Origin of the sequence: Streptomyces sp. ISL-96, assembly GCF_018614035.1 — a bacterium.
Lineage (GTDB): Bacteria > Actinomycetota > Actinomycetes > Streptomycetales > Streptomycetaceae > Streptomyces.
In genome coordinates this window covers 57,672-113,691 of sequence record NZ_JAGGPA010000035.1, presented here as the reverse complement: position 1 = coordinate 113,691, position 56,020 = coordinate 57,672, and the positions used below count along the sequence as shown (strand labels likewise).

The window sequence follows — 56,020 nt, the reverse complement described above, 5'->3', positions numbered from 1 at the left end:
GTCGATGCCCATCATCACGATGACCATGCCGATGAAGCACAGGGCGAACCAGCTCGTGTACGGCGCTCCCGGCGCCCGGAAGCTGGACTTCGGCAGCTCGCCGCGGTCGGACTTGGCGCGGTAGCGGATCTGGCTGACCAGGATCATGATCCAGGCCCACATGCCGGAGATGGTCGCGAAGGAGACGACGTAGTTGAACGCCTCGCCCGGCCACTGGTAGTTGATCCACACGCCGACCAGCATCAGGGCGGCGGAGAAGGACGTGCCCGCCAGCGGCAGGCCGTTCTTGGTCAGCTTGGTGAAGAACTTCGGGCCCTGGCCGTTGAGCGCGAGGTCGCGCAGCATGCGGCCGGTGGAGTACATGCCCGAGTTGCAGGACGACAGGGCGGCGGTGAGGACCACGAAGTTGACGATGGCCGCGCCGACGCCGAGGCCCATCTTCTCGAAGGCCGCCACGAACGGCGAGACGCCCGGCTGGAAGTGGGTCCACGGGACGACCGACAGGATCATGATCAGCGCGCCGACGTAGAAGACGGCGATGCGCCACGGGACGGTGTTGATGGCCTTGGGCAGGACCGTCTCCGGGTTCTTGGCCTCGCCCGCGGTGACGCCGACCAGCTCGACGGCGAGGAAGGCGAACATGACCAGCTGGAGGGTCATCAGGGTCTGGCCGATGCCGTTGGGGAAGAAGCCGCCCTGGTCCCAGAGCATGGTCATCGAGGCGGTGTCGCCGGCGTCGGAGAAGCCGAGGGTGAGGATGCCGGCGCAGATCAGGATCATGCCGACGATCGCGGTGACCTTGATCATCGAGAACCAGAACTCCAGTTCACCGAAGAGCTTGACCGAGATCAGGTTCACGCAGAAGAGGAGGACCGTGAAGATCAGGGCGAAGACCCACTGCGGCTGGTCGGTCCAGCCGTCCGTGTTCTTGGTCCAGTACTGCATGTACTCGGAGGCCGCGGTGACCTCGGTGATGCCGGTGACGACCCAGAAGAGCCAGTACGTCCAGCCGGTCACGAAGCCCGCGAAGGGGCCGACGAACTCGCGGGCGTACTCGGAGAAGGAGCCGGACACCGGGCGGTACATGAGGAGCTCGCCGAGCGCCCGCATGATGAAGAAGATGACCAGGCCGGCCAGGGCGTAGGCCAGGATCAGGCTGGGGCCCGCGATGGAGATGCCCTTGCCGGCGCCGAGGAAGAGGCCGGTGCCGATGGCGCCGCCGATCGCGATCATCTGGATCTGACGGGCGCCGAGTCCGCGCTGGTAACCCTCGCCGGACGTCGCGCCTTCGGCCTCACTGCCGTCGTGCTGTTTGTCGACCTGCACTGAGGTCATGGTGTATCGCGCCTTTCTCCATGCCGATCCGGCCTCGAACGGCTCGGATCGACTGTGACGATCCTTTGAGGGGCGGCCCCCCCGGATGTGGGATGGAGTGCGTGCCGGCGGTCAGCCGGCGTCAGCGCCCCCGGGGACAGGGGTGGCGTCCCCGGGCGGTCGTGAAGATCTATCACGCTCGCGGCAGTGATCCACTGCGCCCAATGTGGCGCATGCCACGGCGAAATTGGGACAAAAAACGCCTGGGGCTGCAAAGGAGCCCCAGGCGTTAATGCGATCGTTATCCGGATTTGAGTGTCCGTTGAGCGAACAGCGTGATCGATATGTCCGGACAGGTCAGGTCATAGTCACGGCATAAGGGTTTCGACGAGGCTCTCCTGGAGCGCGCCGAGCCACAGATACGCCATCACCATCGGCTTGCGCGGATCGGAGTCCGGCAGCCGGTAGAGCTCGCCGGTCTCGTCCTCATCAGTGACCTCCAGGCGGGTGCCGATGGTCAGCCGCAGATCGTTGAGCGTGCCGAGCCAGCGCTTGCACTCGTCGTCCGTGAGTTTGAGTACGGCGCCGCCCTCACCGGCGGTGGAGAGGGAGTCGAGGCTGCGTACGACCGCGAGGGCGTCCTCGCGCTTGCGCTCGCGCAGGTCGTTCTCGGTGAAGCGCCGGAACTCGGCCGAGTTGGCGCGCACCTCCCGCTCGTGCTCGTCGTGGGGATCGGCCTGCGGATCGCCGTACCCGTCGGGGAAGAGCCGCGCCAGCGCCGGATCGGAAGGTGCCTCGCTCGGCCCCTGCGCGAACAGCGCGGCCAGCGGGTCCCCGCCCGCCGTCGGCTGCTCGCCGGGTCCCACCAGCTCAAGCAGCTGTACGGCCAGGCTGCGCAGGATCGAGATCTCGACCTCGTCGAGTACGACGGCCGCGCCGCCGCCCGGGACCTCCTCGAAGAGCCCGGACATCAGCCGCGGTCCTGCGTGAGCGTCGCCCAGAGTCCGAAGCCGTGCATCGCCTGCACGTCGCGCTCCATCTCCTCGCGGCTGCCGCTGGACACGACCGCGCGGCCCTTGTGATGGACGTCGAGCATCAGCTTGTGCGCCTTGTCCTTGGAGTAGCCGAAGTAGCTCTGGAAGACGTACTCGACATAGCTCATGAGATTGACGGGGTCGTTGTGGACCAGCGTCACCCAGGGGACGTCCGGTTCGGGGACGGCGGAGGTTTCCTCGGCCGACTCTGGGCGTTCGATCTCTACGGGAGCCGTACTCACTTGTCCCATGGTGCCACCGGTCAGGGGCCATCGCACAAACGACGGCCTAGAAATCGTCACTCTGACGAGATTAGGAGGTAGCATCCCCTGCATGAACACTGCGGACCTTGGGCTGCCGGTGGATGTGCCGTCGACAGCGCTCTTCACCGACCAGTACGAGTTCACGATGCTGCAGGCCGCACTCAAGGCCGGCACCGCCGACCGGCGTTCGGTCTTCGAGGTCTTCACCCGCAGACTGCCCGAAGGGCGCCGCTACGGCGTCGTCGCGGGCACCGGGCGGGTCCTGGACGCCGTGGAGAACTTCCGCTTCGACGCGGGCGTGCTGGGCTTTCTGCGCGAGTACGCGATCGTCGACGAGCCGACGCTGGAATGGCTCTCGTCGTACCGCTTCTCGGGCGACATCTGGGGCTACCCGGAGGGCGAGGTCTACTTCCCGGGCTCTCCGATCCTGCGCGTCGAGGGCAGCTTCGCCGAGTGCGTGCTGCTGGAGACCGTGATCCTTTCGATCCTCAACCACGACTCGGCCATCGCGGCCGCGGCCTCCCGGATGGCCGCCGCGGCGGGGAACCGGCCGCTGATCGAGATGGGTGCCCGGCGTACGCACGAGCTGTCCGCCGTCGCCTCGTCGCGCGCGGCGTACGTGGGCGGCTTCTCTTCAACTTCGGACCTCGCGGCCGGTTTCCGGTACAACATCCCGACCGTCGGCACCAGCGCGCACGCCTTCACCCTGCTGCACGACAGCGAGCGTGACGCCTTCCAGGCGCAGGTCGCCTCGCTCGGCAGCGGTACGACGCTGCTGGTCGACACGTACGACGTGGCACAGGCCGTCCGTACTGCCGTGGAAGTGGCCGGGACGGGCCTGGGCGCGGTCCGCATCGACTCCGGTGACCTGCTGCTGGTCGCGCACCGGGTGCGGCAGCAGCTGGACGAGCTGGGGGCCACCAGGACCCGGATCGTGGTGACCAGCGACCTCGACGAGTACGCCATCGCCTCGCTGGCGGCGGCTCCGGTCGACGCGTACGGCGTGGGCACGCAGCTGGTCACGGGCAGCGGGCACCCCACCTGCTCGATGGTCTACAAGCTGGTCGCCAGGGCCCACTCGGCGGACCCGCAGGCTCCGCTCCAGCCGGTGGCGAAGAAGTCGACGGGCGGGAAGACGTCGATCGGCGGCCGCAAGTGGGCGGCGCGGCGGCTGGACGCGCACGGGGTGGCGGAGGCGGAGGTCGTCGGCACCGGCCTTGTGCCGCCCGAGCTGGCGGACCGGCAGCTGCTGGTCGAGCTGGTCAAGGGCGGCGAGGTCGTGGCGCGCGAGCCGCTGGACGACGTACGCCAGCGGCACATCGCGGCGCGTGGCGCCCTGCCGATGTCTGCGGTGCAGCTGTCCAGGGGCGAGCCGGTGATCCCCACGGAGTACGCATGAACTCGGGGTGAGCGGGCAGCGGGAAGCGAGAGGGCGGGCGACGGGGGCCGGCCGGCCCTCGCCGACCCCCGACCCTGGTCGGCCTCAACCCTGGTCGGCCCTGACCCACGCCGGCTCTCGACCCACGTCGGCTCTCGCAGGCCGTCCAGCAGCCAAAGGCCCCCTGCCGCGAGGCCGTTGGAATCCCTACTCTCGAACCATCACCCCACAGCGGACACCCGCCCGCCGAATCCCCACCGAAGGGCCCCGCCATGCACCGCGCCTTGATCGTCGTAGACGTTCAGAACGACTTCTGCGAGGGCGGGAGTCTCGCGGTGGCGGGCGGCGCCGACGTCGCCGCCGCCGTCACCGACCTGATCGGCGAGGCCCCGGCCGGTTACCGCCACGTCGTCGCCACCCGCGATCACCATGTCGATCCCGGCGACCACTTCTCGGCCAACCCGGACTACGTCCACTCCTGGCCGGTGCACTGTGTCGCCGGTACGGAGGGCGTGGGCTTCCACCCGAACTTCGCGCCGGCCGTCGCGTCGGGCGCCATCGCCGCCGTGTTCGACAAGGGCGCGCACGCGGCGGCGTACAGCGGCTTCGAGGGCGTCGACGAGAACGGTGTCGGCCTGGCGGACTGGCTGCGGGCCCGTGGCGTGACCGAGGTCGACGTGGTCGGCATCGCCACGGACCACTGCGTGCGGGCGACGGCCCTGGACGCGGTCCGGGAGGGCTTCAGCACGCACGTACTGCTCGACCTGACGGCGGGCGTGTCCGAGGCGACGACGGAGCGGGCGCTGGAGGAGATGCGCGAGGCGGGTGTCGAGCTGTCGGGCAAGCCGGTGGTCTAGGCCCGGACTTCGCGGGTCGCTGAAAAGGTTCGCCGCAGCGGCTCTTCGGCGTCCGAACCCGACCGGATCGGACCGGCATTGCGATCGCCGTTGCGGACCGGACTGAGCGGCGATCGGTCGTGACCAGTTGATCTTCACGATCGGGTGACCTGCGAAGTACGGGTCTAGGCCGGGCGTACGGGTCTGAGGAGGGCCCGTATGGGGTGCCAGAGCTCCACCGTCTCCTGCGGCGCCGTGCGCCACAGGAGGCCGTCCGGGTGGTGCAGGACCGCCGTGATCTCGTCCAGCGTCGGCGGGTGGGCGTTGCCCCGCAGGTAGACCGCCCGCAGACCGTGGTTGCGCAGCCGCGTCAGGGCGCGGGCCCGGTTCAGGGAGTGGACCAGGACGCGGACCTTGTGGCCTTCGGCCGTCGGGCTGGGCAGCGTGAGAGCTACCACCACACTGCCGCCGGGCAGCCGTACGAAACCTCCACCGGACATGCCGATCAATCCCCCATAAGACGTGGTGTCAACAAGAGCTGGTCAAGAGGCATCTAAACGTGAACGGCCGCCGCCCGCTAGAGGGCGACGGCCGATCATGTTCTGACCTGCGGTGTTACGAATTACTTGGTCGAGGGACCGACCTTTACGGTGATCGTCGAGCCGCTCTTCGGCTCGCTCACGATCGAGATCTTGGTGTTGGTGTCAGTGACCTGCACCCCACCGGTCGGGTTCTCCTTGTACCAGTACGTCCCCTTACGGTCGTCGAAGACCGAGACGCCCTTCTGCGACGCCAGCTTCAGCGGCACGTCCGCGTTGTGCAGCGTGAAGCCGTCCGTGCGGTAGCGGCTGAAGGTGGAGTCGAAGGACTGGATCTTGTTCCGGAGGAGCTTGCCGTCCGCCCACTTCAGCGGCTTGGCGTGCGCGTCGACCGGCAGGATCAGGCCCTTGCCGTGGTGCTGGCTGGTGTTGTTGTCCTTCTGGGAGGTGTCCCAGAGCCAGATCATCAGACCGTTCTGGTACGGGTAGTGCTCGACCCAGCTCGGCCGGGTCGCGGCGAATCCGAAGTTGTACGGGCCGACGGCGAGCGTCTTGTCGTACGACACGTACTGACGGTTCTCGGCCAGGTAGTACTGCTCGTACTCCTTGGTGAAGGACTCACCGATGCGCGAGAAGCCCTTGGCGGTCCAGCCGTTGTCGTCGGCGCCCTCGGCGTTGTCCGTGAAGAGCGGGGCGCCGTCGGCCGTCACCGTGATCGCGTCGGCCGCGAAGCCCTTGCCGCCCGCGCCGCCGTCCGTCTGGTAGCGGAAGCGGAGGTCGACCTTCTTGCCGTCGTACGCGTCGAGCGGGAAGGCCAGCTTCTGGTACGCGCCGCCCACACCGGTCAGACCCGGGTTGCCGGCGGCGTCGCGCGCGAGCGGCTTGCCGTCGGCCGTGCCGTCGACGACGGTCCACGTCTTGCCCGCGTCGGCCGAGACCTCGGCGTACAGCCAGTCGTACTCGGCCTCGATGTCCCACCAGCCCTGGAGCGACAGCTCGGCCTTGGCCTTGCCGGTGAGGTCCACCGGCCGGGTGAGGGTGTTCTTGAGGTCGTCACCCATGTCGCTCCACCACTGCCTGGAGCCCTCGGCGGGCTTCACGACAGTCGTGGTCTCGGCCTTCTTGGGCAGCTCGACGACGAGCGCCTGCGGGTCCTTGGTGTTGTACGCCGAGACGCCCAGCTTGTGCTTCGACTTCGTCGCGGCCTTGGCCTTGTCGTAGTCGAGCCAGCCCAGCTGGAGCTTGTCCCAGGCGGTCATGTCGCCGGGCAGGTCACCGATTTCGGTCTTGCCCTTGCCGAGCCAGGAACCGGCCGACATCAGGGACCAGAAGCCGACGCCGTTCTCGCCGCCGCCGGAGGTGTCGTACAGGTCGGGCAGGCCGAGGTCGTGGCCGTACTCGTGCGCGAAGACGCCGAGGCCGCCGTTCTCCGGCTGCATGGTGTAGTCGCCGACCCAGATGCCGGTCGTGCCGATCTGGGCGCCGCCGGCCGGGTTGCCCGCCGGGCCGGTCTTGCCGGCGTCCGTGCCGTACGCGTACCAGCGGTGCGCCCACAGGGCGTTCTCGCCCTGGGCGCCGCCGCCCGCCGACTCGTCCTCGCCCGCGTGGACGATCTGGAAGTGGTCGATGTAGCCGTCGGACTCGTTGAAGTTGCCGTCGGAGTCGAAGTCGTAGCGGTCCCACTGGTCGTAACCGGCGAGGTGCGCCTTGATCTCGGCGTCCGTCTTGCCCTTGGCCTTCTGGTCGGCGGCCCAGGCGGTCACGCCGTCGCGGACGGTGTCCCACACGTTGGAGCAGTTGCTGCTGCCGCAGTAGTTGGAGCCGTAACGGGCCTCGTTGTAGTCGACCTTGACCCAGTCGGAGACTTCGCCGTCGACCGAGTAGCGGCCGGACGAGGTCTTCTCGTAGTACGTCTTGAGGGAGTCCTTGCCCTTGCCCTCGCCGAAGTACAGCTCCTGGAAGTGCTTCTGGTCGTAGTCCTTCTGCCAGGCCGTGGAGTTGTCCTGCGTACGGTCCGGCTCGGCTATCCGGTTGTGCGCGGGGCCGGGCTCGCCGCCGTACTTCTTCACGGGCGGCTTCGGGCCGTCGCCGTCCGGGTCGAACATGGTCGTGTTGTCGACCTTGTCGCCGAACTCCACCAGGATCGTGAAGATCTTGTCGGTCTTCTCCCGGCCCAGTTCGACGTACTTCTTGTCGTCGAGCTTCACGACCTTGGAAGCGCCGCGCTTTTGCACCGTGGCGTCGCCGGCTATGACCTGTTCGAGCGCCGCCTTGCGCTCCAGCTCCTGCTGCTTGCTGAACGGTCCTTCGAGATCGTGCTCGACATGGCCCTTGGCGGGCGCCGGGTCGCGGCGCTCGATGCCGGCCTTGCCCCCTGTGCCCGTCGACTTCTCGTCAGCCTGGGCGGTGGCGAATCCGGATGCCGTCGCGGCGGTCGCGGCCATGGCCACGACTACGGCGGCGGCTCTGATCCGCCCTCTGTTGGTGGTCACTTGATGATGTCCTCCCCCGCGGGCCGCGTCAGCACGGAAGAGGGTGAGGGGTATCCGGGCGCGGCGCGCGTCTCAAGTGACGACATTTGACCGGAGTTACCGAAGAAAAGACAGATCTTGACTTGAACAACTCAAGTGCACTATGTAGTTGCCCGGTTCCGGATACCGGACGCTCTCGGCGGGCAGGCAGGCGCGTCGATCTCACGTGATGAGATACGGAATGACTCCGTGCGCCCCCGATGCACCGGCACCGTGGGTTAGGTCACGCTTACTACCCGTTCCGTGCGGGCACTCACCGTCGTAGAGTCGCTTGCAGTGCGACCCGGTTGAGAGAGACCCCCCTATCGCTGCTCCGAGGACGGAAATCGCCATGCCGCGTCCGACTGCCGCACAGTTCGCATACGGTTCAGCCACCGTCGTCTTCTCGACCCTCGCCATGCTGCTGCTGTCCCGGACGGCATCGGGCATCGGCGTCGCGATCATCGCCCTCGCCGCGCTCGCGCTGGGACTGCTGGTCGCGCTGACGGTGCCCATGCCGAAGACGGCGCGCACGGTTCGGCGTACGAACGATGCGGCCGTCTCCGAGACCGTCTCCGCGCGGCCCTCGCGGGCCCACTCCGCGGTCGGCGGGCACTCGCTACGTGGTTGAGACCACCACCGTCTTGGCCGCCTTGTCGTGCAGCCCCTGTCTGTAGGGCTTGTCGACCAGGATCATCACCAGGTTGATGAGCCACCAGAGGCAGAAGCAGCAGATCAGAGCCGGCACCCACAGGATCACGGCGCGCAGCAGTGACGCGTTCATCTCCGGGACCATGCCGTTGTTGAGCATCGCGACGCGCAGGTTCATCAGCCGCTTGCCGATGGTCTGCCCGTCCTTGGCCGTCAGGTAGGTGTCGTAGCCGATGTACACGACCATGGTGACGAGCTGCCAGATCAGCGACTTGCCGTCGGACATGGTCGAGACTTCGTCCCAGTCGTCGCTGTTGTAACTGTCGAACATGCCGATCAGCCAGCCGATGAGACCCAGCGGGATGCCGACGATCAGTCCGTCGATGATGCGGGCCGCGACGCGCTTGCCGGTGGGGGCCAGCGGTGGCATGCCCGCGAGCGGGTCGGCGGCGCCGCCGCTGTAGGGCGGGGGCGGGGTGCCGTACGGGCCGCCGCCGTAGGGCGAGTCGCCGTACGGGGAGCCACCGTAGGGGGAGCCGGGGCCGGGTGGGGTCGGACCGCCGGGCTGGCCGGGTTCGGCGGGGCCGCCCGGACCGCCGGTGCCGCCTTCCCCGTACGGTCCGCCGCCCGACGGGGGTGGCGGCGTCGACGGCGGCTCCTCCGGCGGCTTCTTGCGGAACGGGTCGTCATCGGGCGGCGGACCGGTCGGCGGCTGATCGTTGCTCATAACCGCAGTCGACCGCGCCCCCCCGCCGCCCGCATCCGGTCGGGTGCCGTTCGGGGGACCTGGGTGCCCGTCAGTCCCCGGCCACGAACGTACGGGCCGCCTTGTCGTGCCAGCACTGCCGCCACGGGCGGTCGAACAGGCACCACGCGGCGTTGACGACGCCGACGGCGAGGACGCCGAGCACTCCGTAGACCAGCCAGCGGCGCAGCGCGGCGCCGAACGTCGGGGGTTCGTGCGCCTCGATGTCCCGCACGTGCATCCGGCACAGCTTCTTGCCGAGCGTACGGCCCCACTTGGCGGTCGGCAGGACCTCGTACACCACTCCGAGGAGGAGGTACGCGCCGAGCACGATGCCGAAGTACCCGGCGGTGGTCCCGTCGAGCAGCCATACGGTCACGGTCTCGCCGGAGAGCTTCGCCGCCTCGATCTTGTCGTCGATGTGCGCGAGTGCGGCGGATACGAGCGGTAGGCCGACCGCGCTGACGCCTGCGCCGAGGACGACGGTGTCGATCAGCCGGGCGGCCAGCCGCTTGGCGAGGCCGGCGGGCCTGGCCGCGGCCTGGGCCTGGGCGGCCTGCAGGAACGGATCGCTGACCGGCGGCTTCCAGGGCACGACGGGCGGCGCGCCGGCCTCGGCCCGGTCGGGCTGGGCGAGCTGATGCACCTGCTGCGCCCAGGAGGCGGCTCCGCCGCCCGCCCCGGAAGAAACCGGAGCGGCAGCGATCCCACCGCCGGCCTGTGGGCCCGGCGCAACCGGCGGCTGCCCCTGGCCGGGGGCCGGGGCCCGACCGGGAGCATGCGGCTGCGGGGGCACCTGACCCTGGGGCTGCGCTTGCGCGGGGGCTTGTGCCTGGGGGGTGCCAGGTGTCTGTCCCTGGCCGGGGCGGGCCTGGCCCGGGACTTGGGGGCGGCCCGCGCCCGGGGTCATGGTCCTGATGGCCATCGTTCCGTCGGCCTGGGCCGTGCGCGGGGACTCCGCGTCGCCGCGGCGCTGGGCGCGGATGGTGACCGTGCCGTCGTGGGGAGGGGGCGTACGGACGCCGGGAAGCGCACCGCCGCTGGGGTCCGCGCCGCCGGTGCCGCGCGGGCCGGCCTCGGCCGGGGCTGGGGGCGTACCGCCACGGGGTGCCGCGCCCGGGGAGGCTTCCGGCGCGGAGCCGCCCGTACGCCGGAGGTCGACCCCGCCGCTGCCGCGGCGCTGATCGCCCGAGGCATCACGCGGCGTCGGCGCAGCAGCGCGGCGGGGGTCCTCCGGCGTACCGCCGGCGGCAGGAGGTGTGGTGCCCGTGGCGGGGTCCGGCTGGGGGGAGCCCCACGAGACGCGGCGGTCGCGTTCGCCGCCGAAGCCGGTCTGGCGGGATGTGTCCGCCTGCCAGGCCGACGCCGGTTCAGGGGGGCTGCCGTGCAGGTGCGCGCCCTCGGGTTCCTCGTCGAAGAAGTGGGGACCGGTCTCCTCGACGGCGGGGGTGGGGGCAGGGGCGGGGGCAGAGGGCGCCGTGCCCGCGGGCACGGCCGGCATTCCCTCGCCGTCCGACGGGGCGGGGCGACTGGTTCCGGGCACCCATGAGGCCCCGTTCCAGAACCGGACGTAACCGGGGATGGACGGGTCGGGATAGTAGCCAGGAGTGGGGCTGCTGTCGCCGCTGGCCGGGGTGGGGGCGCTCATCACCGTGTCCCGTATCTAGTCGATGGCCTCGTTATCGAGGTCCACATCTATCAGACCGCCGCGACGCGCCGGGCCGGTCCCAATGGAAGCACTTCTTTCCGGGCATCCCCACACCCTCCCCGTGGCCTGCCCACGGCCTACTCACGGCCGCCCGAAAGACTTTGAAGTCATTGCCGGAAGTCGCGTAATGAACCGGCGTCAAGCCCCTCTCTCCTTCTGAGGCCCGCTCGAAGGCGCAGGCCCCGTACCAGGAGAGGAAGGCACCTCATGCACACCGTGGTGGAACGCGAACTCGAACTCAACATGGTGCTGTCGCCCGAGCGCAGCATCCCCGTCCCGGCCCGGCTGACCTACCGCACCCAGGACCCGTACGCCGTGCACATCAGTTTCCACATCGGCTCGGACGCCCCGGTGAACTGGACGTTCGCGCGCGAGCTGCTCGTCGAGGGCGTGTTCCGGCCGTGCGGCCACGGCGACGTCCGGGTCTGGCCGACCAAGATCGACTCGCGCAGCGTGCTCTGCGTGGCCCTGACGTCGCCCGACGGTGACGCCCTCCTGGAGGCGCCGTCCGCGGCCGTGTCCGCCTGGCTGGAGCGCACGCTGCGCGCGGTCCCGCCCGGGACGGAGTCCGGACGGCTGGGCATGGAGGAGGCGCTGGCCGAGCTGCTGACGCCGGCCCCGGCCGACGACCTGTGGCTGCGCGATCCGTGGCCGTCGGACGAGTCCCAGGACGGCGAGGCATGAGCGAAGACCAGAAAGCTTCAGTCGCTCACGTACGTATGGGTGATGAACTCGACGGAGTGGCCGTCGGGATCGTCGATGTAGAACCCGCGCCCATGGAAAAGGTGGTTGATCTGCTGCGACGTCTCGTGATGCGGGTCGGCCCAGTAGGGGAGTTCCCGCTCCTTCACCCGCGCGAGGATCTCGTCGAACTCACTGTCCGGCACCAGGAACGCCAGATGCTGCGAGACGATCCGCGCGCTGTCGGAGTCCATGTAGTCGAGCGTGACACCGTTCTCCAGCGGCACGCTCGCGAAGGGGCCGAAGGGCTTCGGCTCCGGGGCGCCGATCAGCTCCGTGAGGAAGCGGGCGGCGGCGAAGCGGTCGCGACTGCGGACGATGGTGTGGTCGAGGCGCGCGGGCACGGTTCCTCCTCGTTGAGGCTGTTTGACCTGCCTCCCCACGCTATGCGCAGCACCGCGCCCGGGCCATCGGACTTTGGCCGTACGTCTCGCGCCTCAGAGGACCTTGCCCGGGTTGAGCAGCCCGAGCGGGTCGAAGGCCGCTTTGACCGCCTGCTGCAACTCGACTCCCACCGGCCCGAGTTCGCGCGCCAGCCATTCCTTCTTCAGTACGCCGACACCGTGCTCGCCGGTGATCGTGCCGCCGAGTTCCAGGCCGAGCGCCATGATCTCGTCGAAGGATTCACGGGCGCGCCGCGACTCGTCCTCGTCCAGATGGTCGAAGCACACAACGGGATGCGTATTGCCGTCACCCGCGTGCGCGCACACCCCGATGACGAGGTCGTACTTCTCCGCGATGACGGCCGTTCCCTCCAGCATCGCGCCGAGCTTCGAGCGCGGCACGCACACATCGTCGATCATCGTCGCGGACTTCACCGCTTCAAGCGCCGTAAGGGACATCCGCCGCGCCTTCAACAGCAGTTCGGACTCGGCGGCGTCGTCGGCGGGGACGACCCCGGAAGCGCCGGCCGCGGTGCACAGCTCACCGACCACCGCCAGGTCGGCGGCCGGGTCCGGGGTGTCGAAGGCGGCGAGCAGCAGCGCCTCGGTGGACTCGGGAAGCCCCATGTTCGCCATCTTGTTGACTGCGCGCAGGGTCGTACGGTCCATGAGCTCGAGCAGCGAAGGGGCATGCCCGCGCGCCATGATCTCGCAGACGGCGTCGCACGCGGCGGCCACGGTCGGGAACTCGGCGGCGAGGACGAGCTGCCGCGGTGGTGCGGGCTTCAGCGCGAGTACCGCCTTGACAACGATGCCGAGAGTGCCTTCCGAGCCGACGAAGAGCCGGGTGAGGTCGTAGCCCGCGACGCCCTTGGCCGTGCGCCGCCCCGTCGTGAGAAGCCTCCCGTCGGCAAGCACGACATCCAGCCCCAGCACGTACTCGGCGGTCACGCCGTACTTCACACAGCACAGCCCACCGGCAGCCGTGCCGATGTTGCCGCCGACGGTGCACATCTCCCAACTCGACGGGTCCGGCGGGTAGTAGAGCCCTTCCTCACCCACAGCGCGCGACAGCACCGCATTGATCACCCCCGGCTCCACCACGGCGATCCGGTCAACCGCACTGATCTCCAGAATCCGGTCCATCTTCACCAGCGACAGCACGATGCAGCCGTCGGTCGCGTTGGCGGCGCCGGACAGCCCCGTCCGCGCGCCCTGCGGCACGACGGGGACGCGCAGCGCGGTCGCGGTGCGCATGATGTGCTGGACCTGCTCGACGGTGCGCGGCAGGGCCACCACGGCCGGGGCTCCGGCTTCGCAGAATCCGGCCATGTCATGGGCGTACGAGGCCATGACGTCCGGGTCGGTGATCAATGCCTCGGCCGGCAGGCCCGCACGCAGCTGTACGAGAAGATCGTCCATGGTCCCAGCGTGGCACTCGCGGCCATCGGTGTGAACCGTTCCTTGAGCTGATTAGCCATGGTTGGCTATGTCAGGCATTCCAGGCAGCGTTAATTGCTGGTCTGGGTTGCTGGGCCCCCGAACGGTGGTGGGGCCGTGGGGCGGGTGCTTTCCGGGCCGACGCGATCTCGTCTGACGCACCACGGGTGTGGTGCTGCGAGTCGTCCCGGCCGGAGCTGTCCGCTCCGCGCGGGCCTGGGTTCGGTGACTCGGCGATACGGGAACGGCTGGCCCGGTGCGATCCTCCGGTCGCACGGCCCCCGCGCGCACACGCGACAGCATGTGGCGGTTGGAGGTTTGGCGGGTTCCGTCTCTCCTGCGCCGGGCCTTGACACCCAGGCCGCGCCTGCCGACGACCACCGACGCGGCATGGTGCCCCGTCACGATGGTCGAGCCGGTTCTGGTCTCCTTCAGAGCGCCTAGCCAGTGCTGGGCGCCCCACTTGCTCGAATACGCCGGATCGACGGCGATCACCGACAGACCGGTGTGGTGGGCCATGCCAGTGACCCGGTCACGGAACTTCCCGGTCGGGATACCAGAAACGGTACGGCGGAAGGCCTTACCGCGCGTGCCCCGGCCCATAGTCTCCCGCCCGGTGGCACGGGCGTCGACAAAGTCCAGGTCCTCGATCACCAGCGCGGCACAACCATGGACCTGGGCGAGGTGGATCAGTCGGGAGATGGCTTCCCGCAGCCGCGCATCGCGCACCGATGCGGGGAGACCGGCCAGGTCCAAGGGGATGGTGTGGGGCCCGTCGACGGGGTTGCCGCAGGGGTCGAGGATCCAGGCGGCCAAGTGGTCAGCGTTCACATCTACCGCGAGCGCCGGTCGCTGCCGCAGCACCTCCAGGGCAGGGACGAAGACCTTCTGACCCTTGGTCACCGTGGACCAGGAGGCATCCAGGTACCAGCGCCCCCGTGCAGGGTCGTAGCTGATGTCGTAGCGCACCGACGCACCTGCGCGGACCCGGTCCAGCCACTGCTCGCCCCGGTGCGTGAACACCGCGGCCGTATCGAGCGCATAGCGGCCGCGTGGGGCATTCGCATACCGCTGGCGCAGCGGCTCGGGCAGCACCAGGTTGACTGTGCCGTCGGCGAGGGCGACGCTGATCGTGTATTTTCCGAACGGGGCCCCCCGCCTCTCCGTCCGCAGTCAGGAACAACCGCCGCGCACCCCACTCCTCGCCCCAGTCGTCAACCCGGTCCTGCCAGGCGATCTTGGTCAGCGGCTTGGTGTCGGGCGCGGTCTCGTACAGGTGGTGGCGGGAGTTGAAGAATCGCCGCCCGCCCCGCGTCACCCGCACTGGCCCGTGATCGCGTTCCCGCAGCGCCTCACGCAGGTCGGCTCGCAGAACCTGTAGCCGCTGCTGCTTCGCCAGTCGCTCCGCGCCGTCCGCGTAGCCACGCACTGTTCGCCGCCCCCTGCGGATACTGATACCGGCTGACGCCTTGAGGCGGGCCTCTATGGCCTTCACGGCCTGGCGCAGCGATCCGATCCGGGCATTGAGTGCCCGCCGGGCAAGCTGGTATTGATCCTCGGAGGTACGGGTGATCGCACCTGCCCACCGTGACGACGACCGGGCGGTGAGCGCCTTCTTCCGCTCCGCTCGCCGATTCTGCGAGGTCGGCACCCTGCCGATCCGTACCCGCTTTGCGAGATCCTCTCCGGCCAAGGAGCCAAGGTGCTCACCGACAGCCCGCAGCACCCTCGCATCCGCCACCGACACACGCAGACGAGTCCGGATTCGGCACCCGCCTGGCGGCGCGACCACGAACGGTGCGGCCAGAACACGGTAGGGCCGCAGCTCACGCCGCTTCACAGCTCGCGTCCGCCTCGCCACCACCCCACCCCCAGCTCCGCCAGCCTGTTCAACTGCCGATCACATCAACGAACCACCCTGGTCGAAGTCACGCCCAGTGCCCGAACTCATAGCCGCCCCCGACCGGTGCAGCCCGGCTCTTACGACAGGGGAACCAAAGCGGGTACACGATCAAGACGACCACCTTCTGCGATGCCCGGGGCCGGACCCTGTTCTCCGGAGTGGCCCGACCGGTCGAAATACACGATCGGACCGCCGTGCCCACCAAGGCACCACCAAGCAGTTCCGCCTCGGTGAAAGCCGGGTTCACCCAGGGCTACCGGTGACCGGCCAACGAGGCTGCCCAACAGATCGCCCACCCTGCTAATCAGCGACCAGCCAACCCAGCAGCCCGACAGGCCCGGCCTCAATCACTCCCCGTGCCCCCAGTACTGGCGCAAAGTGATCGCCATGGAGACGGAACAGCAGGTGAAGCGGCAGCGGCCCCGGGTCGCCGTGCTCACGGGCACGGCGGTGCTGGCGGCCGGCGTCGCGGTGGTGCTCGCGTCGGGGTGGCTGAGCGAAGAAGCGCCGGCGCCGGGCCCCGTGGGACGGGCGATGGCCGCCGTCGAGGCCGTGGGCGCCGGGGTGCCGGCCTCCGCCGCCGACCTGACCGCACTCATCGGCGACCGCGAGTCGTGGCTGCGCGCGCACCCCGAGGACGACCACTCCTGGGCGGTGCTCGGCTCGGCGTACCTGGAGCGGGGCCGCTGGACGGCCGACCCCACGGACTTCCCCCGCGCGGAGATGGCGCTGCGGCACTCGCTGTCCGTACGGCCCGGGAAGAGCGGCAATCCTGACGCGCTGGTCGGTCTCGCGGCGCTCGCCCACGCCCGGGGGGACCACCGCGCGGCGAAGAAGTGGGGCGAGGCGGTACGGAAGCGGTCGCCGAAGCGCTGGACGGCGTACCCGGTGCTGATCGGCGCGTACACGCGCCTCGGCGACCAGATCGCGGCCGCCGAGGCGCTGAAGAAGCTGGAGGCGCTGCACCCGGGCCCCTCGGTGCGGCGGCTCGCGGCGGAGGTGTACCGCGACCGGGGCTGGCGGGAGGACGCGGCGGCGACGCTGGCCGACGCGACGGCGCGTGCGGGGTCCGCGGCGGAGAAGGTGACCGGGCTTCACCTCATGGGTGAGCTGGCGTGGGAACGGGGCGAGCCGGAGGAGGCCCTGAGCCACTACGGGGCCGCCCTGGGGACGGACCCCGGCTACACAAGAGCCCAGGCGGGCCGCGCCCGCGTCCTGGCGTCCCTGGGCCTCACGGCCGACGCGGAACGTGATTACCAGACCGCGCTGGCACTCACCCCCCTCCCCGAACTCCACCTGGAGTACGGCGAGCTGTTGCAGTCCCTGGGCCGCGAGGCGCAGGCGCAGGAGCAGTACACCCTCGTACGGGAAGGGGTGGCCCTGCGGCAGCGTCGCGGGGGCGGCGGCAACGAACTCCTCCTAGGTCAGCTCGACGCGGACCACGGTGATCCGGCCACGGCGGTGCGGCGGCTGCGGGCGGAGTGGCGGCGGCATCCGAACCCGCATGTCGCGGACGCCCTCGCTTGGGCCCTGTTCCGCTCCGGTGAAAAGCGCACCGAGGCCCTCAAGTACGCCCGGAAAGCCACGGACTACGGCTTGCGCAACGCGCAGTTCTTCTACCACCTGGGCGCGATCGAACAGGACGTGCGCGAGTACGGCGCGGCCAGGCGTCATCTGGAGGAGGCGTTGCGCATCAACCCGGCGTTCTCCCCACTGCTGGCGCCGAAGGCGCGGGAGGCGCTGAACGCCTTGGGTGAGCCTTTGGGAGGCGGGCCCCGCCGCTGAGCGCTTCGCGTGTCACGGTGCCGGGAGGGGACGTGTCGGGGCGCTCCCCGCAGGGTGTCGAACGCAACGAGCCCGAATAAAACACCCCTATCCGAACGTTCGGCACCCGAGGAGACGCCCCGGCGCGGCACCGACCCACCGGGCGGGGGTGGGGCAGCGGTGGCGCCCCCGGGCCAGGGGCGGAGACCGGAGCTAGAGCTCCGCCGTGCCGATCAGGGCGCTGCGGGTGATGAGGGCTGCCAGAGACTGTTCGGCCAGGTGCTCCGTGTCCGCCGGGCGGCGTGGCAGGACCATGTACCGGGTCTCCGACGTGGAGTCCCACACCGTCACGGCGACATCATCCGGCAGCACCAGGCCGAATTCGGCCAGCACCGCCCGCGGCTCCCGCACCACCCGCGAACGGTACGCCTCGCTCTTGTACCAGCTCGGCGACGGCCCCAGCAGCCGGATCGGGTAGCAGGAGCAGAGTGTGCAGACCACGACGTTGTGCGTGTCCACCGTGTTCTCGACGACGCGCAGCCGCTGCGGCTGCACTCCCCCGGCCGACAGCCCCAGCTCCGCGACGGCCGTGGTCCCGTCGGCCAGCAGCCGCGCCCGGAACCCCGGATCGGTCCACGCCCGGGCCACGACGCGCGCGCCCCCGGCCGCCGAGGCGCCCGTAAGAAACGCGTCGATGGCTTCGTCGACCGCGGCGCCGGTGACGATGCCACGGTCCTCCAGCAGCGTCTCCAGGCGCCGCACCTGGCGGGAGATCACGGCATCCGAGTGGTGGGAGGTGGTTCCGGTCACGGCTGGTCGTCCTCCAGGTAGCTTTCGAACAGGTCCAGAACCACGTAATGATCACCCTCACCCCACAGGTCCCGCGCCGCGAACCGCACCGCGTACACCTGCTCCACGGGGCAGTCGGTGCGCCCCTGGGAGCGGATGTCCGCCAGCGGCGCCCGGCCCTCCGGCTCGATGACCGTGCCGCGCTTGCCGCGGGCGTACCGCGGCAGGCGGGTGTGGTGCGGCGGGTCGTGGTGGACGGTGCGGACGTGCGCGCCCGGCGCGTAGCGGTCGGCGTCAGTCATCGAGCTCGCCCGCCGCGACAACGCCCTTGCGCTCCAGGAGAGTCCGGATAGCGAAGAACCACCGCTCGTAGTACGAAGCCGCGAGGTACTCCGCGGGCGGCATCGTCTCGACGGCGTCGCGGAACTCGTCGAGGTTGTAGACCTTCTGGGCGATGAGCGCGCCGTTCAGGGCGAAGACCCGCGCCTCCCAGTCCGCGTGGAAGGGCTCTGTGTCGTCGGTGGTGTCGACGGGCCCGAAGCCCTGCATGCCGCCCACGTCGTTGATCCTGGCCATGCCAGGAGCTTATGCGTGCTGCTTGTAGTAGATCGAGTACCTGCGCGCGCCCGGCTCCCCCGAGGCGAAGCCCATGCACAGCTGCGGCTTGCTGGTGCGCCGTACGGCGAGGCCTTCCGGTTCGCGGTGGTCGAGGGAGTAGCCGGCCTCGGTGCGGGTGCGCTGGACGAGGCTGCCGGTGCGGATGTCGATGCAGGAGACGTACGCGTTGCCGTGCCCGGAGGGCGGATTGGTGGGCCCGTACGGCTCACCGGCCAGCTGGTACAGGTAGTTGCCGTGCAGCGCGAAGCCCTGGAAGTCGATGTCCGGGTCCGGGTGGGCGGCGGCCTGTGCGAAGTCGTGGAGGGGCTTGGAGAAGTTGCCGGCGACGGCGTGGGCGAGGGAGAAGACGCGGTAGCGGACCTTGCCGTCGATGCGGTGGCGGACGGCTATGCGTTTGCGGCTCATGTCGACGGACGGCTGGTTCGCGGTGGACCCGGGGACGGGGTAGCGGGTGGAGTCCGCCGAACTGCCGCGTACCTTGCGGTCCACGAACCGGAACCGTGTGATGCCGCGCCCGAACGCCCCGGACTCCGCGACCCGCCCGTCCGACTCGGTCCAGATCCAGGTCGCCCCGGCCGCGTCCCGCTCGACGCCCATGCCGACGCCGTGCCCGTGCCCGAGCAGATACATGTGCCCCAACCGGGTGCCGCTGAGGTCGAGTTGGTTCAGGCACATGTCGCCGCGCTGCCGCCGCTCTGTGCCGGTGTACGCCCGGGACTCGCCCGGAAGCTTGATTCCGCCCTGCATCACCTGGACGACGTACAGCCGCTTGCGGGAGTCGTCGAAGGCGAAGGACTGGAGGACGGTGGTGTGTCTGAGCTGCTTCTTCCAGTGCCATCTCGTCGACGGCACCGCTAAGTTGATGCGCTCGTCACTCGTGCTCGCGCTGATGCTAGTCATGGCCATGACTCACGATAGCGGCCCTGCGCCCCCATGGTCAGGGGCGCGCAGGGCCGCGCACGCAGCACACGCGGCCCACGGAGCACGCGCGGCGCGCGCACTCACCCGCGGGCAGCCTCAGAGGTTGCCGCGCTTCTCCTGCTCGCGCTCGATCGCCTCGAAGAGTGCCTTGAAGTTGCCCTTGCCGAAGCCCATCGACCCGTGCCGCTCGATCATCTCGAAGAAGACGGTCGGCCGGTCCTGGACCGGCTTGGTGAAGATCTGCAGCAGGTAGCCGTCCTCGTCGCGGTCCACCAGGATCTTCAGCTCGCGCAGGGTCTCCACCGGCACCCGGGTCTCGCCCGCCCACTCGCCGAGGGTGTCGTAGTACGAGTCGGGGGTGTCCAGGAACGCGACTCCGGCCGCCCGCATGCTGCGTACGGTCGCGACGATGTCGTTCGTGGCGAGCGCGATGTGCTGGACGCCGGCGCCGCCGTAGAACTCCAGGTACTCGTCGATCTGCGACTTCTTCTTCGCGATCGCGGGCTCGTTGATCGGGAACTTCACCTTCAGGGTGCCGTCCGCGACGACCTTCGACATGAGCGCGGAGTACTCGGTGGCGATGTCGTCGCCCACGAACTCCTTCATGTTGGTGAAGCCCATGACCTTGTTGTAGAAGGCGACCCACTCGTTCATCTTGCCGAGCTCGACATTGCCGACGCAGTGGTCGATCGCCTGGAAGGTGCGCTTGGCCGGCGGCTCGACGATCGGCTTGGCGGCGACGAAGCCGGGGAGGTACGGGCCGTTGTAACGGGACCGCTCGACGAGGGTGTGCCGGGTCGAGCCGTACGTCGCGATCGCGGCCAGGACGACAACCCCGTGGTCGTCCTTGACCTCGTGCGGCTCTTCGAGGCCGCGCGCTCCGTGCTCGACGGCGTAGGCGTACGCGGCGCGGGCGTCCGGGACCTCGATGGCGAGGTCGACGACGCCGTCGCCGTGCTCGGCGACGTGGTCGGCCAGGAAGCGCCCACGGTCCGTGGAGGGCTTGATGACGGAGGTGAGGACGAAGCGCGCGGCGCCGTTGGCCAGGACGTAGCTCGCGGTCTCGCGGCTGCCGTTCTCCGGTCCGGAGTAGGCGACGAGCTTCATGCCGAAGGCGGTCGAGTAGTAGTGCGCGGCCTGCTTGGCGTTGCCGACGGCGAAGACGACCGCGTCCATTCCCTTGACCGGGAAGGGATCGGCCTCACGCGCGGTGCTGGGGGTGGTGTGGTGCGTGGTCTCAGTCATGTCGGCAGACTCTCTCCGTATCGCAAGCTGCGCAATAGTTTGCTGAAATGCTGGGCAATATGCCCACTGACTCACGAGAATGAGCGTGCGATCTGTACAGGATGCTCAGGGTCGTCGCGAGGCATCGGAAGAAGCATCGGAAGCATCAGGAGGCGGGTACCCCATGTCCACCGACGGTATCGACGAACTCGACGGCCGGCTCATCGTGCTGCTGGCGCGCGAGCCGAGGATCGGAGTGCTGGAGGCGTCGCGCCGCCTGGGCGTGGCGCGCGGGACCGTACAGGCGCGGATGGACCGCCTCCAGTCCAATGGAGTGATCCGCGGATTCGGCCCGGACGTCGATCCGGCCGCGCTCGGCTATCCGGTGACGGCGTTCGCGACGCTGGAGATCAAACAGGGCCAGGGAGCCGACGTACGGGCGCATCTGACGACCGTCCCGGAGGTCCTGGAACTGCACACCACGACCGGGCACGGCGACATGCTCTGCCGCCTCGTCGCCCGCTCCAACGCCGATCTCCAACGGGTGATCGACCGGGTTGTCGGCTTTGAGGGCATCGTGCGGGCCTCCACGGCGATCGTCATGGAGAACCCCGTGCCGCTGCGGATCATCCCGCTCGTCGAGCAGGCCGCGGCGGACCGGCCGGGCTGACGCAAAGAAGAGGTTGCAACGAAGTGCTTGCAAAGCATTCTTTGCAAGCCTACGGTAAGGGCATGCCCACGCAGCCCGAGCCAACGCCCCACCCAGAGCACCCCGCACTCAACACCCGCACCCTGGACGCCCGTTCACTGCGCGGCCTCGCCCACCCCCTCCGCATCCAGCTGCTGGCGTCCCTCCGCCACGACGGCCCCGCCACCGCCTCCCAACTGGCCGACCGGCTGGGCGAGTCCAGCGGAGCCACCAGCTACCACCTGCGCCAGCTCGCCTCCCACGGCTTCGTCGAGGACGACCCGGAGCGCGGCAAGGGCCGCGAGCGGTGGTGGAAGGCGGCGCAGGAAGGAACCACCTTCAGCAGGGAGCTGCACCGCAGCCCCGACCCCGCCGTACGCGGAGCCGCGGACCTCTTCCTGCACGAGATCGCGAACACCCACACCCAGGAGCTCGGCACCTGGCTCGCCACCTCGCGCGAATGGCCCGAGGAGTGGGCCGGCAGCTCGGACATGAGCGACTTCACGCTCCAGCTCACCCCTGAGCAGCTGAAGGAGCTGAACGAGAAGATGCACGCGCTCGTCATGAGCTACCACGGACTGTCCGACGAAGGCTCCGCCCAAGTCCGCCTGCATACACACTCGTTCCCCCGCCACCCCACGGACTGAGAGGAACCCTCCCGCCATGCACCCGGACATACACCTCCGCCTCCACCACCAGCGCGCCGCCGAACTGCACGCCCAGGCCACCCAGTACGCCCGCATCCCCCGCCCGGCGCCCCGCCACCCCCTGCGCACCCGCCTCGGCTGGACCATGGTCGAGATCGGCCTGCGCCTCGCCCAGCACCCTCCCGCCCGGCCGGCCCGTATCGCATGACCGCCCAGGGGGAAGAAAACCTTTCGCGGCCGTACTGGCCGCCAACACCATCTCCATAGCCGGTACTTCACTCACCATGATCGGCGTCCCGTGGTTCGTGCTCGAGACCACGGGCAGCGCCGGCCGGGCCGGCGTCGTGGCCTTCTGCGCGACGTTGCCGGTCGTCGTCTCCGCGCTCGTCGGCGGCCCCTCATCGACCGGATCGGCCGCCGCCGCGTCTCCGTCGCCTCCGACCTGGTGTGCGGCCTCGCCGTCGGCGCGATCCCACTGCTGCACTACGCCGGCGCGCTGGAGTTCTGGATGCTGTGCGCCCTGATGGCGCTCGGCGGCCTCGCCCATACGCCCGGCATGACAGCCCGCTCCGTCCTGGTCCCCGACCTCGCCGCCCACGCCGGCACCACCCTGGCCCGCGCCGCCAGCCTCTTCGAGGGTGTCTCGCGCGGGGCCCGCATGATCGGGGCCGCGCTCGCGGGCGTACTGATCGCACTGTTCGGTGCGGAGGCGGTGCTGCTGCTCGACGCGGCGACGTTCGCGACATCGGCGCTGCTGGTCGCGGCGGGGGTACGGGGCGTACGGGCGGCCGAGCCGCAGAAGGCCGCGGCACCGGCCTCATTCGCGAAACCGCACAGAACTCCGCGAAGGCTACGTCTTCCTCCTCCGCCACCGCCTCCTCCTGGCCATGGTGCTGATGGTGATGCTCACCAACGGCCTCGACCAGGGCTGGAGTGCGGTCCTCCTGCCCGTCCACGCCAAGGACAACCTGGGCGGCGCGACCGACCTGGGCCTGCTCGCCGCGGTCTTCGGCGGCTGCGCGCTGCTCGGGGCCCTGCTCTACGGCGCGGTCGGCGAGCGATTCCCGCGCCGGGCCGTCTTCACGGTCGCGTTCCTGCTCTGCGGGCTGCCGCGCTTCGTCGTCGCCGCAGTCGCGGACGGAACGGCCGCGCTGGCCGTGACGATGGCGGCGAGCGGTCTGGCCGCCGGGATGCTCAACCCGATCCTGACGACGGTGACGTACGAACGCGTCCCGCAGGAGCTGCGCAGCCGCGTCGGCGGCGTCGCCACGGCCGGCTGCGAGCTGACCATGCCGCTGGGCGGTCTCGCGGCGGGGCTGCTCGTCCAGGAGGCGGGGCTGGTGACGGCGCTGCTGGTGGTCGGCGGGGCGTACTTCCTTGCGACGCTGAGCCCGGTGGTCTTCCCGTCCTGGCGGACGATGGACGACGTAAAACAACCAGCGGCTGCTAAGACTTGATCCGTAAATCATGCGTGGTCGATCTTAAGGTTGTGGAGTGCGGCCACGGCGCGGCTGGTCTGGTTGATCGTGTCGCCGCGTCGGCGGTGCTGGCGTAGCACTTGGTAGTCCTTGAGGCGGGCGATGCCGTGTTCAGCCCGCGCCCGCCTTTTGGCGAACGGCTTGCTCTTGTTGCGGCTGGTGATGACCTCGGGCGCGCTGCGGTATGCACCGTCTCCGATGGTCAGGCGGTGTCCGGCGACCTGCTCGGCCATGGTGGCTCGGAAGACGATGATGTCGTTGCGGTTGCCTGGCCAAGCGTCACCTACGGCCATGACGCGCCGGTCGCGGGCGCGGAAGGTGAACCGGACGTTCACCGAGCGCCGGTAGTTCTTCGACTTCGCCGTCTTGGTCTGGTCGTGCAGGGGGATGAGGGTGCCGTCCACGACCCACAGCTCTGACCGGCGGTCGTCGGGCGGGTCGAGGAGCTGGGCGATCAACGGTGTGAGCCGGTCGATGATGCGGTGCACGGTCGCGACGCCGACGCCGAAGAGGTCGGAGAGTTGACGGTTGGTGAGGTTGGTGCGCCATGCGACCAGGGCGAGGAACGCTTTGACCGGGAGGCCGGTCCAGTGCAGGAGGGATCGTGGTCGCAGACTGGTGACGTTGATCTTTGACACGAACGGACAGAACAACGCATTAGGTCAACTACTTCCCGTTCAGGAAAGGTCAGTTAATCTCCCCGCTTCGGGTGGGCTTCCCGCCACGCGTCCAGTCGGTCAACCGGCCACAGGGGGGTGCGCCCGACGTAGACGGGGGCGGGGAAGTCGGCGCGACTGCTGTTGAGGTTGTAGACGTGCTGCACGGTGACCTTGAGTCGCTGCGCTGCCTGCTTCGCGTCTTCGTATCCAGGAATCTTAATAGCCATAGACCCCATTCTACGTCGTTTGCCATAGCTGAACTACTCATCTAATGTGTCGTATGTCAGCTAATTCTGAGAGGGGAGGTGACGGTCATGCAGGCTGCCCAGCCGCAGCGGAAGTTCCGGGGAAAGAACAAGGCCCCGAAGTGGAAGAAGCCCGACGACGGGATGGTGTCGGTGATGGTGCTGCCGCTGGCCGTCACCAACCCGGCCGATTTGGCCCGCGTGGAGAAGCTGTTCGGCGCGATGGGCTCGCTCAAGCGGGCCGTGCAGCGGGACGCCCGCGCCAAGGTCGATGCCTACTGGGCCGCGTACCACGAGCGCAACGAACAGGGCGCGAAGGCCGTGCGGCAGCGCCTCGGCCTGTCCCGCGAAGCGTTGGAGCGCTGCGCATACAGGCACCTGGAAGACTCCGGGCACCTGGGGCACCACGCCTCCAAGGCCCTGGCGATGCACATGGCCGACGAGGTGTGGAACGGCGTCCAGCGGCACCTGTTCCCCGACGCGACCGGCAAGCGGCACGGACGCCCGAAGGTGGGACGCCGGCACGACTTCACCCGCATCCCCGGCCGCGCCCGCTCCCACACCACCGTCAACAAGTGGGAGACCTTCCGCCTCATCGGCACCCTCCACGGCCATGTCATGACCTACACCGACGGCGGCCAGCACGAGCTGATGCAGCCCCGCCGGATGCCGAAGCCGATCATCACGGATGGCAAGGTACCCACAGGCAAGACCACCGCGTCCGGCAAGCCCGCGACGCGCAAGGCCACCTGGTGGGACCACACCGGCCCCCTCGCCGTCGTCTTCTCCGGAGGCCCTGACAGCGAACACGGTGACCTCGTTCTCCCTGTCCGCATCCCCCAAGGCGCGGGCCAGTGGGAGCGCGTACAGCACTTCCTGTCGAATCCGGGCCGCTGGCACAAGGTGGACCTCGTGCGCCGCCGCAAGGCGTCCGCGCCGGGCGGCTGGGTGTACGAGGCGCACCTGATGATCCTCGGCCCCGGATACACCTCCCCGGCCGTCCAGCAGATGCGCGAGCAGGCCGCCCAGCTCGACCGGATCGGCGGGGTGGACGGCAACGTCTCCAACCTGTCCGTCGTCTCTTTCCCCGCCAGCCTCGACCCGAAGGACGGCACCCCGGAATCGTCCGAGGTCGTGCTGACCGACGAGGAGAAGACACGGCTGGAAAAAGCCGCCAGGAAGCGGCGGGGCCGTGCGCGGGCGCTGGAACGCTCCCGCCGGGCGACGAACACCGCGCAGTATGGGCTGTCGAAGAAGCAGAAGGTCAGGGCCGAGCGGCGGACCGCGAAGGGGCTGCCGGCGAAGCAGGTCACCACGCCGGGTGGCGCTCGTGCTGCCCGCACGGACGGGGTGCCGAAACAGGCGTTCCGCCGCGACCGGCTGTCGGCGAACTACCGGCAGCTGCGCGCCCGCCAGGCCGAGCACGCTGCCTCCATGGCGGAACACCGTCGCCATCGCGCCCGCACCGTGGCCCGCGAGATCATCGCCGCCCACGGGCCCGTGCTGGTCGTGGAGGACTGCGACATCCGCACCTGGTACCGGCTGTGGGGCAAGCGCCTGTCCCAGACCACGCCAGGAATGCTCATCTCCGTTCTGGAGAACGAGTGCGGGGCGGCAGGCGGGCGGCTCGTCCGCGCCTCCACCTGGTCAACGGCCCTGTCCCAGCACTGCCTGTGCGGCGAGCGCGTCAACAAGACACTGCGGGACCGCGAACACAAGTGCATCGCCTGCAGCCTCGTCGGCAAACGCGACCTCGTGTCCGCAGCCCTCGCCGCCTTCGTCCGCTTCACCGACGTGGACGACCCCAAGACCGCGCACCTGGACACCACCGCGTCCCGGCACGCACAGATCGTTTTCGATGAAGGGCTGGAAGAAGCCCTGGCTGAGTCAACCACACCGTGCCAGAACACCCCTCGGGGTGCTGGTCGCGTGGCAGTCCCGCGCCAACGCGGGACCTCTGCTCACCGAACCGCCGGACGGCGGCCCCGAGCGACCCCGGATGAGACACGCCCCGTGCGTGACCACGCCGGGAAGCCCGGGACCCGCCCCGGCTGCAATCCGCAGCTCACCCTCTGGTGAATTACGGATCAAGTCTTAGCAGCTCGGAACCTTCCCGCCGCCGCCGCCGACGCCGCCGCCCTTCTTCTCCAGCTCCACCAGAGCCCGCACCGCGTCCTTGAGCGTCGTTACGGGCACCAGGCGCAGCCCGTCGGGCAGCTCGGCCTGAGCCTGCGAGCACTCTTCCTTCGGTACGAGGAAGACCGTCGCCCCGTCGCGCCTGGCCGCCTGCGTCTTGAGCGGTACGCCGCCGACGGGGCCCACGTCTCCGCCGGAGGTGATCGTGCCCGTACCGGCGATGTTGCGGCCGCCGGTGAGGTCGCCGCCCGAGCCGTCGCCGTCCAGCTTGTTCACGATGCCGAGCGAGAAGAGCAGACCGGCGCTGGGGCCGCCGATGTCGGCGAGTTCGAGGTCGACCTTGACCCGGTCGGGGCTCTTGCGGAGGTAGCCGAGTGCCGCGTCGACGGCGGTCTCCTGCGACTGCTCCATCTCCGCGACGTTGTGCTTCTCGATCTCGGCGTCGGTGCCGCCGGTCGGGTAGACCGCTTCCTTGGGCAGGACGGCCCGGTCGGTCCTGAACCAGGCGTCGGCGACCTGCCCCAGGTCGATGTCGACGGACGGTCCGGTCGCCACGATCGTCGTCATCCGCAGCTGCCCGGTGGTCTCGCGGACCGGCGCCCCGGTGATGGTGATCACCGGCTTTCCCTTGTCGTCACCCAGGACGTTCGCGGTACTGCCGGGCTGCGCGAGGACGTACGGCAGCGGCGCGAACCCGGCCACGGCGAGGAGCGCGAGCACGGGGGTCCCGCAAAGGGCGAGGACGCTGGGACGGGAGAGACGTGAGAGCACGCCCCTAATCTAGGCCCGGACTTCGCGGGTCGCTGAAAAGGTTCGCCGCAGCGGCTCTTCGGCGTCCGAACCCGACCGGATCGGACCGGCATTGCGATCGCCGTTGCGGACCGGACTGAGCGGCGATCGGTCGTGACCAGTTGATCTTCACGATCGGGTGACCTGCGAAGTACGGGTCTAGGCCCTGTCGTGGACCTGGTGGGCCCGCACACCCCTCCCCCGCGCACCTCGCGCGCACCCCTCACCGCAGCGCGTCGGCAACCTCCCGCGCCGCGTCGACCACGCGCGGCCCGACCCGCTCCGGGACGGAGTCGGCGAGCATGACGACCCCGACGCTGCCCTCCAGCCCCGTTATGCCGACCAGCGGTGCGGCCGCGCCGCTCGCGCCCGCCTCCAGTTCGCCGTGGGTGAGGGTGAAGCCGTCGACCGCCAGCGCGCCCTGACGGGCCGCGAGGATGGCCTTGCCCGCCGCGCCCCGGTCGAGCGGATGACGAAACCCTGTGCGGTACGCCACGTGATAGTCGGTCCACGTCGGCTCGACGACCGCGACCGCGAGCGCCTCGGCGCCGTCGACCAGGGTCAGGTGCGCCGTGGCGCCTATGTCCTCGGCGAGCGAGCGCAGCGCGGGCAGGGCGGCTTCCCGTACGAGCGGATGGACCTGACGGCCCAGGCGCAGCACGCCGAGGCCGACGCGGGCACGTCCGCCCAGGTCGCGGCGTACGAGCGCGTGCTGCTCAAGGGTGGCGAGCAGCCGGTAGACGACGGTCCGGTTGACCCCGAGCTTGTTGGAGAGCTCGGTGACGGTCAGACCGTGGTCCGTGTCGGAAAGCAGCTTGAGGACACGAAGTCCTCGGTCGAGCGTCTGGGAGGTTTCCGCGGTCACGACGCCCACTCCTCTGTGGTGAGTGCGGCGGCTCTCTCACGCTGTGCGTCGCCGGTCCCTTCGGCGGCGCGCGCTGAGGCCGCCGACAGGCCATGGCACCGGCTGCGCTCCGAGGCGGCTCTGCCACGGGGCGTATGCGTTGCGGGAAAGGTAGCGATCGACTCCGCTCAGCGGAAGACCTCGTCCAGAATCCGGGCGCCGAAGAAGAGTTGATCCACATTCGTGACCAATTCCGCGCCACCCCGGAATTGGAGGTCCCGACACCGACAACGGAGCGGGGCCCGGAGACAATCCTCCAGGCCCCGCTCCCCACCTCATTAGGACGTCACCGCATCCGGGTGGCCCACTCCTGAACCTTCTTGATCCGTTCCTGGAGCTGCCCGGCCGTGGCCTCCGCGCTGGGCGGCCCGCCGCAGACGCGCCGCAGCTCGGTGTGGATCACGCCGTGCGGCTTGCCGGTCTGGTGGACGTACGCGCCGACCATGGTGTTCAGCGACTTCCGCAACTCCAGCAGCTGCTTGTGCGTGACGACAGGCCGCGACTCGGCGGGCTTCTCCAGCAGATCCGCCTCTGCCGCAGGCCGTTGCCTGCTGTGCGCGATCTGCCGGGTCTGCCGCTTCTGAAGCAGGAGCTGTACTTGATCGGGTTCCAGCAGCCCGGGAATCCCGAGGTAGTCCTGCTCCTCCTCGCTCCCCGGGTGGGCCTGCATGCCGAACTCGGCGCCGTCGTACAGCACCCGGTCGAAAACCGCGTCGGACTCAAGAGCCTCGAAGGGCAGCTGCTCCTCGGTCTCCTCGTCCTCCAGCTTCTCGGCGTCGGCGAGGAGCTTGTCCTCCTCCGCGAACGGGTTCTCGTCCTCGCCGCCCTTCTTGGGCTTGTCGAGGACGTGATCCCGCTCGACCTCCATCTCATTGGCGAACTCGAGAAGCATCGGAATCGTAGGAACGAACACCGAAGCGGTCTCTCCCCGCCTCCGCGATCGCACGAATCGCCCGACGGCCTGGGCGAAGAAGAGCGGCGTGGAAATGGTCGTCGCGTACACCCCGACAGCCAGCCGGGGTACGTCGACCCCTTCCGACACCATCCGCACGGCGACCATCCACCGCGACTCGTCCGCGCTGAACTGGTCGATTTTCTTCGAGGCGGCCTTCTCGTCGGAGAGAACCACAGTCGGCCGGTCCCCGGTGATCTTCTTCAGAATCTTGGCGTACGCGCGCGCACTGTCCTGATCCGACGCGATCACCAGCCCGCCGGCGTCCGGGATTCCCTTGCGCACTTCCGTCAGCCGGGTGTCGGCGGCCGCCAGCACATTCGGGATCCAGTCCCCCGTCGGCGCGAGCGCCGTCCGCCAGGCCTGCCCGATCGCGTCCCTGGTCATCGGCTCGCCGAGCCGGGCGGCGATCTCGTCACCGGCTTTGGTGCGCCAGCGCATGTTGCCGCTGTAGGACAGAAAGATGACCGGCCGCACGACACCGTCGGCAAGGGCATTCCCATACCCGTACGTATAGTCGGCGGAAGACCGCCGAATTCCGTCGTTCCCTTCCTCATACGCAACAAAAGGGATGGGGTTGGTGTCGGACCGGAAGGGCGTACCGGTCAGGGCCAGCCGCCGGGTCGCCGGATCGAACGCCTCCTGGCAGGCCTCGCCCCAGGACTTCGAGTCACCGGCATGGTGAATCTCATCGAGAATGACCAGCGTCTTGCGCTGCTCACACCGATTCCGGTGGAGCATCGGACGTACGCCGACACCGGCATAGGTGACGGCGACCCCGTGGTACTCCTTGCTGAGCGGCCCGGCGCTGTAGTCCGGGTCGAGCTTGATGCCTATCCGGGCCGCGGCCTCCGCCCACTGCTTCTTGAGGTGTTCGGTCGGCGCGACGACGGTGATCTGCTGCACGACGTGGTGGTGCATCAGCCACGAGGCGAGCGTCAGCGCGAAGGTCGTCTTGCCGGCGCCGGGCGTCGCGACGGCGAGGAAGTCGCGCGGCTGGTCCTGGATGTACTTCTCCAGCGCCCCCTGCTGCCAGGCACGCAGCTTGTTGGCGGTGCCCCAGGGGGCGCGGCCGGGGAAGGCGGGTGAGAGGTGGTGGGAGGCGGTAGTAGTCACGGTCTCCGGTTCGCGGGCTCTCGGGGTCACAGGGTGCGTACGACAACCGGGCCACCCTACCGGTGGCCCGGTCGCGTGCCCGCCGGTGCGACGCGGTGACCTCGCGGAGTGCGATACGGGTCACACCGCTTCGTGCAGGGCCCTCAGTCTCCGGGCGATCTCGCCGACGTCTTCGAGGACTCCGGAAGCGACCTCGATGACGAGCTTGTACGACTCGTCCTGATCGACGTCGACCATTTCGGTGCCGTTGAAGTCGAGGAACACCACCGTGGACATCCACGCCATGCGCTTGTTGCCGTCGACCAACGGATGGTTCACGGCGAGCGATTGCAGCAGCGCAGCGGCCTTCTCGAAGAGGTCGGTGTACGCCTCGACACCGAACATCTGCGACTGCGGGCGATGCACCGCCGAACTGAGCAGCCCCAGATCGCGCACCGCGACCTGTTGCTCCCCACAGGCGATCTCCGCCAGGTCCAGGACCTCCTGGACCGTCAGGTACTTCATCTACTCCCCCAGCCGCTTCAGCAGGTCGGCGTGGCGCACGGCGTACTTCGCGCCGAGCCGCTTCACCGTCTCGCGGTCCGCCTCCTGCTCCAGGTAGCGGTCGATCGCCTGAAGCACTATGGCGTGCATGCTGCGCCCCTCCTCCTCGGCCCGGAGCTTGAGCGCCTCTTGCTGGTCGTCACGAAGACGCAGGTTCATAGCCATACCACGACGGTACCACCATTGGGGCCATCGTGGTACTACTCGCGCGCCCGCAACCGCGTAGCCACCCACGCCCCCACCAGCGCCACCCCAGCCATCGGCAGGAACACCGCCGCGAAGGCCGCCGGGTGGGAGGCGGAGGTGGCCGTGGTCGCAGCGTGACCCACCGCCCCGCCGCCCAGCGCCGCGAAGACCGCACCCCCAATCGCCAGCAGCATGACATTGGACAGCCCGTCGGAGATCTGAAGGGCGGCGGAGTTCGCGCCCGCCTCCTTCGGCGGCGACAGTTTGAGCAGCAGCACACTCGTCGAGGCGATGACCGTGCCCATGCCGAAGCAGCCGACACCCCAGGCCACCGCGACCACCCACACCGGAACGCCGGGAATGAGCACGCTCGGCGCGGTGGCGATGGCAGCCGCGACCAGCACCATGCCCCCGGAAACCATCCGCTCCCGGTACGGCTCCACGCGCGGCCGCGACTGTACGTACGACCCGAGCGCCCACGTCGCACCCCCGACCGCGAGCGAGAGCCCGGCCATAGTCGGCGACAGCCCGCGCTGCGTAACCAGCATGAGCGGTACGAACGACTCGGCGGCGATGAACGACCCGGCAGAGATCCCCCGCAGCAGCACCACCGAAGGCAGCCCGCGCGCCGCCCGGTACGTGCCGCGCGGCAGCAGCCCCAGCACGGCCGGCACGAGCAACGCACCCCCCACCACCGCCGGAACCACCGACAGCCACCGCAGCTCCTGCCCGGCGTACTGAAGCAGCCCGGCCCCCAGCGAGATACCGAGCGCGAGCCGGATCCGCCGCCGGTCGAAGGCCGGCACGGGCGCACCGGCGTCGGCGGGCCCGCCCGCCATGCGCCGTATGGCGGGCAGGGCAAGAGCAAGCGGAAAGACAACCAGCACCGGAATACCGACAAAAACCCACCGCCACCCAAGCTGCTCCGTAACAGTCCCGGACACGAGCGGCCCCACAACCGACGGCACGACCCAACTGGCGGCGAACGCGGCCAGGATCGACGGCTGCAACCGAGCCGGATACGCCCGGCTGACGACGACGTACAGCGCGACGATCACGAGCCCGCCACCAAGACCCTGGACGGCCCGCCCGACGATGAACAGCCACATGGCATCCGCCGTGCCGGAGAGCAGCAGCCCAACGCCGAACGCGCTGATGCCGGCGGCGAGCGGCCCGAGGGGACCGCGCCGGTCGGCCCACTGCCCGGACAGGACCATGGCGAAGAGGCTGGTGGTGAAGTACGAGGAGAAGGCGAAGGCGTACAGCGAAACACCCCGAAGCTCCCTCGCGGCGACGGGCATGGCCGTACCGACGGCGGTCGCTTCGAACGCGATGAGCAGGACGACGGCGATGATGCCGATGCTGAGCGCGCGATGGGACTTGCCAAGAACGCCGCTCTGATCTGCGGGTACGCCGGGTATCTCGGCTTCGGGCGCGACCTCGGCGTCGCGCGGCTCCAGGGCGGTCATTCGCCAAGGGTAAGGGGCACAGCCCGGAATGGCCCCTGTCCCAAGGAGGTCCCGCCGTCGGCCTTTGGTCGTACATCCGGGCCGACATATGAACACAACATGGCAGGCGACGTCGGTTCGATTCCGATCACTAGACGGGCAGCACGCACACCGGAACAGGCGCCGGAAACACCGCCCCCGCCGACGCGAGCCGCCCCGTCCCCCGGTCCACGCGGAAAACCGCGACCGTGCCCGACTTCTGATTGGCGGCGAACAACAGCGCGCCGGACGGGTCCAGAGCGATGTGCCGTGGGTACGAGCCCCCCGCCGGCACCACGGACACCAGCCGCAGCGCCCCGCCCCCGCACTCAACACGAAAGACGGCGATGCTGTCGTGCCCCCGGTTGGAGACGTACACGAACCGCCCGTCGGGCGAAACAAGCACTCCCGCAGGGTAGTTGCGCTCGGCAAGCGCGGTGCCGGGCGCCAGAGTGGACTGGGGGGCGCCGGGGGTCAGGACCCCACTGCGCCGCTCGTAACCGCACACGACCACCGAGCTGTCCAGCTCATTGACGACGTACGCGTGGAGCCCGGAGGGATGAAAGGCGAGATGCCGAGGCCCGGCTCCAGGCTTCATCGCGGCACGTTGAAGTTCCCGGAGCTTCCCGCTGCGCGGGTCGAGCCGATAGGTGTGGACAGTGTCGGTGCCCAGATCGACGGCGACGACGTACCGCCCGCCGGGATCCGTGACGACCATGTGCGCATGCGGCCCCTTCTGCCGCTCGGGGTCGGGCCCGGACCCTGTATGCCGTACGACGTCGGTGGCCTCTCCCGGCATTCCCCCACGCCCGATGGGGTGTACGGACACGCTCCCGCCGGTGTAGTTGGCGGTCAGCAGGAACCGCCCGTCGGGGTGCACGGACAGGTGGCAGGGATCGGCGCCACCCGTGCCACGAACAGGCCCCAGCACCTCGGGCGCCCCGGCCCCGACACGCACGGCGGTGACCGCACCCTCGGCGCGCTCGTCGACGGCGTACAGGGTGCGTCGGTCGGGCGAGAGCGCAAGGAAGGAAGGATTCTGCACGCCGGCGACCACCCCGGTGGAGGTCAACTGCCCGCTGCGCGGCCGGTACGACGCAAGCCCGATGCCGGTGCCGCCGCCGGGCTGGGTGGTGTACGTACCGAGGTAGGCGCGGCGTAGGGCGGGTGCGGTGGCTTGCGCGTCGCCCCTGGTGAGCGCGACGGCGGCCCCCGCACCGGCGAGCAGCCCGAACCCCCGTCGGCTCACGCTCACGCCACGCGTCGCATCACTCATGAGACCCCTCACGCATCAGAGAGTTCGAGAGCCGGCACTGCGTCGCATACTCGCCTGCCCCAACACACCGGGACAAGGGGCCGCGCGGACTTACCCCCAATGCCCTTGAGCGCTCACCCCGCTGCACGGGTGCTGCGACGAACCCACCACATGTCGCAAACCCAGCCATCCCCAACGAGTCAAACCGGGCGAATCAGACGCCCGCCTTCGTCATCTGCTGGTTTCGTCCCACCCACCCACACCAGCAACCTGCTTGGAGCCCCACCGACCACCGGCCGGGGCGGACGCCACACCCACCCAAGCCACCCCATTCAACTCATGCGCCCCACCCGCACCGACACGAGTCCGCACGTCGACCCGACCGGCCGACCGTCCAACCACCTGGGTGCTCGTGTCCGTAGGAATGTGGATGTCGCACCAACGACCGTCCCCGCACCCGCCGAGCCAGGGGCCGCGCCGCCCCCTAAACAGACCGCGCCCCACCCACTCGCCCGACAGCCACCGAACCGACCCGCGCCACTCCCCGGAGTCCCGGTGTGGGCCTTTTTGTTGGGGCCGTCCCCGTGGAAAGCGTTAGCGGTGGGCCGGGGCGGCGGGTCAAGGGTGGGCCGAAGGCACATCGCGCAGCGACGCGACGCAGGAGCGCCCTTGACGCGCCGCCACGGCCCACCGACACTCGAGCGCCCGGGACGGCCCGAAACCCCCAGAAGCAAGCCCTGACTCTTACCCCCCCGCCACCGCAACCGCCGCCTGCGGCCTGATCGGCAGCCGGTTCACCGGCCGCCCCGTGGCCGCCCGCACCGCCGAGGCCACCGCCGCCGGGGACGTCACCACCGGCACCGCGCTGACCGGCTTCGCGCCGAACGGGGCCACCACGTCCCGCTCCTCCACCAGCTTCACGATCCGGATGTCCGGCGCGTCCAGCGCCGTCGGCAGGGCGTAATGCGTGAGGTCCGGATGGCGGATCAGCCCTCGCGGCGTACGCAGGTTCTCCGTCAGCGCCGCGCCCACGCCCTGTGTGACGCCCGCCTCGATGCGGGTCGCCAGCTGCGCCGGGTTCAGGACGCGGCCCACATCCTGCGCCACCGCCATCTCCACCACGCGAATCGAGCCCAGCTCAATATCGACGTCCACGATCGCGCGGATCGCACAAAACGCCAGCCCCACAAACGCGTCACCCTGACCCGCGTCATCGAGCGGCTCCGTAGGATGCGGCCGGCACTGCGCCGTCGCCCACAGCTCCTTGCCCTCCATCGCCTCCATCACCGTCGTCGACAGCACTCCGTCGTACGACGTGATCTTCCCGTCCGCGATCTGCAGCAGCTCAGTCGACATCCCGAACTTGTGCGCCAGCGGCTGGAGCAGCTGCGTACGTACCATCTTCGCCGCCCGCTCCACCGCGCCGCCCGACACCCACGTGTGGCGGCCGTGCGTCGCGGGGCCCGCCGGAGGCTGGTCCGTGTCCACCGACGCGACATGCACCTCTTCGACGCCCAGGATCTCCTGGACGATCTGACGCGCCAGCGTCGAGAACCCGCCGCCCGTCTCGACCGCCGCACAGATCACCGTAGCGACCCCGCCCTGGACCTTCACCGTGGCCGTCGAGACCTCGTCCGTGCCCTCCGCGCCCAGCATGTGCACCATGCCGACCGCGTATCCGACGCCCCGGCGCACCGCGCTCGGCTCCCCCGCGCCCTCCGGGCCGCCCGGCAGCAGCCACTCGTCCTGGGGGGCGTCCTTGGGCAGCGCGGGAAGCGGGAAGTCGCGCACCGACCGCAGCAGCTCGGCCACGGGGGCCGGGCACGTCACCGTCTGCCCCGTAGGCAGCAGATCACCCGTCGCCAGCACATTGCGCAGCCGCAGTTCCGCCGGGTCGAGCCCGAGCTTCGCCGCCAGCTTGTCCATCTGGCCCTCGTACGCCGCGCACACCTGCAGAGCGCCTTCGCCGCGCACGTGACCCGACGGGGGGTTATTGGTACGGACCGCCCAACCCTCAATAAAGGCGTGCGGCACGACGTACGGACCGCACGCGAAAGCCACCGCCGCCGCCAGCGACTCCGACGAGGCGTCGGCGTACGCGCCTGCGTCCAGAAGAATCTGCGCCTCCACCTTCACCAACCGGCCTTCCGCGTCCGCGTGGTGGCGGTAGCGCAGCAGAGTCGGGTGGCGATGAGCGTGGCCGAGGAAGGACTCCTCCCGCGTAGCTGCCAGCTTGACGGGGCACCCCGTCTTCAACGCAAGCAGCCCCAACGGGATCTGGAAGCTGCCGTCCTCACGGTCGCCCGTCGCGCCCGGGACACCCGTCACCACAACCTTCACGCGCTCCTGCTCCAGCCCGAAGCAGGCCGCCGCGCGGTCGCGATCCGTATGGGGATCCGTCGACGCCGTGTAGATCTCCACGCCGCCGTCCGGACGCGGGACGGCGAGGCCGGCCTCGGCGCCGATGGGCGCCGGGTCCTGGCGGCCGATGCGGTACAGGCCCTCGACGATCACCTCGCCCGCGACCTCGGGGTCGCCGTAGCTCAGCGGGATGTGGCGGATCAGGTTGCCGTCGGGGTGCAGCGGCTCGGCCGCGAAGGCCTGCTCGGGGTCGGTGACCGGTTCGAGGATCTCGTACTCGACCGCGATGGCGGCGGCTGCCAGGCGAGCCGTGTCCGGGTGGTCGGCAGCCACGGCGGCGATGGCCTCGCCGTGGTGGCGTACCAGGTCGGAGGCGAAAACGGGGCGGTCGGCGACGCTGCGGCCGTGCGCGGGGTCGCCCGGCACGTCCTGGTGCGTGACTACGGCCCGTACCCCCGGCATCTCGGACGCAGCGGACGTGTCGACCGAGACGATACGGGCGTGGGCGTGCGGCGAGCGCAGTACGGCGGCCCACAACAGGCCCTCCGCCCACAGGTCGGCCGCGTACGGGAACGTGCCCTCCGTCTTCGCGCGCGCGTCGGCCGGGGCCAGGGACGCGCCGAGGCCGTGGGCGGGTGCCTCGGGGCGGTGCTCGGGCTGGGCGCCGTCGACCGCCGTGGTGCTGGTCGCGGTGGCCGCGTCGTTGCTCACGCCATGCCTCCGTCGTGCGGGTGCTCGTGCGGGTGCTCGTGCGGGTGCTGGACGCTGCCGGCGCCGGGGGGTGCCTGGTGCGGGATACGGGCTTCTTCCGACGCGGCGGTCGCTTCGCGCTCGGCCACGACCTCGCGTACCGCTTCCAGCACGCCCCGGTAGCCGGAGCAGCGGCAGAGGTTGCCGCACAGCGCCTGGCGGGTTTCGAGCTCGCTCGGGGCGTGATTGCCTTCGAGCAGATCGTGGACGGTCATCGCCATGCCGGGTACGCAGAAACCGCACTGCACCGCGCCGCAGTTGGCGAGGGCGCGCTGGACGTCGGACGGTTCGCCGTCGGTGGCCAGGCCTTCTACCGTACGGACCTCGCTGCCGGCGGTGGTGGCGGCGGGCACGAGGCAGGAGGCGACTAGGCGGCCGTCGACCTGGACGGCGCAGGCGCCGCATTCGCCCTGGGAGCAGCCGTCCTTGGCGCCGGCCAGGCCGAGGCGCTCGCGCAGGACGTAGAGCAGGGACTCGCCGATCCAGGCTTCTGTGACGGGGCGGTCGGCGCCGTTCACCCGGAGGACGTAGGAGGCATGGGGGTGCTCGCTGTGGGCGTCTTCCGCTACGGGGTCGGTACCGGCACCCAGGGCCTCGGGCTCGGCGCCCCCGGCGTCGGCTCCTGCTCCGGCGTCGGCTCCTGCGCCGGGGTCAGTGGCCGGAGCGTCCGGGTCGGTGCCGCCCCGTGGCGTCTCCTCGGGCGTCGAACGTTCGGGTACTGCGATTTCTTCGGGCTCGTTGCGTTCAACGCCCTGCGGGGAGCGCCCCGGCACGTCCCCTCCCGGCACCGTGGACTGCGAGGCGGCGTCGGTCGCGTCCTGCGGTGCCGGCTGCGGCGGCTCAGGGGCGATGGGCTGAGGGGGGTGCGGGGTGTGCGAGGCGTGCGGCTCGAAGTCGTGCGTCAGGTGGGAGGAGGTGTGCGTCGGCTCGGGGTGGGAGGTTTGCGTCCGCTCGGGGTGGGGGGTGTGCGTCTGGTCGGGGTCGGACGTCTGCGTCTGGTCCAGGTGCGCGGGGTGGGGCGCCTGTGGCGGTTGTGCCGCCCATGGGGCGGGGGCGCCGCCCGGCAGGGTCTGGCTTGCCTCGGCCGTGTTTGCCCAGGGGGACGCCGCGCCGCCCGGCAGGGTCGCCGGGGGGTGGGTGCTGGCCCAGTGGGACGCCAGGGCGGAGGTCGTGAACTCACCGGATTCGTCCGGGAGGTCGCCCTCTGCCACCGGGATCGTCCACTGGCCCGTGAGCTCGGACGCGACCGGCGGCGTCGGCTCCGGGGCCGATTCGAAGCTCCACTGGCCCGTCGTCCCGGGTTCGTGCGCCGGGGCGGGCGCCTGCGGGCTCTCCGGTTCCGGCCACCGCATTTCGCCCGGGCTCGAAGCCGGCACCGGGCCCTGCACGGTCCAGGTCCCGGTCGCGCCGGGGTCGGTCGCGGCCGCGCTCGACGGCGTCTGGGGGATCTGCGGGGTCACGTGCGGAGCGATCTGCGGCGGTACGTAGTCGTGGCCGGGCGCGGCCAGCGGGTCGCCGTACTCGCCGTAGCCGCCGAAGTCCGTCATGCCCTCGGGCAGCTGCACGAACGCCGTGGCCTCCGCGTCGTACTCACCGCCCTGCGGGATCGGCTGCCAGCCGCCGGGGTACGGCGCTCCCGGCGCCCCGGTGTTCGTACCGGGGTTCGTGCCGGCGTTCGTACCGGGGTTCTCGTTCTCGCTCACGACAGTGCCCTCCCCAGCGCTCGTCGGGCCAGCGCGGCAACCATGCGCCGCAGGTGCAGTACGGCGGGCGGCAACGGCGCGGGAGCCTCCGCCCCGTCCGGCGCCGGAGCCGGGTCCGGGATGCAGGCGGCGGCGACGTACTCGCCGAACGCCGCGCACGCGTCGGGCGCCAGCTTGCGGTCCGCGTCCCACTCGATCAGCGAGGCGATCCAGCGCTCCGCCTCCAGGGGCCGCAGCGGCATCGGCGCGATGGCGCCCACCGCGCACCGCACCTCGCGCCGCGCCGGGTCGAGGACCAGGGCCACGGACGCGGTCGCGCGGCCGGGGCCGGTGCGTCCGGTGGCTTTGAAGAAGACCTGGGGGGCGTGCAGCAGCGGTACGCGCACGAAGCCGATCAGCTCGCCGGCGCCCAGCATGTCGCGGCCGGCGAGGAGGTGGGAGACGGGCGTCTCGCGGCGTACGCCACCCGGTCCCGCGATCACCAGCGTCGCTTCCATCGCGGCCAGCACGGGCAGGGTGTCGCCGGTGGGCGCGGCGGTGACGATGTTGCCGCCGAGGGTCCCGGCGTTACGGATCTGGGGCGGGCCCGCGGCGCGCGCGGCCGCCGCCAGCGCCGGGATGAGGGCCGCGAAGTCGGGCCGGCCCATCCGGGCGTGCGTGAGACCGGCGCCGAGCAGCGCGTTTCCGTCCTGGTACTGCCAGCCCCGGATCTCGCTGATCCGGCCCAGCCCGACCAGGGCGGCGGGCCGCAGTTGCCCGGAGTTCACCGATGCCATCAAGTCCGTACCGCCCGCGACGGGCACGGCGGCAGGCATGGCGGTGAGTGCCGCCACGGCCTCGTCGAGCGAGGCCGGGAGCGTCACGGACTGCGCCGCCTGCGGTGCGTGCGTGGTCAACCCAGCTGCCCCTTCCCGGTGTCCCGGCTGTCCCGTCTGCTGCGCCGTACGGTACGTGCTCACAGTCCGGACGAGGCAACTCTGGCACATCTTGCGAACCGGCCGACGCGAGGGTCCACTAGGGGCCCCTCGTCCCTGGCCAGGGCATTGGTCCGCTTTCGCACCTCATTGGTGGTGAGTGCGAATTGGCACTGTTCAGCGCCTCTTGGGCGACTTGCGACTTATGCCAAGCCGTAGGCCGAGCCGTAGGCCAAGCGGTGCCGAGCCGCATGCCGAGCCGGGGTCCTCCACGCTCCCAGGCCCGGCACAGCGCGGCACGCTCCTTCCCTCACGGCTCACACGTTTGGGGGCGCCCCCTCGATCGGGCGTCCGAGCGTGGCTGGATTTCCGTCGGGCGACGGGCGCTTGTGCCAGGGCAACGGACCGCCCGGTGGCCGGTAGTCGACCCCCAGAGCATCAAGCCGCCGGTAGTGCGCCGTCATTCGCGCCTCGAAACCGGCGAAGTCGCGTTCGGCCGGTGCCGGCAGGTCCGCCCAGGCGACCTCGGCGAACGCCGCCAGGCGAGGGAACGTCTGGTAGTCGACGCGGCTCTGGTTCTCCATCACCTCGGTCCAGACGTTGGCCTGGGTGCCGATGACGTGCCGCGCCTCCTCGGGTGTCAGCTCCGCCGGTACGGGCTCGAAGCGGTAGACGTCCTCCAGCGTGCGGACGTACCCGATGGGCATCGGCTCGTCCGGGCCGCCGTCCTGGCGGTGGTCCAAGTACACCTTCTGCTGGGGGCACATGACGACGTCGTGTCCTGCCTTGGCCGCGGCGATTCCGCCCGCGTAACCGCGCCAGGACGAGACCGCCGCTCCCCGCGCGAGGCCGCCCTGGAGGATCTCGTCCCAGCCGATGAGGCGGCGGCCGCGCGCGGTGAGCCACATGTCGAAGTGGCCGATGAACCACGACTGGAGCTCTTCCTCGTCGGCCAGGCCGAGTTCCTTGATACGCGCCTGGGCCGTCGGGGATTCCTTCCACTGGATCTTGGGCGCCTCGTCGCCGCCCACGTGGATGAAGGTGGAGGGAAAGAGGTCAAGCACCTCCTCGAAGACGCCCTCGAAGAAGCGGAGGGTGTTGTCAGTGGGGGCGAGTACGTTCGTGTTGATGCCCCAGGTGTCCCAGACGGAAAGGGCGGTCGTATCGATGACGTCTGTATTGCCCAGCTCCGGATACGCGGCGATCGCGGCCTGCGAGTGGCCCGGAATATCGATCTCCGGGACGACGGTGATATGCCGCTCGGCGGCGTACGCGACGATCTCGCGGATGTCGCCCTGCGTGTAGTAGCCGCCGTGCGGTGCCTCGGTCCACAGGTTTGACGACCGGTGGCCCCATTTGGTGCGCGCCCGCCATGCACCGGTCTCCGTCAGTTTCGGGTGGCGCTTGATCTCGATGCGCCAGCCCTGGTCGTCAGTGAGGTGGAAGTGGAAGACGTTGAGCTTGTGCGCGGCGAGGAGGTCCAGATAGCGCAGTACGCCGTCCTTGGGCATGAAGTGGCGTGACACGTCGAGCATCAGGCCGCGCCAGGCGAAGCGCGGCTTGTCCTCGATGGCCACCATCGGTACGGACCACTCCCGCGCGGGGTCGACGGGCGCCCGCCGGAAGGCGTCCGGGCCGAGCAGCTGACGCAGCGTCTGCGCGCCCCAGAAGACGCCCGCCGCGCTGCCGCCCTCGATGAGGGCGAGGTAGCCGTCGACGACCAGGCGGTAGCCCTCCGGGCCGAGGTCCTGCTCGATCTCGGGGTCGATGCGCAGCTCGATGCGGTTGCTGCCGCTGTCGCGTTCGTTGTCACTGTCGGTGCCCTCCGGCAGCGGCAGCCCGGTGGCGGCACCGACCGTGGCGCGCAGCCAGCGGGCCACGCCCTCGGTGCCGGGGCGGGCGAACAGGGCGGTGTCGCGGCCGATGGGGTAGTGGCCCTGGGCGGGAGGCGCCCAGGCGGCGGCTCCGGGAGCCGGTACCAGATCGAGCATGGCGTCAGTCCTTAACCGCTCCGCCCAGTCCGGAGACCAGGCGTCGCTGTACGAGTACGAAGAAAACCAGCACCGGGACAGTCATCACCGTCGAGGCTGCCATGATCCCTCCCCAATCGTTTTCCTCCGGCTTGAAGAAAACCAGCAGTGCCATCGGAAGTGTCGACTGCGAGGTGTCGCTGATGATGAATGACTTGGCGAAGAGGAAGTCGTTCCATGTGGAGATGAAGGAGAAGACGCTGGTCGCGACGAGGCCGGGGAAGACCAGCGGAAAAAGGATCTGCCACAGGAAGCGGGAGCGGCTCGCGCCGTCGATGTACGCCGCCTCCTCCAGCGCCTCGGGGACCGCCTTGACGAAGCCGCGCAGCATCCACACCGCGAACGGCAGCGAGAAGGCGATGTGCGGCAGGATCAGCGAGCCGAGCGTATTGAGCTGTCCGAAGTCCCTCATGTCGAGGAAAGAGATCAGGCCGAGCTGTTGAAGTGCTCTCCCTCGTCAACTGAATAAGGGAGATTCCCTCCTACCTTGCGGTGGCGGGCTTGACGCGGCGTGCGCGCCTTGCGACTGCCCTCCCGGCAGCCGGGACGAGCGCGTGGCCCGTCCGGTACAGGTGCAAGTGGTTGCGTGCGGCGTTGTGGTCGGCGTTGCCCGCCCAGCCGCACGCGGGGTTCTTGCATACGAACACGGCCTGGGACTCCCGGCTGCCCGGTGTGACGGTGTGGCACTGCGAGCAACGCTGGGAGGTGCCGGGGGCGGGGACCTTGGCGAGGGTGCCGCCGCGGTGGGCGAGCTTGTACGTCAGGAGTTCCACGGTACGGCCCCACGCCTCACCCAAGATGGACCGGTTGAGGCCCGCCTTCTGGGCGACGGTGCGGCCCGGGGCCTCGATGCTGCCGCGCGCGGAGGCGGTCATGTTCGTGATGGTGAGTGCCTCGACCACGGCCGTGCCGTACTTGACTGCGATCTCGGTAGTGGTCTTGTGCTGCCAGTCGTCGCGCCGGCGCTTGGCTGTCGCGCGGATGCGGGCGATCTGGTCATATGCGCGAGTCAGGCGGCGGCTGGTGCGCTCGCCTTTCTCGCGGTGCTCTTTGCGGTGGGCGGCGCGTTGTTCCCAGCGCAGCAACTTGGCCTGCTCCTTCGGCGTGAGCCAGGACCCGTGGTCGTACTGTTCGCCGTCGGACAGGGTGAGGGGGATGGTGATGCCGACGTCGATGCCGACCTCGGGCCCAGTGTGCGGCTCAGGCTTGGGTGTGAGGGTCTGGACGCGGAACGCGATGTGCCAGCCGAAGGCGTCCTTGACCAGCCGGGCGCCGGTGATCCGGTTGTTGTTGTCGGCGCGGCTTCCGACGGGGAGGTCTTTGGTCCAGCGGAAGCGGATCCGGCCGAGTTTGGGGATGTTGACCATGCCCCAGCGGCGGTGCACCCGCACCACGTGAAGGTCCCGGCCCTGGGGGACGTCCACGCTCATCACGGTGCGGAAGCGGGCCTTGAACTCCGGCGCCCCCGCCTGGCGCTCCCAGCAGTTCTTCCACGCCTGGAAATATGTCTTGAGGACCGCTTGGGCGGCCTGGGCGGGCAGTGCTCCGAGCCAGTCGACCTCCGCGCGGGCCTGGCGGATGGCCGCATCGGCCGCGGCCAGGGTGCGCTTGTCGCGCGGGAGCATGGTCCACCAGTCGTGCAGCAGGTTCCACAGGGTGCGTGCCGCATGCGCTTGCCGGTCCAGCGCGCCGGCCTGGGCAGAGGACAGAGCGAGCCGGGCACGATGTCCGAACTGCCGCTTCTCCAGCTCCTGTTGGTCCATGACGTCAGACGCTAGCATTGGTTTATGTCACCGAGGTGGGAACCAAACAACGAGGTCAGAAGCGGTCGCCATGTGATCTGCAACTTGCATGTTCATTTGGTGTTCGTCACCAAATTCCGTCGCGGAGTGTTCACCGACGCCATGCTGAGCCGCTGCGAAGAGGTTATGCGGGAGGTGTGCACGGACTTCGAGGCCGAGCTGCGCGAGTTCAATGGCGAGGACGGTCACGTCCACCTGCTGGTGCACTACCCGCCCAAGGTTGCCCTCTCCCGACTGGTCAACTCCCTCAAGGGTGTCTCCTCCCGCCGCCTGCGCCAGGAATACGCGCCGCACGTGCGCCGCTACCTGTGGGGCGGACGCTTCTGGTCCGGCTCCTACTTCGCCGCATCCTGCGGCGGCGCACCCCTCACTGCCGTACGCCAATACATCGAGCAACAACAACGCCCCGCGTGAAGCCGTGTCCGGCGCTGCCCAACCGATACCGCGGCGCTCCACATCGCACCCGCGGAGATGGCCGTCACCTCCCTGGCAAACAGGGAAGCGACGGCACAGATCCCGGGTATGCCTTGCCTCCGACTGTCACCGACTGCTTGACGGTCGAGTCGGAGTCCTCGACCTCGCACCCGGGCGCCGAACTCCTCGGTGACGTCGGCGGGTCCGCCGCCCTTGAATGCAGCCTTGATCTTCTGGGCGCGGGTCTCAACCGGTGTGTACTCGATCACGACTTGTGACCGGCGGGAGCACCCTGTGCAACGCGAACGGCCCCCGCGGCGCGCCGATGCGCACCGCGGGGGCCGGCCCGTACCTCTACTGCTTACTTCTTGCCGCTGCTGTCCTTGCCACCCTTGTCCTTGTCGCCGCCTGCGCCCAGAGACTCGAAGATCTCCTTGCACATCGGACAGACCGGATACTTCTTCGGGTCGCGGCCCGGAACCCAGACCTTGCCGCAGAGCGCGACGACGGGCGTACCGTCGAGGGCGCTCGCCATGATCTTGTCCTTCTGGACGTAATGGGCGTACCGCTCGTGGTCTCCGTCGCCGTGCGAGGTCTGCGGCGTCGGCTCGACGAGGGTCCCCGTACCTGCCCCGCGCTCGGGCTCGGGCTCAAGAGTGCTCATGGCGTCCAAGGGTACCCACCCCGGGCCCGTTCAGTTCAGGCTCGGATCGTCCGGGTACGTCGCGATCATCGCGAGCCGGCTGCGCTGCCTGCGCAGTACGGCCCGCCACAGGCTCTCCGGCTCCGGTGACGACACATCGCCGGGCTCCGACTCGACGACGTACCAGGCGCCGCTCTTCAGTTCCTCCTCCAGCTGGCCGGGGCCCCACCCCGCGTACCCGGCGAAGATCCGCAGCGAGGCGAGCGCCGCCGCGAGGAGTTCCGGCGGGGCCTCCAGGTCGACCAGGCCGATCGCGCCGTACACCCGCCGCCAGCCGAGCGGACCCTCGTCGCCGGGGATCACCGCGACCCCGAGGGCGGAGTCGAGCGACACCGGGCCGCCCTGGAAGATGACGTCCGGATCACCCGCGAGACCGGCCCAGGGCAGCAGGATGTCCCGTACTCCGACCGGCGTCGGCCGGTTGAGGACCACGCCGAGCGAGCCCTCCTCGTCGTGGTCGATGAGGAGCACCACCGCGCGGTCGAAATTCGGGTCCGCGAGGGCCGGGCTGGCCACCAGCAGCCGTCCTGTGAGCGAGGACACCTCCGTCATGGCAGACATGATCCCGCACATTCGCCCTCCGGGGGGAGCGGACGGCAGTCTGTGAGGCTGCGCAGCTCAGGGCGCACCGGAGCAACGGGAGCGCGCACCGCCGGAACGTCACACTCCGCAGAGGGTGCTGTGCGGAGCGTGTTGTGTCTGATTCATGACATAGGTGAAGCCCGCTTGGCCTTACGGCACAGGGGTAGTCGCCCCTTACTCTTTTCTCTGGCCACCTGTCCGACAACTCCGGAACGCGAGATCCATGACCGGCACTGAAGATGTACTGCTCGTCCACGGCGGAACCCCGCTCGAGGGCGAGATCCGCGTCCGCGGCGCGAAGAACCTGGTGCCGAAGGCGATGGTCGCCGCGCTCCTCGGCAGCGGTCCGAGCCGACTGCGCAACGTGCCCGACATCCGTGACGTGCGCGTCGTACGTGGACTGCTCCAGCTGCACGGCGTAACGGTCCGCCCTGGGGAGGAACCGGGTGAGCTGATCCTCGACCCGTCCCACGTCGAGTCGGCCAACGTCGCCGACATCGACGCCCACGCGGGCTCCTCGCGCATCCCGATCCTGTTCTGCGGCCCACTGCTGCACCGGCTCGGCCACGCCTTCATCCCCGGCCTCGGCGGCTGCGACATCGGCGGCCGGCCGATCGACTTCCACTTCGAGGTGCTGCGGCAGTTCGGCGCGACGATCGAGAAGCGGGCGGACGGCCAGTACCTGGAGGCCCCGCAGCGGCTGCGCGGCTGCAAGATCCGGCTGCCGTACCCGTCGGTCGGCTCGACGGAGCAGGTGCTGCTGACGGCCGTACTGGCGGAAGGCGTGACGGAACTCTCCAACGCCGCCGTGGAGCCGGAGATCGAGGACCTCATCTGCGTACTGCAGAAAATGGGCGCGATCATCTCCATGGACACCGACCGGACCATCCGGATCACCGGTGTCGACTCGCTCGGCGGCTACAACCACCGCGCCCTCCCGGACCGCCTGGAGGCGGCTTCCTGGGCGTCGGCGGCGCTGGCCACCGAGGGCAACATCTACGTGCGCGGCGCGCAGCAGCGCTCGATGATGACGTTCCTGAACACGTTCCGCCGGGTCGGCGGCGCGTTCGAGATCGACGACGAGGGCATCCGCTTCTGGCACCCGGGCGGCCCGCTCAACGCGATCGCCCTGGAGACCGACGTACACCCCGGTTTCCAGACCGACTGGCAGCAGCCGCTGGTCGTGGCGCTGACGCAGGCGTCGGGTCTGTCCATCGTCCACGAGACGGTGTACGAGTCGCGCCTGGGCTTCACCTCCGCGCTGAACCAGATGGGCGCGCACATCCAGCTCTACCGCGAGTGCCTGGGCGGCTCCGACTGCCGCTTCGGCCAGCGCAACTTCCTGCACTCGGCGGTCGTCAGCGGCCCGACGAAGCTCCAGGGCGCGGATCTGGTCATCCCCGACCTGCGCGGCGGCTTCTCGTACCTGATCGCGGCGCTCGCGGCGCAGGGCACGTCCCGGGTCCACGGCATCGACCTGATCAACCGCGGCTACGAGAACTTCATGGAGAAGCTCGTGGAGCTCGGTGCGAAGGTCGAGCTGCCGGGCGGCGCGCTCGTGTGATCGTTTGACCTACGCCGAAGGGGCGGCCGTCCGGATTACCGGGTGGCCGCCCCTTTCGCTGTGCTCGTACGCGCTGTGCTCGTACGCCCGCTCTTACGCCCGGCTCAGTCCCGCCCGGCGGAGACCGAGGAGGTCTTCGACGCCTGGCCGCCGTCGCCGGACGAGGCAGGTGCCGATCCCATGCTGGCGGCGAGCGTCGCGGTCAGGAGTACGGCGCCCACCACAAGCAGGGAGCGGCTCGGTCGGGCCTGGTTCGATACGCGCACGTTCTACTCCTGGGTCTCTGAGTCGGCGAACGCGCGCCTTACCAGTTTCCAGGGACGTAAACCTCTTGTGTTCTGAGAATGCTTCAGCCGCCGGAGGCCGTGAGCGGGCTTCTGCGGGGGTACGGCGCCCCGCCCGGCCCCTGAGGCGCTCGGCGGCCTCGCGCGGCCTCCACCGGCCCCTGAGCCATGCCGAAGGGGGCGGCCACCCGGCGTATTCCGGATGACCGCCCCCTTCGGGTGTGCCTTGAGTGTTACTTGCCCTTGGCGGCTTCCTTGAGCTTGGAGCCCGCGGAGACCTTCACGCTGTAGCCGGCCGGGATCTGGATCGGGTCGCCGGTCTGCGGGTTACGAGCGGTGCGAGCGGCACGGTGGGTGCGCTCGAAGGTCAGGAAGCCGGGGATGGTGACCTTCTCGTCGCCCTTGGCGACAATCTCGCCGACGGTCTCGGCGAGAGCGGCCAGCACGGCGTCGGCGTCCTTGCGGGTCACGTCGGCGCGGTCGGCCAGGGCGGCCACCAGCTCACTGCGGTTCATGTTTGTACTCCCGTGTTCTTCTTGCCTGTAAGGCGTGAGATCGAAGCCGATGCTGCCAGGGCCCTCGGACAGTCCCCGGACCCGGGTCTGTCGTCAGACCCTCGCGCCCAAATACGCATCCTGCCCCCACCAGCGGCGGGAAAGCCAATCCGGCACCCTCCGGAGTCACACGAAAAGCGCCACAGGCTCGACTTGGTGACGCTCCGTCCGCTGCCGGAAGCGGACCGCAGGGCCCTGCAGGACTCTGCAGGGGCCCCGCGGGCTCATTGCCCGCCACCCTAGAGGGGGCCGTGAGGCCCCGCGACCCGCGACGCGCCGGGTGGGCAGCCGGGAAAGATCAGGCGGACGTGGAACCCGTCACAGCGGATCCCACGGACTTGGCAGCCGTACGGACGGCTCCCGCGACCGCGCCCGCCACCTTGTCGTTGAAGACCGACGGGATGATGTAGTTCGCGTTGAGCTCGTCCTCGGTGACGACGTCGGCGAGGGCGGCCGCGGCGGCCAGCATCATCTCCGTGTTGACGGTCCGGGAGTGGGCGTCCAGGAGGCCTCGGAAGACGCCGGGGAAGACCAGCACGTTGTTGATCTGGTTCGGGAAGTCGGAGCGGCCGGTGGCCACAACAGCCGCCGTCTGACGGGCGATTGCGGGCTCGACCTCGGGGTCCGGGTTCGCGAGCGCGAAGACGATCGCACCGTCCGCCATCGCCGCGACGTCGTCGCCGTTCAGGACGTTCGGGGCCGATACGCCGATGAAGACGTCCGCGCCGACCACGGCCTCCTTGAGGGTGCCGGTGACCCCTTCGGGGTTGGTGTTGTCGGCGATCCAGCGCAGCGGCGACTCGGGGGCGGCGTCGACGAGGTCCTCGCGGCCCGCGTGCACCACGCCGTGGATGTCGGCGACGACCGCGTGCTTTACGCCCGCCGCGATCAGGAGCTTGAGGATGGCCGTACCGGCCGCGCCCGCGCCGGACATGACGACCCGTACGTCACCGATCGACTTGCCGACCACGCGCAGCGCGTTGGTCAGTGAGGCGAGGACCACAATGGCCGTGCCGTGCTGGTCGTCGTGGAAGACGGGGATGTCGAGGGCCTCGCGCAGGCGCGCCTCGATCTCGAAGCAGCGGGGCGCGGAGATGTCTTCGAGGTTGATGCCCGCGAAGCCGGGGGCGATGGCTTTGACGATCTCAACAATCGCGTCACTGTCCTGCGTGTCCAGGCAGATCGGCCACGCGTCGATGCCGGCGAAGCGTTTGAAGAGGGCCGCCTTGCCCTCCATGACCGGCAGCGCGGCCATCGGGCCGATGTTGCCCAGGCCGAGCACCGCGGAGCCGTCCGTCACGACGGCGACGGAGTTGCGCTTGATGGTCAGGCGGCGCGCGTCCTCGGGGTTCTCGGCGATCGCCATGCACACGCGGGCGACACCCGGCGTGTAGATCATCGAAAGATCGTCACGGTTGCGGATGGGGTGCTTGGAGGCCATCTCGATCTTGCCGCCGAGGTGCATCAGGAAGGTACGGTCGGAGACCTTGCCCAGCACCACACCCTCGATGCCGCGCAGACCCTCGACGATCTCGTCGGCGTGCGCGGTCGAGCTCGCCGCGATCGTGACGTCGATCCGCAGCTTCTCGTGGCCGGAGGCGGTCACGTCGAGGCCGGTCACCGACCCGCCGTGGGACTCGACGGCGGTGGTGAGCTGGCTGACCGCGGTCCCGCTCGCGGGGACCTCCAGCCGGACCGTCATCGAGTACGAGACGCTGGGCGCCGTTGCCATGGCCGACTTCCTCTGCTTTCCCTAGCTTCATTGCTACGTGGCCGTGGCTGTTGCCCGGCGACGCCTTCCGATGGTCGCACCTACCTGCGGGTAGCAGGTAATGCGGTCATTTTGTTTTCGGAAAGTGTTTTCCACCATACGAGAAGTGCTGGTGGAACAAAAGAGGTCCGCGGCACCCGGGGGTGCCGCGGACCTGTTCTTTGTATGTACGCACTAAAGCTAAGTGGCACCGACCCGCCATGCTCGCCTCGCGGCAAGTGGTCGCTCGAAGCGACGAAGGTTGGGCCCGGGGGCTTGGATCGAGCCGGTGCCACCACCAGGCTAACAAACCACCCCGGGAAGTGATCCCCCGATGACAAGTTGACCCGGATCGACCTCACCCGGATTCAGCGCAAGAGCGCCGGAACCCCGTCCGCACCCGGCTTGTCCCGCTCCCCCGAAACGACCGTGAGCTGCTGCGTCGCGCGCGTCAGCGCCACGTACAGCACCCGCAGGCCCGCCGGGGACTCCTCCGCGATCTCGGCCGGCGATACGACGACCGTCGCGTCGTACTCCAAGCCCTTCGCCTCCAGGCTGCCGAGCGCCACCACACGCTCGCCGAGCGGCGCGAGCCACTTGCGGGCCTGGGCGCGACGGTTCATCGCGACCACTACGCCGACGGTGCCGTCCACGCGGTCCAGGAGGCGCTGTGCCTCCTCGCGGGTGGTCCGGGCAAGATCATTGCCGCGTACGACGCTGCTGTGCTCATTGTTCGTGGTCACAAAACGCGGCTCCACGCCCGTGGAGCGGACAGCGGCGGGCGACTCCATGCCGGGCATGGCCCGCTGGAGGACCTTGGCGGCGAGGGCGGCGATCTCCGCCGGGTTGCGGTAGTTCACGGTCAGCGTGAAGCGGCGGCGCGGACGCCCGCCGAGGGCCTCGTCGCGGGCCGCGGCCGCCTCGTCCGGGTCGGTCCACGACGACTGCGCCGCGTCCCCGACGATCGTCCACGTCGCGTGCCGGCCCCGGCGGCCGACCATCCGCCACTGCATGGGCGTGAGGTCCTGCGCCTCGTCGACGATCACGTGCGCGTACTCGGTGCGTTCCAGCGCGAGCCGCTCGGCCCGCTCCCACTGCGTCTCCTCGCGCTGCGGCATGAGCTCTTCCAGGCCGCTGAGCTGGTCCAGCGGGTCGTACTCGCGCTTGCGCTTGGGGCGGGCCGGCGTACCGAGCAGGGTCTGGAGCTCGTCCAGGAGCGCCACGTCGTGCACGGACAGCGGACCGTTGCCCTCCGCGTCCAGGCGGCGCAGCGAGCGGGCCAGCTGGCGGGTCTCGCGCGGGTTCAGTACGCGGCGGGCCCAGCGGCCGAGGCGCCGGTCGTCGGCCATGGCGGCGAGCACGCGGCGCGGCGTGAGCTCGGGCCACCAGGCGTCCATGAACTCGATGAACTCGGACTCGGTCGAAATGTCCTCGTCGAAGCCGGAGCGCAGCTCCGCGATCAGCTCCTGGTCGGTGTATCTGCCCCGGCCGCTGGACTTCGACCACAGGGCGTCCAGGAGCAGCTTGCGGGCGCGGGGGCGCAGCAGGTTGACGGGGGCGGTGCCGCTGAGGACGTTGTGGCGGATGCGGTTCAGATCGTCGGCGTTCAGCTCCACGCGCTGGCCGAAGGCGACTACGCGCAGGCGGGTGGGGGTCCGGGCGGCCTCCTGGGACTCCTGCGGCTCCTCGTCGCCGAAGCTCAGCTGGCCGTCCTCGGCGGGGGCCGCCGGGGCGGGCGGCGCGTCCAGGGCGCCGCGCGCCGCGTTGCGCAGCACCTTGAGCATGCGCGAGGAGCCCTTGATGCGGGAGATGTTCGGTTCGTCGTACGTCGACGCCTCCGCGCCGTCGACCAGCGAGCCCACCGCGCGGATCGCGACCTGGCCCTCCTCGCCCAGCGAAGGCAGCACGCCCTCGGTGTACGCCACCAGCAGCGGGGTCGGGGACACGATGAGGATGCCGCCCGCGTACTTCCGCCGGTTCTGGTAGAGCAGGTACGCGGCGCGGTGCAGGGCCACGGCGGTCTTGCCGGTGCCCGGGCCGCCGGAGACCTCCGTGACGGAGGCGGCGGGCGCGCGGATGACCAGGTCCTGCTCGGCCTGGATCGACGACACGATGTCGCGCATCGTGTGGCTGCGGGCCTGCCCGAGCGCCGCCATGAGCGCGCCGTCACCGATCACCGGCAGCGGCTCGCCGTTCAGCGTCGCGGTCAGCTCGGGGCGCATCAGGTCGTCCTCGACGCCGAGCACCTTGCGGCCCTTGGAGCGGATGACCCGGCGGCGTACGACACGGCCCGGCTCCTTGGGCGTGGAGCGGTAGAACGGCGCGGCGGCCGGGGCCCGCCAGTCGATGACCAGCGGGCTGTAGTCGGAGTCGAGTACGCCGATACGCCCGATGTGCAGCGTCTCCGCGATCTCCGCCGTGAGGTCGGGGCGTACCGCGTCGTCGGCCGGGTCCACCGAGGTGAACGCGCCGTCCGGGCCCTTCTCGCCGTCCTTGCCCCGGAGCAGGTCGATGCGTCCGAAGAGGAAGTCCTCGAATTCGTTGTTCAGCCGGTTGAGGTGAATTCCGGCGCGGAAAACCTGCGCGTCGCGTTCCGCGAGCGCGCCGGGAGTGCCGACCTGACCGCGCTTGGCGGCGTCGTTCATGAGGAATTCCGCCTCGTGGATCTTCTCCTCCAGACGGCGGTACACCTGATCCAGATGATCCTGTTCCACACCGATTTCGCGGGTCCGTGCCGACTCCTGCGAGGAGGAGTCGGCAACGGAATTCACGGAATCGACAGCGGCATCCTGCGCGGCCACCGAGGCCCCCTTCTGACGTGCTGCGGGCAGCCGTCAACCGTACGCGACGGGGGGCCGCGACCGCACCTGTCAGAAGCGGAGAATTGTGCTGATCTGTCAGGCTTCTACCTCGACGAGGCGCTTTCCGTCGAAGGTCCGGACCTCGAAGTGGTCGATTTCGTTACGGTTCATCGCCGCCCCGCCGTGGACGTACAGCGGGCTCTTCGCCATCTCGTTCGTGCTGTCCGCGATGCCGTATCCCCATTTCGGGACGGCCCAGCTCGTCACTGTCTCTTCCTGGCCGTCCTTCGAGACCGCGATCAGGCTGCACTTCAGCGGACCCTTGACGTTCTTGAGCTCCAGCACGGTGTGGGTGCCCCAGGCCTTCTTCTCCATGCCGACCGTGGCGCTGACCTTCGTGCTCGCGTCGGTCGCGACGATCTTCTCCTCCATGTGGTTGAAGAAGGCGTCCTCGGCCGGGCTGGTGGGGTGGGGCTCTCCCGCGATGTTGCCGCCCCTGTCGTCGTTGCCTGCCGTCAGACCAGCCACGACGGCGATCGTGGGGCTGCCGACCACCAGTACCGCCGCTGCCGCTACCAGGTAGAACCCGCGTCGGCGGCGCTGCGCGCGGCCCGCGGCGACCTCGTCGGTGAGCCGGCTCAGCAGTTGCGGGCTCGGCTCGGTCAGCCGTGGAGGCGGGCCGGGGGACTCGGCCAGCGCGGCCATCATCGGCTCCATGCCCGCGAAGTCGTCCAGCTGCGCGGCGCAGTACTCACAGTAGGCGAGGTGGGCCTCGAAGGCGGTGGCATCCGCGTCGTCCAGGATGCCGAGCACATATGCGCCGACGGCGTCATGCTCGGAGTGCCGGTCGTGCGTCGTCATGCCGTCACCCCTCGTTCCTCCAGCGCGAGTTTCATGGACCGCAGTGCGTAGAAGACCCGGGACCTGACGGTCCCGCTGGGTATGCCGAGCACTTCGGCCGCCTCATTGACCGTACGCCCTCTGAAGTACGTCTCGACAAGTGCTTCCCGGTGAGCGGGAGTCAAATCGTCGAGCGCGTCGGAGAGCGTCATCAGCCACAACGCCTTGTCGATCTCGTCCTCCGCGGGCATGACCTCCAGCGGCGACGGATCGACCTCCTGCGGCCGGGACTGCCGGCTGCGGTGGTTGTCGATGACGATGCGTCTTGCGACCGTCACCAGCCAGGGGCGTACAGAACCGGTCGCCCGGTTGAGCTGACCGGCGTTCTTCCAGGCACGGATGAGCGTCTCCTGTACGACGTCCTCGGCGCGCTGGCGGTCGCCGGCGACGAGGCGGAGTACGTAGGCGAGCAGTGGTCCGGCGTGTTCTCGGTAGAGCGCGCGCATCAACTCCTCGTCGGGTGTTGGTTTTTCGGCGCGCGGTCGTTCGCTCCGATGTCGAGCCCTGTGCTGACGGCTATCGGCCACGGCCGCATCCTCGCGCACCCGAACCTCCCGGTCGAGACCCTGTGTGGCTCCCTCCCCCATCACTACGCAGGGGTTCGGCGATCGACTCAACGCGATCCAAAAAAGTTTTCAGGTGCGGGTTTCAGGTGCCGGTGTCAGGTGCGGGCCGCGGCTGACGCGCGGCGCCGGTGCCGGTGCCGGGCCACTCGTTCCCGGTTGCCGCACACCTCGCTGGAGCACCAGCGCCTGCGGCGGCCGCGGGATGTGTCGAGGTACAGGCGGGCGCAGTTGTCGCCCTCGCACTGGCGCAGCAGGGCGCGGGCGACGGGGTCCGTGAGGAGGTCCACCGTGTCGCGGGCGACGGTGGCGAGCAGTGGGGTGCATTGGGGGGCGTCGCTGAGGGCTCTGATCCAGGCGCCGTCCGGGGTACGTACGGCTCTGACGCCGGGGGGTGGGGTGGCGGCGAGGTTGTTGATGTGGTCAAGGGCGCGGGAGGCGGGGCGACCTTGGAGCTGAGCGTGCACCAATTCGGCGACGTACGCCCGCACTTCGGCGAATCTGCTGACCCACTCGTCGTCCACGGCGTCCAGCACCGCGTCGCCGGGCACGAGTTTCGCACCCACGAGCCACTCCCGCAGGCGTGCGGGTTGGTTCAGTTGCTCGGTGGGATGCGCGCCTGTCGCCACCAGGTCCAGACAGACCCGTCCGGAATCGAACCGCAACTCGCACGAGCCTGCGCTGCCCGCTGCCATGCGTCTGTCACCGCCTTCGCCGTCCCACCTTCAGAGTGCCCGGCGGGGCGCCCCGCCGGAACCCCTCCTGCCGGTCCGGTCTTACCGGTGCAAGATGCGCTGAAAGATTCTGTGGTCGCGCCACTCGCCGTTGATGTGGAGGTAGTTCGGGGCGATGCCGATCTCTTCGAAGCCGTTCTTGACGAGTACGCGCTGCGAGGCGGCGTTGGTCAGCAGCGTGCCGGCGGCGACGCGGTGCAGACCGAGGTCGTCGCGGGCCACGCGGCAGACTTCCGCCACGGCGGCGGTGGCGAGGCCGCGGCCGGTGCGGGTTACGTCGATCCAGTAGCCGAGGTTGGAGCTCTGGAAGGGGCCGAGGACGATGTTGGAGAGCGTGAACGCGCCGATGACGGCTTCGCTGTCGGTGAGGACCCAGGGTACGGCCCGCCCCGCGGCCATCTCCTCCAGCTCAGCGGCCAGCCGGCCGGCCTGCCCCTCGGGCGTGTAGAAGGCGTCTGGCCGGTCGGGCTCGAAGGGCCGCAGGTGCGCACGATTGCGGGCCAGGGCTTCGCCGAGAGGGCGGGCATCATCCAGGGTCACGGGCCGAAACACGATCCCGGGGGCGACCGTACGGGGGTAAATGATCACCCACGTACGGTACGAGGGCACGGTGTCGGTCCCGCGGCGGGGCGTCTCCTCGGGTGCCGAACGTTCGGGTACTGGGTTTCGTTCGGGGTGGTTGCGTTCGACACCCTGCGGGGAGCGCCCCGCCACGTCCCCTCACCCACCGTGACCCGCGAAGCCGGCACTTCCAGCAACCCACCCCGGTCATTCCAGCCCGCACGGCCACTCCAGCCCATCCGGCTACTCCAGCCCGTCCGGCGTTTGAGGACCGGGGTCTGGGGCGGAGCCCCAGGTGCCCGCCCCCGGCCGGGCGCCAGAACGGGGGCGGCGGTTTACGCGTCCGCGTACTTCGTGTCCGCCGACGGGTCCAGTGCCAAGCGGTAGCCCCGCTTGACCACCGTCTGGATCAGGTTCGGCGCGCCGAGGGACGTGCGCAGGCGGGCCATCGCCGTTTCCACGGCGTGCTCGTCCCGGCCGGAGCCGGGGAGCGCCCGCAGGAGGTCCGCTCGGGAGACGACCCAGCCGGGGCGGCGGACCAGGGCCCGCAGCAGGGACATGCCGGCGGGCGGCACAGGGCGCAGCTCGCCGTCGACCACGACCGCGTGGCCCCGGATCTCGATGCTGCGGCCGGCGACCGGCAGGGTGCGGGCGCGGCCGGGGAGTTCGCGGCACACCAGCTGGACCAGCGGGCCGAGGCGGAAGCGGTCGGGCTGGACCGTGTCGATGCCGTGCGCCTGGAGGGGGAGCGCGGTGACCGGGCCGACGCAGGCCGCCAGTACGTCGTGGTTGAGGGCCTCCAGGAGGTCGGGCAGCTGCCCTCGTTCTTCGGCCCGGGAGAGCAGTGACGCCGCGGCCGGGGCGCTGGTGAAGGCCAGGGCGTTCACCCCGCCCCCCACCGTCGCGTCGATGAGCCGGTCCAGCGGTGCGATGTCCTCCGGCGGCATCCAGCGGTAGACGGGAACGCCGACCACCTCCGCCCCGCCCGCCCGCAGCGCCTCGACGAAGCCGGGCAGCGGTTCGCCGTGCAGCTGGATCGCGATACGGCGGTCCGCCACACCCTCGGCGAGGAGGCGGTCGAGGACCTCGGCCATGGACTCGGAGGTGGGCGACCACTCCTCGGTGAGGCCGGCCGCACGAATGGCGCCTTTCACCTTGGGCCCGCGGGCCAGAAGCTCGACGCCCCCGAGCCTCGCCAGAAGGG

General features: G+C 69.9%; 51 protein-coding genes and 3 pseudogenes (2 of these 54 only partly in view). 12 read left to right on the top strand and 42 right to left on the bottom strand.

Annotation, left to right across the window (positions count from 1 at the left end):
- The 3 genes from J7E96_RS22590 to clpS all read right to left on the bottom strand — a co-directional run.
- Positions 1–1,335 carry the 5' portion of an amino acid permease gene (locus tag J7E96_RS22590; RefSeq protein ID WP_215133480.1) on the bottom strand. 117 nt of this gene lie to the left of the window's left edge, so the window shows 1,335 of its 1,452 coding nt (coding positions 1–1,335); the start codon lies at positions 1,333–1,335; its stop codon lies off the left edge, out of view.
- A 347-nt stretch (positions 1,336–1,682) separates the two neighbouring features.
- Positions 1,683–2,285, bottom strand: a complete 603-nt coding sequence (locus tag J7E96_RS22585) for a DUF2017 domain-containing protein (protein WP_215133479.1) — start codon at positions 2,283–2,285, stop codon at positions 1,683–1,685.
- Entirely contained in the window at positions 2,285–2,599 is a 315-nt protein-coding gene (clpS, locus tag J7E96_RS22580; RefSeq protein WP_214969284.1) for an ATP-dependent Clp protease adapter ClpS, read from the bottom strand. The genes J7E96_RS22585 and clpS overlap by 1 nt, the downstream gene beginning before the upstream one ends.
- Positions 2,600–2,681: 82 nt before the next feature.
- Between clpS and J7E96_RS22575 the strand changes: the two genes are divergently transcribed.
- Complete coding sequence (locus J7E96_RS22575) at positions 2,682–4,010, top strand: nicotinate phosphoribosyltransferase (protein WP_215133478.1); 1,329 nt, start codon at positions 2,682–2,684, stop codon at positions 4,008–4,010.
- A gap of 251 nt (positions 4,011–4,261) precedes the next feature.
- Positions 4,262–4,846 carry an isochorismatase family protein gene (locus J7E96_RS22570; protein WP_215133477.1) on the top strand — a complete coding sequence of 195 codons (585 nt, stop codon included), beginning with the start codon at positions 4,262–4,264 and terminating at the stop codon, positions 4,844–4,846.
- Positions 4,847–5,010: 164 nt separating this feature from the next.
- Here J7E96_RS22570 and J7E96_RS22565 read toward each other — a convergent pair whose 3' ends face one another.
- Both J7E96_RS22565 and J7E96_RS22560 read right to left on the bottom strand, forming a co-directional pair.
- Positions 5,011–5,325 carry a hypothetical protein gene (locus J7E96_RS22565; RefSeq protein ID WP_215133476.1) on the bottom strand — a complete coding sequence of 105 codons (315 nt, stop codon included), beginning with the start codon at positions 5,323–5,325 and terminating at the stop codon, positions 5,011–5,013.
- Between the two features lie 122 nt (positions 5,326–5,447).
- Positions 5,448–7,808 carry an immune inhibitor A domain-containing protein gene (locus tag J7E96_RS22560; protein ID WP_215133505.1) on the bottom strand — a complete coding sequence of 787 codons (2,361 nt, stop codon included), beginning with the start codon at positions 7,806–7,808 and terminating at the stop codon, positions 5,448–5,450.
- A gap of 418 nt (positions 7,809–8,226) precedes the next feature.
- On the opposite strand from J7E96_RS22560, the gene J7E96_RS22555 reads away from it, so the two are divergent.
- Entirely contained in the window at positions 8,227–8,505 is a 279-nt protein-coding gene (locus tag J7E96_RS22555) for a hypothetical protein (protein WP_215133475.1), read from the top strand.
- On the opposite strand, the gene J7E96_RS22550 is transcribed toward J7E96_RS22555, so the two are convergent.
- Entirely contained in the window at positions 8,494–9,252 is a 759-nt protein-coding gene (locus J7E96_RS22550) for an RDD family protein (RefSeq protein ID WP_215133474.1), read from the bottom strand. The two genes, J7E96_RS22555 and J7E96_RS22550, sit on opposite strands and share 12 nt — an antisense overlap.
- Before the next feature lie 70 nt (positions 9,253–9,322).
- Positions 9,323–10,918 carry an RDD family protein gene (locus J7E96_RS22545; RefSeq protein WP_215133473.1) on the bottom strand — a complete coding sequence of 532 codons (1,596 nt, stop codon included), beginning with the start codon at positions 10,916–10,918 and terminating at the stop codon, positions 9,323–9,325.
- A 267-nt stretch (positions 10,919–11,185) separates the two neighbouring features.
- Here J7E96_RS22545 and J7E96_RS22540 point away from each other — a divergent pair, with 267 nt between their 5' ends.
- Positions 11,186–11,662: an SsgA family sporulation/cell division regulator gene (locus J7E96_RS22540; protein WP_215133472.1), complete on the top strand. Its 477-nt coding sequence runs from the start codon at positions 11,186–11,188 to the stop codon at positions 11,660–11,662.
- 17 nt (positions 11,663–11,679) lie between these two features.
- On the opposite strand, the gene J7E96_RS22535 is transcribed toward J7E96_RS22540, so the two are convergent.
- From J7E96_RS22535 to J7E96_RS22525, 3 genes are all read right to left on the bottom strand, one after another.
- Positions 11,680–12,063 carry a VOC family protein gene (locus J7E96_RS22535; RefSeq protein ID WP_215133471.1) on the bottom strand — a complete coding sequence of 128 codons (384 nt, stop codon included), beginning with the start codon at positions 12,061–12,063 and terminating at the stop codon, positions 11,680–11,682.
- Positions 12,064–12,156: 93 nt separating this feature from the next.
- Positions 12,157–13,524, bottom strand: coding sequence for an FAD-binding oxidoreductase (locus J7E96_RS22530; RefSeq protein ID WP_215133470.1), 1,368 nt, complete (start codon positions 13,522–13,524; stop codon positions 12,157–12,159).
- 51 nt (positions 13,525–13,575) lie between these two features.
- Positions 13,576–14,637, bottom strand: a complete 1,062-nt coding sequence (locus J7E96_RS22525) for a transposase (protein WP_215133469.1) — start codon at positions 14,635–14,637, stop codon at positions 13,576–13,578.
- Positions 14,638–15,832: 1,195 nt separating this feature from the next.
- On the opposite strand from J7E96_RS22525, the gene J7E96_RS22520 reads away from it, so the two are divergent.
- Positions 15,833–17,230, top strand: coding sequence for a lipopolysaccharide assembly protein LapB (locus J7E96_RS22520; protein ID WP_215133468.1), 1,398 nt, complete (start codon positions 15,833–15,835; stop codon positions 17,228–17,230).
- Positions 17,231–17,422: 192 nt separating this feature from the next.
- Here J7E96_RS22520 and J7E96_RS22515 read toward each other — a convergent pair whose 3' ends face one another.
- The 5 genes from J7E96_RS22515 to hppD form a co-directional block, all read right to left on the bottom strand.
- Positions 17,423–18,019: a nitrile hydratase subunit alpha gene (locus J7E96_RS22515; protein ID WP_308296078.1), complete on the bottom strand. Its 597-nt coding sequence runs from the start codon at positions 18,017–18,019 to the stop codon at positions 17,423–17,425.
- On the bottom strand, positions 18,016–18,300 hold the full coding sequence (locus tag J7E96_RS38890) for an SH3-like domain-containing protein (RefSeq protein ID WP_215133467.1): 285 nt from the start codon (positions 18,298–18,300) through the stop codon (positions 18,016–18,018). The genes J7E96_RS22515 and J7E96_RS38890 overlap by 4 nt, the downstream gene beginning before the upstream one ends.
- A complete protein-coding gene (locus tag J7E96_RS38885) occupies positions 18,293–18,574 on the bottom strand; it encodes an SH3-like domain-containing protein (RefSeq protein WP_214969307.1) in 282 nt (93 codons plus the stop codon). The genes J7E96_RS38890 and J7E96_RS38885 overlap by 8 nt, the downstream gene beginning before the upstream one ends.
- A gap of 9 nt (positions 18,575–18,583) precedes the next feature.
- Positions 18,584–19,516, bottom strand: coding sequence for a Teichoic acid biosynthesis protein C (Precursor) (locus tag J7E96_RS22500; RefSeq protein ID WP_215133466.1), 933 nt, complete (start codon positions 19,514–19,516; stop codon positions 18,584–18,586).
- A 117-nt stretch (positions 19,517–19,633) separates the two neighbouring features.
- Positions 19,634–20,782, bottom strand: coding sequence for a 4-hydroxyphenylpyruvate dioxygenase (gene hppD / locus J7E96_RS22495; RefSeq protein ID WP_215133465.1), 1,149 nt, complete (start codon positions 20,780–20,782; stop codon positions 19,634–19,636).
- Between the two features lie 163 nt (positions 20,783–20,945).
- On the opposite strand from hppD, the gene J7E96_RS22490 reads away from it, so the two are divergent.
- The 4 genes and pseudogenes from J7E96_RS22490 to J7E96_RS22475 all read left to right on the top strand — a co-directional run bounded on the left by J7E96_RS22490 (position 20,946) and on the right by J7E96_RS22475 (position 23,553).
- Positions 20,946–21,431: an Lrp/AsnC family transcriptional regulator gene (locus tag J7E96_RS22490; RefSeq protein WP_215133464.1), complete on the top strand. Its 486-nt coding sequence runs from the start codon at positions 20,946–20,948 to the stop codon at positions 21,429–21,431.
- Positions 21,432–21,493: 62 nt separating this feature from the next.
- A complete protein-coding gene (locus tag J7E96_RS22485) occupies positions 21,494–22,096 on the top strand; it encodes a transcriptional regulator (RefSeq protein ID WP_215133463.1) in 603 nt (200 codons plus the stop codon).
- 16 nt (positions 22,097–22,112) lie between these two features.
- Complete coding sequence (locus J7E96_RS22480; protein ID WP_215133462.1) at positions 22,113–22,304, top strand: hypothetical protein; 192 nt, start codon at positions 22,113–22,115, stop codon at positions 22,302–22,304.
- 34 nt (positions 22,305–22,338) lie between these two features.
- A pseudogene (locus J7E96_RS22475) lies at positions 22,339–23,553 on the top strand (MFS transporter).
- 8 nt (positions 23,554–23,561) lie between these two features.
- On the opposite strand, the gene J7E96_RS22470 reads toward J7E96_RS22475, so the two are convergent.
- A complete protein-coding gene (locus tag J7E96_RS22470; protein WP_215133461.1) occupies positions 23,562–24,212 on the bottom strand; it encodes a transposase family protein in 651 nt (216 codons plus the stop codon).
- 53 nt (positions 24,213–24,265) lie between these two features.
- A complete protein-coding gene (locus tag J7E96_RS22465) occupies positions 24,266–24,460 on the bottom strand; it encodes an AlpA family transcriptional regulator (protein WP_214980843.1) in 195 nt (64 codons plus the stop codon).
- A gap of 87 nt (positions 24,461–24,547) precedes the next feature.
- Here J7E96_RS22465 and J7E96_RS22460 point away from each other — a divergent pair, with 87 nt between their 5' ends.
- On the top strand, positions 24,548–26,557 hold the full coding sequence (locus tag J7E96_RS22460; RefSeq protein ID WP_215133460.1) for a transposase: 2,010 nt from the start codon (positions 24,548–24,550) through the stop codon (positions 26,555–26,557).
- Positions 26,558–26,572: 15 nt separating this feature from the next.
- On the opposite strand, the gene J7E96_RS22455 is transcribed toward J7E96_RS22460, so the two are convergent.
- The 13 genes and pseudogenes from J7E96_RS22455 to J7E96_RS22395 form a co-directional block, all read right to left on the bottom strand.
- Positions 26,573–27,385: a S16 family serine protease gene (locus tag J7E96_RS22455; protein ID WP_215133459.1), complete on the bottom strand. Its 813-nt coding sequence runs from the start codon at positions 27,383–27,385 to the stop codon at positions 26,573–26,575.
- A 241-nt stretch (positions 27,386–27,626) separates the two neighbouring features.
- A complete protein-coding gene (locus J7E96_RS22450) occupies positions 27,627–28,268 on the bottom strand; it encodes an IclR family transcriptional regulator (protein ID WP_214969334.1) in 642 nt (213 codons plus the stop codon).
- Positions 28,269–28,593: 325 nt separating this feature from the next.
- Positions 28,594–30,375, bottom strand: coding sequence for a DEAD/DEAH box helicase (locus J7E96_RS22445; RefSeq protein WP_215133458.1), 1,782 nt, complete (start codon positions 30,373–30,375; stop codon positions 28,594–28,596).
- Positions 30,376–30,495: 120 nt separating this feature from the next.
- Entirely contained in the window at positions 30,496–30,879 is a 384-nt protein-coding gene (locus tag J7E96_RS22440; protein WP_215133457.1) for a type II toxin-antitoxin system death-on-curing family toxin, read from the bottom strand.
- Complete coding sequence (locus tag J7E96_RS22435) at positions 30,880–31,077, bottom strand: Arc family DNA-binding protein (protein ID WP_215133503.1); 198 nt, start codon at positions 31,075–31,077, stop codon at positions 30,880–30,882.
- Between the two features lie 41 nt (positions 31,078–31,118).
- Positions 31,119–32,573, bottom strand: coding sequence for an MFS transporter (locus J7E96_RS22430; RefSeq protein WP_215133456.1), 1,455 nt, complete (start codon positions 32,571–32,573; stop codon positions 31,119–31,121).
- A gap of 130 nt (positions 32,574–32,703) precedes the next feature.
- Positions 32,704–33,867 (bottom strand): lactonase family protein, encoded by a 1,164-nt coding sequence (locus J7E96_RS22425; RefSeq protein WP_215133455.1) that lies wholly within the window; start codon positions 33,865–33,867, stop codon positions 32,704–32,706.
- A gap of 723 nt (positions 33,868–34,590) precedes the next feature.
- Positions 34,591–36,918, bottom strand: coding sequence for a xanthine dehydrogenase family protein molybdopterin-binding subunit (locus J7E96_RS22420; RefSeq protein WP_215133454.1), 2,328 nt, complete (start codon positions 36,916–36,918; stop codon positions 34,591–34,593).
- A complete protein-coding gene (locus J7E96_RS22415; RefSeq protein ID WP_374196708.1) occupies positions 36,915–38,660 on the bottom strand; it encodes a 2Fe-2S iron-sulfur cluster-binding protein in 1,746 nt (581 codons plus the stop codon). Before J7E96_RS22415 ends, J7E96_RS22420 begins: the two co-directional genes overlap by 4 nt.
- On the bottom strand, positions 38,657–39,556 hold the full coding sequence (locus J7E96_RS22410) for a xanthine dehydrogenase family protein subunit M (protein WP_215133453.1): 900 nt from the start codon (positions 39,554–39,556) through the stop codon (positions 38,657–38,659). The genes J7E96_RS22415 and J7E96_RS22410 overlap by 4 nt, the downstream gene beginning before the upstream one ends.
- A gap of 335 nt (positions 39,557–39,891) precedes the next feature.
- Complete coding sequence (locus J7E96_RS22405; RefSeq protein WP_215133452.1) at positions 39,892–41,565, bottom strand: beta-N-acetylhexosaminidase; 1,674 nt, start codon at positions 41,563–41,565, stop codon at positions 39,892–39,894.
- 4 nt (positions 41,566–41,569) lie between these two features.
- Positions 41,570–42,025: pseudogene (locus J7E96_RS22400) on the bottom strand (carbohydrate ABC transporter permease); the annotation flags it as partial.
- Between the two features lie 61 nt (positions 42,026–42,086).
- Positions 42,087–43,367, bottom strand: a complete 1,281-nt coding sequence (locus J7E96_RS22395) for an RNA-guided endonuclease TnpB family protein (protein WP_215133451.1) — start codon at positions 43,365–43,367, stop codon at positions 42,087–42,089.
- 24 nt (positions 43,368–43,391) lie between these two features.
- Between J7E96_RS22395 and tnpA the strand changes: the two genes are divergently transcribed.
- Positions 43,392–43,820 carry an IS200/IS605 family transposase gene (tnpA, locus tag J7E96_RS22390; RefSeq protein ID WP_215133450.1) on the top strand — a complete coding sequence of 143 codons (429 nt, stop codon included), beginning with the start codon at positions 43,392–43,394 and terminating at the stop codon, positions 43,818–43,820.
- Between the two features lie 106 nt (positions 43,821–43,926).
- Here tnpA and J7E96_RS38880 read toward each other — a convergent pair.
- The 3 genes and pseudogenes from J7E96_RS38880 to J7E96_RS22380 form a co-directional block, all read right to left on the bottom strand.
- A pseudogene (locus J7E96_RS38880) lies at positions 43,927–44,098 on the bottom strand (ABC transporter substrate-binding protein); the annotation flags it as partial.
- Positions 44,099–44,181: 83 nt separating this feature from the next.
- On the bottom strand, positions 44,182–44,484 hold the full coding sequence (locus J7E96_RS22385) for a DUF3039 domain-containing protein (protein WP_215133449.1): 303 nt from the start codon (positions 44,482–44,484) through the stop codon (positions 44,182–44,184).
- A gap of 30 nt (positions 44,485–44,514) precedes the next feature.
- Positions 44,515–45,075 carry a YqgE/AlgH family protein gene (locus tag J7E96_RS22380; protein ID WP_215133501.1) on the bottom strand — a complete coding sequence of 187 codons (561 nt, stop codon included), beginning with the start codon at positions 45,073–45,075 and terminating at the stop codon, positions 44,515–44,517.
- 253 nt (positions 45,076–45,328) lie between these two features.
- Between J7E96_RS22380 and murA the strand changes: the two genes are divergently transcribed.
- Positions 45,329–46,669, top strand: a complete 1,341-nt coding sequence (gene murA / locus J7E96_RS22375; protein WP_215133448.1) for a UDP-N-acetylglucosamine 1-carboxyvinyltransferase — start codon at positions 45,329–45,331, stop codon at positions 46,667–46,669.
- A 104-nt stretch (positions 46,670–46,773) separates the two neighbouring features.
- Here murA and J7E96_RS22370 read toward each other — a convergent pair whose 3' ends face one another.
- From J7E96_RS22370 to J7E96_RS22330, 9 genes are all read right to left on the bottom strand, one after another.
- A complete protein-coding gene (locus J7E96_RS22370) occupies positions 46,774–46,935 on the bottom strand; it encodes a hypothetical protein (RefSeq protein ID WP_215133447.1) in 162 nt (53 codons plus the stop codon).
- 251 nt (positions 46,936–47,186) lie between these two features.
- Positions 47,187–47,468: an HU family DNA-binding protein gene (locus tag J7E96_RS22365; RefSeq protein ID WP_028815325.1), complete on the bottom strand. Its 282-nt coding sequence runs from the start codon at positions 47,466–47,468 to the stop codon at positions 47,187–47,189.
- 337 nt (positions 47,469–47,805) lie between these two features.
- Positions 47,806–49,239, bottom strand: coding sequence for an NAD-dependent malic enzyme (locus J7E96_RS22360; protein WP_215133446.1), 1,434 nt, complete (start codon positions 49,237–49,239; stop codon positions 47,806–47,808).
- Positions 49,240–49,625: 386 nt separating this feature from the next.
- Positions 49,626–52,058: a UvrD-helicase domain-containing protein gene (locus J7E96_RS22355; protein ID WP_374196707.1), complete on the bottom strand. Its 2,433-nt coding sequence runs from the start codon at positions 52,056–52,058 to the stop codon at positions 49,626–49,628.
- Positions 52,059–52,154: 96 nt separating this feature from the next.
- A complete protein-coding gene (locus J7E96_RS22350) occupies positions 52,155–52,919 on the bottom strand; it encodes an anti-sigma factor (protein ID WP_215133445.1) in 765 nt (254 codons plus the stop codon).
- Positions 52,916–53,545: a sigma-70 family RNA polymerase sigma factor gene (locus tag J7E96_RS22345; protein ID WP_214969366.1), complete on the bottom strand. Its 630-nt coding sequence runs from the start codon at positions 53,543–53,545 to the stop codon at positions 52,916–52,918. Before J7E96_RS22345 ends, J7E96_RS22350 begins: the two co-directional genes overlap by 4 nt.
- Positions 53,546–53,619: 74 nt before the next feature.
- The gene (locus J7E96_RS22340) at positions 53,620–54,216 is read right to left on the bottom strand and encodes an ABATE domain-containing protein (RefSeq protein WP_215133444.1); all 597 of its coding nucleotides are present in this window, start codon (positions 54,214–54,216) and stop codon (positions 53,620–53,622) included.
- 81 nt (positions 54,217–54,297) lie between these two features.
- On the bottom strand, positions 54,298–54,843 hold the full coding sequence (locus J7E96_RS22335; protein WP_215133443.1) for a GNAT family N-acetyltransferase: 546 nt from the start codon (positions 54,841–54,843) through the stop codon (positions 54,298–54,300).
- Between the two features lie 308 nt (positions 54,844–55,151).
- A protein-coding gene (locus tag J7E96_RS22330; RefSeq protein WP_308296076.1) for a uroporphyrinogen-III synthase crosses the window boundary here: on the bottom strand, positions 55,152–56,020 show its 3' portion. The gene runs 295 nt beyond the window's last position; 869 of the gene's 1,164 nt are visible here — the last part of the coding sequence; the start codon falls outside the window, past its right edge — the gene reads right to left on this strand; it ends in the stop codon at positions 55,152–55,154.

What these genes read in the sequence shown, in the direction of transcription:
- J7E96_RS22585 (WP_215133479.1), bottom strand. Translation starts at nt 2,285, where the DNA reads ATGTCCGGGCTCTTCGAGGAGGTCCCGGGCGGCGGCGCGGCCGTCGTA.
- clpS (WP_214969284.1), bottom strand. Translation starts at nt 2,599, where the DNA reads ATGGGACAAGTGAGTACGGCTCCCGTAGAGATCGAACGCCCAGAGTCG.
- J7E96_RS22575 (WP_215133478.1), top strand. Translation starts at nt 2,682, where the DNA reads ATGAACACTGCGGACCTTGGGCTGCCGGTGGATGTGCCGTCGACAGCG.
- J7E96_RS22570 (WP_215133477.1), top strand. Translation starts at nt 4,262, where the DNA reads ATGCACCGCGCCTTGATCGTCGTAGACGTTCAGAACGACTTCTGCGAG.
- J7E96_RS22565 (WP_215133476.1), bottom strand. Translation starts at nt 5,325, where the DNA reads ATGTCCGGTGGAGGTTTCGTACGGCTGCCCGGCGGCAGTGTGGTGGTA.
- J7E96_RS22560 (WP_215133505.1), bottom strand. Translation starts at nt 7,808, where the DNA reads ATGGCCGCGACCGCCGCGACGGCATCCGGATTCGCCACCGCCCAGGCT.
- J7E96_RS22555 (WP_215133475.1), top strand. Translation starts at nt 8,227, where the DNA reads ATGCCGCGTCCGACTGCCGCACAGTTCGCATACGGTTCAGCCACCGTC.
- J7E96_RS22550 (WP_215133474.1), bottom strand. Translation starts at nt 9,252, where the DNA reads ATGAGCAACGATCAGCCGCCGACCGGTCCGCCGCCCGATGACGACCCG.
- J7E96_RS22545 (WP_215133473.1), bottom strand. Translation starts at nt 10,918, where the DNA reads ATGAGCGCCCCCACCCCGGCCAGCGGCGACAGCAGCCCCACTCCTGGC.
- J7E96_RS22540 (WP_215133472.1), top strand. Translation starts at nt 11,186, where the DNA reads ATGCACACCGTGGTGGAACGCGAACTCGAACTCAACATGGTGCTGTCG.
- J7E96_RS22530 (WP_215133470.1), bottom strand. Translation starts at nt 13,524, where the DNA reads ATGGACGATCTTCTCGTACAGCTGCGTGCGGGCCTGCCGGCCGAGGCA.
- J7E96_RS22520 (WP_215133468.1), top strand. Translation starts at nt 15,833, where the DNA reads ATGGAGACGGAACAGCAGGTGAAGCGGCAGCGGCCCCGGGTCGCCGTG.
- J7E96_RS38890 (WP_215133467.1), bottom strand. Translation starts at nt 18,300, where the DNA reads ATGACTGACGCCGACCGCTACGCGCCGGGCGCGCACGTCCGCACCGTC.
- J7E96_RS38885 (WP_214969307.1), bottom strand. Translation starts at nt 18,574, where the DNA reads ATGGCCAGGATCAACGACGTGGGCGGCATGCAGGGCTTCGGGCCCGTC.
- J7E96_RS22500 (WP_215133466.1), bottom strand. Translation starts at nt 19,516, where the DNA reads ATGACTAGCATCAGCGCGAGCACGAGTGACGAGCGCATCAACTTAGCG.
- hppD (WP_215133465.1), bottom strand. Translation starts at nt 20,782, where the DNA reads ATGACTGAGACCACGCACCACACCACCCCCAGCACCGCGCGTGAGGCC.
- J7E96_RS22490 (WP_215133464.1), top strand. Translation starts at nt 20,946, where the DNA reads ATGTCCACCGACGGTATCGACGAACTCGACGGCCGGCTCATCGTGCTG.
- J7E96_RS22485 (WP_215133463.1), top strand. Translation starts at nt 21,494, where the DNA reads ATGCCCACGCAGCCCGAGCCAACGCCCCACCCAGAGCACCCCGCACTC.
- J7E96_RS22480 (WP_215133462.1), top strand. Translation starts at nt 22,113, where the DNA reads ATGCACCCGGACATACACCTCCGCCTCCACCACCAGCGCGCCGCCGAA.
- J7E96_RS22465 (WP_214980843.1), bottom strand. Translation starts at nt 24,460, where the DNA reads ATGGCTATTAAGATTCCTGGATACGAAGACGCGAAGCAGGCAGCGCAG.
- J7E96_RS22460 (WP_215133460.1), top strand. Translation starts at nt 24,548, where the DNA reads ATGCAGGCTGCCCAGCCGCAGCGGAAGTTCCGGGGAAAGAACAAGGCC.
- J7E96_RS22440 (WP_215133457.1), bottom strand. Translation starts at nt 30,879, where the DNA reads ATGAAGTACCTGACGGTCCAGGAGGTCCTGGACCTGGCGGAGATCGCC.
- J7E96_RS22435 (WP_215133503.1), bottom strand. Translation starts at nt 31,077, where the DNA reads ATGAACCTGCGTCTTCGTGACGACCAGCAAGAGGCGCTCAAGCTCCGG.
- J7E96_RS22430 (WP_215133456.1), bottom strand. Translation starts at nt 32,573, where the DNA reads ATGACCGCCCTGGAGCCGCGCGACGCCGAGGTCGCGCCCGAAGCCGAG.
- J7E96_RS22425 (WP_215133455.1), bottom strand. Translation starts at nt 33,867, where the DNA reads ATGAGTGATGCGACGCGTGGCGTGAGCGTGAGCCGACGGGGGTTCGGG.
- J7E96_RS22405 (WP_215133452.1), bottom strand. Translation starts at nt 41,565, where the DNA reads ATGCTCGATCTGGTACCGGCTCCCGGAGCCGCCGCCTGGGCGCCTCCC.
- J7E96_RS22395 (WP_215133451.1), bottom strand. Translation starts at nt 43,367, where the DNA reads ATGGACCAACAGGAGCTGGAGAAGCGGCAGTTCGGACATCGTGCCCGG.
- tnpA (WP_215133450.1), top strand. Translation starts at nt 43,392, where the DNA reads ATGTCACCGAGGTGGGAACCAAACAACGAGGTCAGAAGCGGTCGCCAT.
- J7E96_RS22385 (WP_215133449.1), bottom strand. Translation starts at nt 44,484, where the DNA reads ATGAGCACTCTTGAGCCCGAGCCCGAGCGCGGGGCAGGTACGGGGACC.
- J7E96_RS22380 (WP_215133501.1), bottom strand. Translation starts at nt 45,075, where the DNA reads ATGACGGAGGTGTCCTCGCTCACAGGACGGCTGCTGGTGGCCAGCCCG.
- murA (WP_215133448.1), top strand. Translation starts at nt 45,329, where the DNA reads ATGACCGGCACTGAAGATGTACTGCTCGTCCACGGCGGAACCCCGCTC.
- J7E96_RS22365 (WP_028815325.1), bottom strand. Translation starts at nt 47,468, where the DNA reads ATGAACCGCAGTGAGCTGGTGGCCGCCCTGGCCGACCGCGCCGACGTG.
- J7E96_RS22360 (WP_215133446.1), bottom strand. Translation starts at nt 49,239, where the DNA reads ATGGCAACGGCGCCCAGCGTCTCGTACTCGATGACGGTCCGGCTGGAG.
- J7E96_RS22350 (WP_215133445.1), bottom strand. Translation starts at nt 52,919, where the DNA reads ATGACGACGCACGACCGGCACTCCGAGCATGACGCCGTCGGCGCATAT.
- J7E96_RS22345 (WP_214969366.1), bottom strand. Translation starts at nt 53,545, where the DNA reads ATGGGGGAGGGAGCCACACAGGGTCTCGACCGGGAGGTTCGGGTGCGC.
- J7E96_RS22340 (WP_215133444.1), bottom strand. Translation starts at nt 54,216, where the DNA reads ATGGCAGCGGGCAGCGCAGGCTCGTGCGAGTTGCGGTTCGATTCCGGA.